At 66.3% G+C, this 56230-nt stretch carries 48 protein-coding genes and 1 pseudogene (2 of these 49 cut by a window edge); 25 read left to right on the top strand and 24 right to left on the bottom strand.

Going from position 1 to position 56230, the window contains the following annotated elements; genetic code table 11:
• From AC5P8J_RS02160 to AC5P8J_RS02150, 3 genes are all read left to right on the top strand, one after another.
• A protein-coding gene (locus AC5P8J_RS02160) for a M28 family metallopeptidase (RefSeq protein WP_188250087.1) crosses the window boundary here: on the top strand, window positions 1–1292 show its 3' portion. The gene continues 301 nt to the left of window position 1, outside the view; 1292 of the gene's 1593 nt are visible here — the last part of the coding sequence; its start codon lies beyond the left edge, outside the window; the stop codon is at window positions 1290–1292.
• Window positions 1293–1446: 154 nt separating this feature from the next.
• The gene (gene gltX, locus AC5P8J_RS02155) at window positions 1447–2850 is read left to right on the top strand and encodes a glutamate--tRNA ligase (RefSeq protein WP_111098983.1); all 1404 of its coding nucleotides are present in this window, start codon (window positions 1447–1449) and stop codon (window positions 2848–2850) included.
• Between the two features lie 34 nt (window positions 2851–2884).
• Window positions 2885–3376 carry a Fur family transcriptional regulator gene (locus tag AC5P8J_RS02150; protein WP_021202513.1) on the top strand — a complete coding sequence of 164 codons (492 nt, stop codon included), beginning with the start codon at window positions 2885–2887 and terminating at the stop codon, window positions 3374–3376.
• A 155-nt stretch (window positions 3377–3531) separates the two neighbouring features.
• On the opposite strand, the gene AC5P8J_RS02145 is transcribed toward AC5P8J_RS02150, so the two are convergent.
• The 4 genes from AC5P8J_RS02145 to AC5P8J_RS02130 form a co-directional block, all read right to left on the bottom strand.
• On the bottom strand, window positions 3532–4686 hold the full coding sequence (locus AC5P8J_RS02145) for an HlyD family secretion protein (RefSeq protein ID WP_111101990.1): 1155 nt from the start codon (window positions 4684–4686) through the stop codon (window positions 3532–3534).
• A gap of 8 nt (window positions 4687–4694) precedes the next feature.
• On the bottom strand, window positions 4695–6368 hold the full coding sequence (locus AC5P8J_RS02140; protein ID WP_021202515.1) for an MFS transporter: 1674 nt from the start codon (window positions 6366–6368) through the stop codon (window positions 4695–4697).
• Window positions 6368–6934 (bottom strand): TetR/AcrR family transcriptional regulator, encoded by a 567-nt coding sequence (locus AC5P8J_RS02135; RefSeq protein ID WP_019659167.1) that lies wholly within the window; start codon window positions 6932–6934, stop codon window positions 6368–6370. Before AC5P8J_RS02135 ends, AC5P8J_RS02140 begins: the two co-directional genes overlap by 1 nt.
• Window positions 6935–7188: 254 nt before the next feature.
• A complete protein-coding gene (locus tag AC5P8J_RS02130) occupies window positions 7189–9396 on the bottom strand; it encodes a TonB-dependent receptor (RefSeq protein ID WP_021202516.1) in 2208 nt (735 codons plus the stop codon).
• Window positions 9397–9532: 136 nt separating this feature from the next.
• Here AC5P8J_RS02130 and AC5P8J_RS02125 point away from each other — a divergent pair, with 136 nt between their 5' ends.
• Together AC5P8J_RS02125 and AC5P8J_RS02120 are read left to right on the top strand one after the other, a co-directional pair.
• Complete coding sequence (locus AC5P8J_RS02125) at window positions 9533–9946, top strand: MerC domain-containing protein (protein WP_008264835.1); 414 nt, start codon at window positions 9533–9535, stop codon at window positions 9944–9946.
• 110 nt (window positions 9947–10056) lie between these two features.
• Window positions 10057–10236 (top strand): 30S ribosomal protein THX, encoded by a 180-nt coding sequence (locus tag AC5P8J_RS02120; protein ID WP_004150462.1) that lies wholly within the window; start codon window positions 10057–10059, stop codon window positions 10234–10236.
• Window positions 10237–10365: 129 nt separating this feature from the next.
• Here the strand turns inward: AC5P8J_RS02120 and AC5P8J_RS02115 are convergent, their stop codons facing one another.
• The 3 genes from AC5P8J_RS02115 to AC5P8J_RS02105 form a co-directional block, all read right to left on the bottom strand.
• Window positions 10366–11616: an alkaline phosphatase family protein gene (locus AC5P8J_RS02115; protein WP_346483510.1), complete on the bottom strand. Its 1251-nt coding sequence runs from the start codon at window positions 11614–11616 to the stop codon at window positions 10366–10368.
• A 409-nt stretch (window positions 11617–12025) separates the two neighbouring features.
• A complete protein-coding gene (locus tag AC5P8J_RS02110) occupies window positions 12026–12517 on the bottom strand; it encodes a methylated-DNA--[protein]-cysteine S-methyltransferase (protein ID WP_021202265.1) in 492 nt (163 codons plus the stop codon).
• Entirely contained in the window at window positions 12514–13992 is a 1479-nt protein-coding gene (locus AC5P8J_RS02105) for a DNA-3-methyladenine glycosylase 2 (protein ID WP_019659161.1), read from the bottom strand. The genes AC5P8J_RS02110 and AC5P8J_RS02105 overlap by 4 nt, the downstream gene beginning before the upstream one ends.
• Window positions 13993–14436: 444 nt before the next feature.
• Here AC5P8J_RS02105 and AC5P8J_RS02100 point away from each other — a divergent pair, with 444 nt between their 5' ends.
• The 4 genes from AC5P8J_RS02100 (at window position 14437) to ubiM (ending at window position 17862) form a co-directional block, all read left to right on the top strand.
• A complete protein-coding gene (locus tag AC5P8J_RS02100; RefSeq protein ID WP_021203641.1) occupies window positions 14437–15597 on the top strand; it encodes a COG3904 family protein in 1161 nt (386 codons plus the stop codon).
• A gap of 59 nt (window positions 15598–15656) precedes the next feature.
• Window positions 15657–16202, top strand: a complete 546-nt coding sequence (locus AC5P8J_RS02095) for a DUF4019 domain-containing protein (RefSeq protein WP_019659159.1) — start codon at window positions 15657–15659, stop codon at window positions 16200–16202.
• An 11-nt stretch (window positions 16203–16213) separates the two neighbouring features.
• Window positions 16214–16603, top strand: coding sequence for an MAPEG family protein (locus tag AC5P8J_RS02090; protein WP_021203642.1), 390 nt, complete (start codon window positions 16214–16216; stop codon window positions 16601–16603).
• An 80-nt stretch (window positions 16604–16683) separates the two neighbouring features.
• Window positions 16684–17862 carry a 5-demethoxyubiquinol-8 5-hydroxylase UbiM gene (ubiM, locus tag AC5P8J_RS02085; protein WP_021203643.1) on the top strand — a complete coding sequence of 393 codons (1179 nt, stop codon included), beginning with the start codon at window positions 16684–16686 and terminating at the stop codon, window positions 17860–17862.
• A gap of 11 nt (window positions 17863–17873) precedes the next feature.
• Here ubiM and AC5P8J_RS02080 read toward each other — a convergent pair whose 3' ends face one another.
• Window positions 17874–18095 carry an RNA-binding S4 domain-containing protein gene (locus tag AC5P8J_RS02080; protein WP_019659156.1) on the bottom strand — a complete coding sequence of 74 codons (222 nt, stop codon included), beginning with the start codon at window positions 18093–18095 and terminating at the stop codon, window positions 17874–17876.
• A gap of 264 nt (window positions 18096–18359) precedes the next feature.
• Between AC5P8J_RS02080 and AC5P8J_RS02075 the strand changes: the two genes are divergently transcribed.
• From AC5P8J_RS02075 to AC5P8J_RS02050, 6 genes are all read left to right on the top strand, one after another.
• Window positions 18360–20306 carry a DEAD/DEAH box helicase gene (locus tag AC5P8J_RS02075; protein WP_021203644.1) on the top strand — a complete coding sequence of 649 codons (1947 nt, stop codon included), beginning with the start codon at window positions 18360–18362 and terminating at the stop codon, window positions 20304–20306.
• 218 nt (window positions 20307–20524) lie between these two features.
• Window positions 20525–22948, top strand: a complete 2424-nt coding sequence (locus AC5P8J_RS02070) for a putative bifunctional diguanylate cyclase/phosphodiesterase (protein WP_021203645.1) — start codon at window positions 20525–20527, stop codon at window positions 22946–22948.
• 109 nt (window positions 22949–23057) lie between these two features.
• Window positions 23058–24722, top strand: coding sequence for a sensor domain-containing diguanylate cyclase (locus AC5P8J_RS02065; RefSeq protein WP_494540057.1), 1665 nt, complete (start codon window positions 23058–23060; stop codon window positions 24720–24722).
• 34 nt (window positions 24723–24756) lie between these two features.
• A complete protein-coding gene (locus AC5P8J_RS02060) occupies window positions 24757–25479 on the top strand; it encodes a pseudouridine synthase (RefSeq protein ID WP_019659152.1) in 723 nt (240 codons plus the stop codon).
• Between the two features lie 143 nt (window positions 25480–25622).
• The gene (locus AC5P8J_RS02055) at window positions 25623–26693 is read left to right on the top strand and encodes a sensor domain-containing diguanylate cyclase (RefSeq protein ID WP_456115409.1); all 1071 of its coding nucleotides are present in this window, start codon (window positions 25623–25625) and stop codon (window positions 26691–26693) included.
• Window positions 26694–26855: 162 nt separating this feature from the next.
• Window positions 26856–28016, top strand: coding sequence for an AAA family ATPase (locus tag AC5P8J_RS02050; protein WP_021203648.1), 1161 nt, complete (start codon window positions 26856–26858; stop codon window positions 28014–28016).
• 30 nt (window positions 28017–28046) lie between these two features.
• Here AC5P8J_RS02050 and AC5P8J_RS02045 read toward each other — a convergent pair whose 3' ends face one another.
• Window positions 28047–28994: a DMT family transporter gene (locus AC5P8J_RS02045; protein ID WP_010486385.1), complete on the bottom strand. Its 948-nt coding sequence runs from the start codon at window positions 28992–28994 to the stop codon at window positions 28047–28049.
• A gap of 129 nt (window positions 28995–29123) precedes the next feature.
• On the opposite strand from AC5P8J_RS02045, the gene AC5P8J_RS02040 reads away from it, so the two are divergent.
• A complete protein-coding gene (locus tag AC5P8J_RS02040; RefSeq protein WP_459389608.1) occupies window positions 29124–29687 on the top strand; it encodes a Pr6Pr family membrane protein in 564 nt (187 codons plus the stop codon).
• On the opposite strand, the gene AC5P8J_RS02035 is transcribed toward AC5P8J_RS02040, so the two are convergent.
• Window positions 29608–30483, bottom strand: coding sequence for a DUF72 domain-containing protein (locus AC5P8J_RS02035; protein ID WP_021203650.1), 876 nt, complete (start codon window positions 30481–30483; stop codon window positions 29608–29610). The genes AC5P8J_RS02040 and AC5P8J_RS02035 overlap by 80 nt on opposite strands.
• On the bottom strand, window positions 30480–30923 hold the full coding sequence (locus tag AC5P8J_RS02030) for a VOC family protein (RefSeq protein ID WP_021203651.1): 444 nt from the start codon (window positions 30921–30923) through the stop codon (window positions 30480–30482). The genes AC5P8J_RS02035 and AC5P8J_RS02030 overlap by 4 nt, the downstream gene beginning before the upstream one ends.
• 110 nt (window positions 30924–31033) lie before the next feature.
• On the opposite strand from AC5P8J_RS02030, the gene AC5P8J_RS02025 reads away from it, so the two are divergent.
• Both AC5P8J_RS02025 and smrA read left to right on the top strand, forming a co-directional pair.
• Entirely contained in the window at window positions 31034–32596 is a 1563-nt protein-coding gene (locus tag AC5P8J_RS02025) for a serine hydrolase (protein WP_021203652.1), read from the top strand.
• Window positions 32597–32751: 155 nt separating this feature from the next.
• Window positions 32752–34584: a multidrug efflux ABC transporter SmrA gene (smrA, locus tag AC5P8J_RS02020; RefSeq protein WP_111102003.1), complete on the top strand. Its 1833-nt coding sequence runs from the start codon at window positions 32752–32754 to the stop codon at window positions 34582–34584.
• Between the two features lie 39 nt (window positions 34585–34623).
• On the opposite strand, the gene AC5P8J_RS02015 is transcribed toward smrA, so the two are convergent.
• The 4 genes from AC5P8J_RS02015 to AC5P8J_RS02000 form a co-directional block, all read right to left on the bottom strand.
• Window positions 34624–35700 carry a TraB/GumN family protein gene (locus tag AC5P8J_RS02015; protein ID WP_227854132.1) on the bottom strand — a complete coding sequence of 359 codons (1077 nt, stop codon included), beginning with the start codon at window positions 35698–35700 and terminating at the stop codon, window positions 34624–34626.
• 2 nt (window positions 35701–35702) lie between these two features.
• A complete protein-coding gene (locus AC5P8J_RS02010; RefSeq protein WP_227854133.1) occupies window positions 35703–36680 on the bottom strand; it encodes an LpxL/LpxP family acyltransferase in 978 nt (325 codons plus the stop codon).
• On the bottom strand, window positions 36658–37380 hold the full coding sequence (locus AC5P8J_RS02005; protein ID WP_227854134.1) for a hypothetical protein: 723 nt from the start codon (window positions 37378–37380) through the stop codon (window positions 36658–36660). Before AC5P8J_RS02005 ends, AC5P8J_RS02010 begins: the two co-directional genes overlap by 23 nt.
• Window positions 37381–37448: 68 nt before the next feature.
• Window positions 37449–37619: a hypothetical protein gene (locus AC5P8J_RS02000; protein ID WP_227854135.1), complete on the bottom strand. Its 171-nt coding sequence runs from the start codon at window positions 37617–37619 to the stop codon at window positions 37449–37451.
• A gap of 602 nt (window positions 37620–38221) precedes the next feature.
• On the opposite strand from AC5P8J_RS02000, the gene agp reads away from it, so the two are divergent.
• Window positions 38222–39391: a bifunctional glucose-1-phosphatase/inositol phosphatase gene (agp, locus tag AC5P8J_RS01995; RefSeq protein ID WP_111098969.1), complete on the top strand. Its 1170-nt coding sequence runs from the start codon at window positions 38222–38224 to the stop codon at window positions 39389–39391.
• Between the two features lie 494 nt (window positions 39392–39885).
• Here the strand turns inward: agp and AC5P8J_RS01990 are convergent, their stop codons facing one another.
• Window positions 39886–41694, bottom strand: a complete 1809-nt coding sequence (locus AC5P8J_RS01990; RefSeq protein ID WP_494540021.1) for a DUF885 domain-containing protein — start codon at window positions 41692–41694, stop codon at window positions 39886–39888.
• A 112-nt stretch (window positions 41695–41806) separates the two neighbouring features.
• Between AC5P8J_RS01990 and AC5P8J_RS01985 the strand changes: the two genes are divergently transcribed.
• Both AC5P8J_RS01985 and AC5P8J_RS01980 read left to right on the top strand, forming a co-directional pair.
• Entirely contained in the window at window positions 41807–42163 is a 357-nt protein-coding gene (locus AC5P8J_RS01985; RefSeq protein ID WP_227854136.1) for a GFA family protein, read from the top strand.
• Window positions 42164–42195: 32 nt separating this feature from the next.
• The gene (locus AC5P8J_RS01980; protein WP_111099023.1) at window positions 42196–42975 is read left to right on the top strand and encodes a DUF4349 domain-containing protein; all 780 of its coding nucleotides are present in this window, start codon (window positions 42196–42198) and stop codon (window positions 42973–42975) included.
• Window positions 42976–43006: 31 nt separating this feature from the next.
• On the opposite strand, the gene AC5P8J_RS01975 is transcribed toward AC5P8J_RS01980, so the two are convergent.
• Together AC5P8J_RS01975 and AC5P8J_RS01970 are read right to left on the bottom strand one after the other, a co-directional pair.
• Window positions 43007–43300, bottom strand: coding sequence for a hypothetical protein (locus tag AC5P8J_RS01975; protein WP_021203661.1), 294 nt, complete (start codon window positions 43298–43300; stop codon window positions 43007–43009).
• 68 nt (window positions 43301–43368) lie between these two features.
• On the bottom strand, window positions 43369–44313 hold the full coding sequence (locus tag AC5P8J_RS01970; protein WP_111098966.1) for a LysR substrate-binding domain-containing protein: 945 nt from the start codon (window positions 44311–44313) through the stop codon (window positions 43369–43371).
• Between the two features lie 115 nt (window positions 44314–44428).
• On the opposite strand from AC5P8J_RS01970, the gene AC5P8J_RS01965 reads away from it, so the two are divergent.
• Entirely contained in the window at window positions 44429–45301 is an 873-nt protein-coding gene (locus AC5P8J_RS01965) for a DMT family transporter (protein WP_329859100.1), read from the top strand.
• A gap of 581 nt (window positions 45302–45882) precedes the next feature.
• On the opposite strand, the gene AC5P8J_RS01960 is transcribed toward AC5P8J_RS01965, so the two are convergent.
• Window positions 45883–46785 (bottom strand): peptidylprolyl isomerase, encoded by a 903-nt coding sequence (locus tag AC5P8J_RS01960; RefSeq protein WP_459389606.1) that lies wholly within the window; start codon window positions 46783–46785, stop codon window positions 45883–45885.
• A 136-nt stretch (window positions 46786–46921) separates the two neighbouring features.
• Between AC5P8J_RS01960 and AC5P8J_RS01955 the strand changes: the two genes are divergently transcribed.
• Together AC5P8J_RS01955 and AC5P8J_RS01950 are read left to right on the top strand one after the other, a co-directional pair.
• Complete coding sequence (locus AC5P8J_RS01955) at window positions 46922–47287, top strand: PadR family transcriptional regulator (protein ID WP_021203665.1); 366 nt, start codon at window positions 46922–46924, stop codon at window positions 47285–47287.
• The gene (locus AC5P8J_RS01950) at window positions 47284–48273 is read left to right on the top strand and encodes a sensor domain-containing protein (RefSeq protein ID WP_494540022.1); all 990 of its coding nucleotides are present in this window, start codon (window positions 47284–47286) and stop codon (window positions 48271–48273) included. Before AC5P8J_RS01955 ends, AC5P8J_RS01950 begins: the two co-directional genes overlap by 4 nt.
• A gap of 183 nt (window positions 48274–48456) precedes the next feature.
• Here AC5P8J_RS01950 and AC5P8J_RS01945 read toward each other — a convergent pair.
• Window positions 48457–49687 (bottom strand): annotated as a pseudogene (locus AC5P8J_RS01945) (polyhydroxyalkanoate depolymerase); the annotation flags it as partial.
• 93 nt (window positions 49688–49780) lie between these two features.
• Window positions 49781–50371 (bottom strand): class I SAM-dependent DNA methyltransferase, encoded by a 591-nt coding sequence (locus tag AC5P8J_RS01940; protein ID WP_019659136.1) that lies wholly within the window; start codon window positions 50369–50371, stop codon window positions 49781–49783.
• 149 nt (window positions 50372–50520) lie between these two features.
• On the opposite strand from AC5P8J_RS01940, the gene AC5P8J_RS01935 reads away from it, so the two are divergent.
• Window positions 50521–50976: a CopD family protein gene (locus AC5P8J_RS01935; protein ID WP_021203668.1), complete on the top strand. Its 456-nt coding sequence runs from the start codon at window positions 50521–50523 to the stop codon at window positions 50974–50976.
• A 284-nt stretch (window positions 50977–51260) separates the two neighbouring features.
• Here the strand turns inward: AC5P8J_RS01935 and AC5P8J_RS01930 are convergent, their stop codons facing one another.
• The 3 genes from AC5P8J_RS01930 to dnaE form a co-directional block, all read right to left on the bottom strand.
• Window positions 51261–52220 (bottom strand): acetyl-CoA carboxylase carboxyltransferase subunit alpha, encoded by a 960-nt coding sequence (locus tag AC5P8J_RS01930; protein WP_019659134.1) that lies wholly within the window; start codon window positions 52218–52220, stop codon window positions 51261–51263.
• A 113-nt stretch (window positions 52221–52333) separates the two neighbouring features.
• On the bottom strand, window positions 52334–53203 hold the full coding sequence (locus AC5P8J_RS01925) for a hypothetical protein (RefSeq protein WP_021203669.1): 870 nt from the start codon (window positions 53201–53203) through the stop codon (window positions 52334–52336).
• Between the two features lie 55 nt (window positions 53204–53258).
• Window positions 53259–56230: the 3' portion of a DNA polymerase III subunit alpha gene (gene dnaE, locus AC5P8J_RS01920; protein WP_021203670.1), read on the bottom strand. It continues 619 nt past the right edge of the window; 2972 of the gene's 3591 nt are visible here — the last part of the coding sequence; its start codon lies off the right edge, out of view; it ends in the stop codon at window positions 53259–53261.

Genomic DNA, 56230 nt, shown 5'->3' with positions numbered 1-56230 from the left:
GCGTGGAAATGCTGGGTGACCGCGTGCAGCCGCTGCATGCGCTGCCCAAGGCCTGGACCCCCGGTACGAAGGGCCCGGTCGAAGGCGAGCTGGTGCAGGTCGACATCAAGAAGTCCGAAGACATAGAGAAGTACCGCGGCAAGCTGCGTGGCAAGATCCTCCTGCTGGGCGAGGCACGCGAATACAAGCGGGGCACCGAGCCCGATTCGCACCGCCACGACGCCACCTCGCTGGAGGGCCTGCAGGAGTTCACCCTGCCCAAGGACAAGGACGCCACCGCCGAGCGCGCCAAGCGGGTCAAGGAATACCAGGAACGCCAGCAGCTGGCGGCCAAGGTCAATGCCTTCTTCGTGGAAGAGGGCGCGCTGGCCTCGATCGGCATCAGCAGCTGGGACAACGGCATCATCCGCGTTGCCGGTGGTGGTTCGCGCAAGGCCGGTGAGTCGGTGGGCATTCCCGAGCTGGCGATGATCAGCGAGCACTTCAATCCGCTGGTACGCGCGCTGGAGGCCAAGCAGACCGTGCGCCTGCGCGTGGATGTGGCCGCACGCTTCACCGACGAGGCCGACCAGCCCGGCTACAACACGCTGGCCGAGATCCGTGGCAGCAGCAAGCCCGATGAAGTGGTGATGATCGGCGCGCACCTGGATTCCTGGCACAGCGGCACCGGTGCGGCCGACAACGCCGCCGGCGTGGCGGTGATGATGGAGGCGATGCGCATCCTCAAGGCCACCGGCGCCAAGCCCAGGCGCACCATCCGCGTGGCGCTGTGGAGCGGCGAGGAGCAGGGCCTGATCGGCTCGCAGGCCTATGTGGCCAAGCACTTCGGCAAGTTCCCGGAGCCGACCGACCCGGCGCAGAAGGCGCTGCCGGCGTCGCTGCGCGAGCCGACCGGCGCACTGCAGAAGACCCGCGACTACGGCAAGTTCCAGGTCTACTTCAACATGGACAACGGCTCGGGCCGCTTCCGTGGCATCTACGCTCAGGAAAACCTGGCGGCCATGCCCATCTTCGAAGCCTGGCTGGCGCCGTTCCATGACGTGGGCGCCACCACCGTGGCCACCCGCAACACTGGCAGCACCGACCACATCAGCTTCGACCGCATCGGCCTGCCGGGCTTCCAGTTCATCCAGGACCGGCTGGACTACTTCACCAACGTGCACCACAGCCACCTGGACACCTGGGACCACGCCGAGCCGGAAGACCTGAAGCAGGCCGCCGCCATCGTCGCCTCGTTCGCCTACAACGCCGCGATGCGCGAGCAGCCGTTCCCGCGCAAGGTGGAACCGTAAAAGGGGACGGAGGGGATTAAGTCGCATCTCCCCTCCGTTTCCCGGTTGCAGTGCCCACGGGCTGGGCAATCGCGACTTAATCCCCTCCGTCCCCTTTTTCCGTCGGGGGCTGCGGGCTGGTAAAATTGGGGGAGTCCCGTTCCTCGAGCCGTCCATGACCTGCCGCACCCGCTTCGCCCCCAGTCCCACCGGCTACCTCCACATCGGTGGTGCCCGCACCGCGCTGTACTGCTGGCTGGAGGCCCGCCATCGTGGCGGCGAGTTCGTGCTGCGCATCGAGGACACCGACCGTGAACGCAGCACCCAGGGTGCGATCGACGCCATCCTGGAGGCGATGGAGTGGCTGGGCCTGGACTATGACGAAGGCCCGATCTACCAGACCGACCGCGTTGCCCGTTACCAGGAAGTGGCCGAGCAGCTGATCGCCGAGGGCAAGGCGTACTACGCCTACGAGACCCGCGAAGAGCTGGACGCGATGCGCGAGGCTGCCATGGCCAGGCAGGAGAAGCCGCGCTACAACGGCGCTGCGCGCGATCTGGGCCTGCCCTACAGGGACGACCCGAACCGCGTCATCCGCTTCAAGAATCCGCTGGAAGGCACGGTGGTGTTCGACGACCTGATCAAGGGCCGCATCGAGATCGCCAACAGCGAGCTGGATGACATGGTGATCTTCCGCCCGGACGGCTACCCCACCTACAACTTCGCGGTGGTGGTGGACGACTGGGACATGGGCATCACCGAGGTCATCCGCGGCGACGACCACATCAACAACACCCCGCGCCAGATCAACCTGTACGAAGGCATTGGTGCGCCGGTGCCGAAGTTCGGCCACATGCCGATGATCCTGGACGAGCAGGGCGCCAAGTTGTCCAAGCGCACCGGCGCGGCCGACGTGATGCAGTACAAGGACGCCGGCTACCTGCCCGATGCGCTGCTGAGCTACCTGGCCCGCCTCGGCTGGTCGCACGGTGACCAGGAGCTGTTCAGCCGCCAGGAGCTGATCGAGCTGTTCGACGTGAAGGACTGCAACTCCAAGGCCTCGCGACTGGACATGGCCAAGCTGGGCTGGGTCAACCAGCACTTCCTGAAGACCGAGGATGTGGCCGCGATCGTGCCGCACCTGGTCTACCAGCTGCAGAAGCTGGGGCTGGACGTGGCTGCCGGACCGGCACCGGAGGACGTGGTGATCGCCCTGCGTGAACGCGTGCAGACCCTGAAGGAGATGGCCGAGAAAGCCGTGGTCTGGTACCAGCCGCTGACCGAGTACGATGACGCGGCGGTGGCCAAGCACTTCAAGGCCGGTGCCGAGGTGGCGCTGGGCAAGGCCCGCGAGCTGCTGGCGGCGTTGCCGGAATGGACCGCCGAGTCGGTGGGCGTGGCCCTGCACGACGTCGCCGCCGCGCTGGAGATCGGCATGGGCAAGGTCGCCCAGCCGTTGCGCGTGGCCATCACCGGTACCCAGGTCAGTCCTGACATTTCCCATACCGTGTACCTGGCTGGCCGCGAGCAGGCCTTGAAACGCATCGATGTGGCCATCACCAAGGTAGCAACGGCCTGAGGCATCCTTGCCAGGCCCGAACCGGAGAACGCGCATGTCCGCCAAGACCGCCACTGCTTGTACCGCCCCGCACCACCACGTCCACGACGCATCGGATTTCGTGGCGGTGGTCGAGCGTGTCTCGCGCGAACGCGGGCTGCGCCTTACCCCGATCCGCGCCAATGTACTGAAGCTGATCGCCGAGGCCGGCAAGCCGGTCAAGGCCTATGAGTTGCTGGAATGGGTGCGCAACGGCAAGGGTGTGGGTGCTGATGCCCCGCCCACCGTGTACCGCGCCCTCGACTTCCTGATGGCCAATGGTTTCGTGCACAAGCTGGAATCGGTGAATGCCTTCGTGGCCTGCCACCACCCCAGCAGCGCCGCGCATTCGGTGCCGTTCCTGATCTGCAACAGCTGCCACAGCGCGGTGGAACTGGAAGACCGGGAAATCGTCAGCCAGCTGGAAAAGCGCGCCAAGGAACTGGGCTTCCAGCCGCAGGCACAGACCCTTGAAGTGCACGGTCTCTGCGCGCGCTGCGCGGGTTGATCGTGTCGGCGGTAGAGTCGGTCGGCGGTAGAGTCGACTGTTAGTCGACTGCTCTTCCGTGAAGCCCAAGAGCAACCCGCCCTGCGCGCGATAGTCGACTAACAGTCGACTCTACCCAGCCGTCTCTACCCAGCCGAGTCCTGCAGGGGCGCGCCCTAGTCCATGGGTTTGCCTGCCGTATCCACCCGCACGATCACCGACATGCCGGGCCGCAGCCGCGCCGCCAGTGCCTGACCCGGATCGATCGAGATCCGCACCGGCAGCCGCTGCACCACCTTGGTGAAGTTGCCGCTGGCATTGTCCGGGCGCAACACGCTGAACTCCGACCCGGTGGCGGGCGCGATCTCTTCGACACGGCCCTTCAGCACCTGCCCCTGGAACGCGTCCACCGAGAACGTGGCCGGCTGGCCGATCGCCATCCCCCAGGTCTGGCCTTCCTTGTAGTTGGCCACCACCCACAGCGTGTCAGGTACCAGGAACAGCAGCTGCGAGCCGGCCGCGACGTACTGGCCCACGCGTACGCTGGCTTCACTGATCTGGCCGTCGCGCGGTGCGTGGATCACCGTATTGGCCAGATCGATGCGGGCCAGCTCCAGCTGCGCCTGCGCGCTTTCCACCTGGGCCTCCAGGCTTTTGCGCGCGACCTGGGTCGACACCAGCGTTTCCTCGGCGATGCGGATCTGCGCCTGCGACTGCTGCACGCTGGCCTGCGCCGAGGCCTGGCTGGTGCGGAACTTGTCGCGGTCATTGATCGACACGAGTTGCTGTGCGGCCAGTTCCTCGTAGCGCTTCAGCTCGTTGCGCGAGCGCTGCAGTTCGGCCTGGCCGGCCGAGAGCGTGGCGCGCGCCGAGGCGATCTGCGCACGGTTCTGCGCCTGCGACTGGTCGGAGTTGGCCAGCGCCGCACGCGCGCTGTCCAGCGTTGCCTGCGCCTGGGCGACACGCTGCGCATAGATGCGGTCATCGATGCGCAGCAGCGGCTCGCCTTCCTTCACGTGCTGGAAGTCCTTCACCAGCACCTCGGTCACATAGCCGTTCACCTGCGGCGCCATCACCGTGATCTGGCCGCGCACATAGGCGTTGTCGGTCACCATCACGCTGCTGGTGAACGGCCACAGGTGCCAGGCACGCAGGATCAGCGCAATGCCCAGCAGGGCGACAATCACCATCACCGCCACGCTGCGCGCGCTGGGCTTGAGGTACTTCGGCGCGACCGCGGGTTCTACCGGCGTGGACGCGGGCGCCGCGTCGGTGGGCGGCGGCGGGGTGACGTTGTCGGCGTCGTCGGGTCGGGGCGGCACGGGAGGCATGGGGGGACTCAACGGGATGCGGCCGGCGTGGCCGCGGTGGACACGGGCGGGTGGCGCTTGCGCCATTGCTTCAGTACGGCGGTACGCAGCGACAGCAGCAGCAACCAGCACAGGAAACCGATCGCCAGCCAGCCGCTCAGGGTGAACACATCGTTGAAGCCACGCACGTTGGCTTCTCGGCGCGTGGTCTGTGCCAGCTGCGCGCTGCCCTGTGCGCTGCGCAGGACAGGGTCGGTGATCTGGGCGCTGTACAGCTGCTGCTGGAGACGCAGGCGTTGCGCTACCACCGGATCGGCCGGATCGAGCTGGCTGGTCAGCGCGCTGGAATACAGTTGCTCGCGATGCAGCTGGAAGGTGCCCAGCACCGCCGAGCCGGCCAGGCCGCCCAGCGTCTGCGTGATCGACAGCGTCACCAGGAAGGTGATCATGTGGTCCACGCCCTGTTTCAGCGCAGCAGAGATGCCAAGCATGATCAGGGGGCCCATGAACATGCCCGCACCGACCGAGGCCAGGAACTGGCTGGCGTAGAAGTCGTGCGGCCGATCCATGCTGGTGCGGTGCTGGTCGAAGAACGCGGCGGCGCCCAGCAGCAGGATCGCCATCAGCAGCTGGGCGATCAGCCGCTTCGGGCCGAAGGTAAGCGAGGCACCGGCGATTCCGGTGATCACCCCGGCCAGGATCACCACGAACAGCGGCCGCATCTGGTCCGGTCCCATGCCCAGCGTGCGCATCAGGTTGACCACGCCGTAGGACTGCTCGGTGGTCAGGAAGCGGATCAGGAAGGCGCCGACGATGAAATGCAGCACCGGCAGCGTCGACAGCCAGCGGATCTGCAGCAGTGGGTTACGCCGGTAGTGCTCGATGATCAAGGCGGTGGTGGACAGCACGATCGAAGCGATCAGCGCCCAGCCCAGCCACGCTGTATTGAGCCACCAGCGCGTGTAGCCCTGCGCCAGCACGATCACCAGCAGGGCGACGGCCGGGGCGAGCAGCGCGAACGTGAGGAAGTCCAGTGGCTCGAACGCCTTCACCTGGATGCCCGGCGGCAGCTTCAGCACTACCACTGCGGCGAAGGCGCACAGGGCCAGGCCGGCCTCGAACGAGTACAGTTGGTGCCACTGGCCGGTATCGACCAGGCCCGGGGAGACGATCCAGGCGATCGGCACCGCCAGCTGGGAAAGGCCGACGCCGACCACCAGCAGATTGCCGGTGAAGCGCCGCGGCAGCGCCTGCAGCATGTACAGCGTGCCCAAGGTCGAACAGGCCGCGCCGGCGAAGCCGCTGGCGGCTCGGGTCAGCATCGTGGTCTCGAAGCTGCCGACGAACAGGTGCAGGACCGCCAACGCCGCGTACAGGCCCAGCCCGATTTCGGCGAACAGGCGGATGCCGTATTGCTGGCGGAACTTGAAGGCCAACAGGTTGGCGGTGACATTCACCATCGCATAGGCCGCTACCAGCCAGCTGCCCTGGGTCGGGGTCAGCGCCAGCTGGCCCTGCAGGAACGGCAGGTTGGCGGTAACCAGCGCATTGCCGAGGCCGCCGGTGATCGCCACCAGCAACGATACCAGCGCATAGGCCGCGCGCCGGTACGGCGGGTGCCAGGGCATCGACGCCGAGCCGGGCATGGTCGGCTTCTCATGCTCCTCCCAATCCGGAACCGGCTTCAGATACGGCTGGACCATCAACGGGCCTCGCTGGCAGCTCCCTGGAGACCCCCACGCAGCAGCTGCAGGGCGCGCCCGGCCAACTGGGCGCGCTCGTCGCGGGTCTTGCCGCGCAGGGCCGCACCCAGCATGCCTGAGATCAGTGAAATATCCGTCTTTTCCAGGTCGGCACGGCACAGCCCGGCCGCCTTGGCGCGCGCGATCGGTTCCTCCAGCAGGTCGCGCACTGTCTCGCGCGCGGCGCGCATGGACGGCACGTCCGAATCGACCGCACGCCAGTAATCGGCCAGTGCCGGCGAATCGATGATGCGCTGGGCCATGCCCTCGAACACCTCGAACAGGGCGTCGTCGCGGTCGCCGAGCTGTTCGACCTGGCGCCGGATGCGGTCGACCGTGCGCTGCAGCAGCGCCTGGATCAGCGCGGTGCGGTCGGGGAAGTTGCGGTACAGGGTGGCGCGGCCCACCTGGGCGCGTTCGACCACCAGGTCCAGTGGGGCGGTGACGCCATGTTGGCCGAAGACATGATCGGCGGCGTCGAGGATGAGGGCACGGCGGGCAGCGGCATCGGCACGTTGGGCAGTCATGGAATTATTTTCGGACAAAAGTGTCCGATTGGCGAGACATTGGGTGACGGGATTGTCCGCTTGTTGTGGTACGCACATCTTTGTGACGGGTGTGTGAGCGAGGGCGCCGCGACCTCGCTCACGCATAAAGAAACGGGGGCCAGACGGCCCCCCGGGAGAGAGAATGGTATTCGTGGTGCGGTCCCGCCATGCGTTGAAGGGCGAGTGGGGGCAGAGCCCTTTCCCGCGGAAAGGGCTCCGCCCCCCTACATCGATCAGAAGAACGCGCGGATGCCGAATGCGACACCACGGCCCGGCAGCGGCGAGTAGTCGCGCAGCAGCGAGGTGTGCGGACGGACTTCGCGGTTGGTCAGGTTGCTGCCATCCAGGAACACCTCGTAGCTGTTGCTGGCGTTGCGGTCCCAGCGGTAGGCCAGGTGGGCGTCGACCAGGGTGTAGCCATCGCTCGGCTCCTCGTTCTGCGCCACGTCCTTCTGGCGGCTGTAGCGCACCGCACCGACCGAGGCGCGCCAGCCGTCCTTCGACCAGCGCAGGTCGGCGCCGACGCGGGCCGGGGCAATACGCGGCAGGTAGCCGGTGTTGGCCAGTTCCACGTTGTAATTGTGGTTGTGGTCGCCGTGCGGCACGGCGATGTCGAGGTTGCGGCTGCCGCTGCCATCCAGCTTGGCCTTCACGTAGTCACCGAACAGGCGCAGATCCCAGTCACCGGCGCCACCTTCGAACAGGTGCACCAGCGCTTCGGCCTCGGCACCGCGGAACACCGCGTCCTGCTGGGTCCAGGCGCGGACCGGCAGGCCTTCGGTAACACCGGTGTCGGCCAGGTAGATGAAGTCCTTGAACCTGGTCTGGTAGACCGACGCGGAGAAGTCCAGGCGCTCACTGTGAGTGTGGATACCCAGTTCCACGCGCTGGCCGCGCTCGGTCTTCAGGTTGGCGTCGCCGATCTCCAGCGAACGGGTGGCGATGTGGGCGCCGGCGGCATACAGCTCCTCGTTGGTGGGTGCACGCTCGGAGCTGTCCACGCCGATACGCAGGTCAACGGCGTCGTTGAGCTTCCAGATGCCGGCGGCAGACAGGTTGGTGGCGCCGAACGTGCGGCGCCGGTAATCACCGGTCGGGTCCAGCTTGACCTGGTCGTGGCGGCCGCCCAGTTCAAGCTTGAACGGTCCGAACTGCTTTTCCTGCAGCACGAACAGGCCGATGTTCTTCGTGCCTGTATCCGGAACGAACGCCTCTTCGCCCTTGGCACCGAAATCACTGTTGCCGAACTGCAGGCCGAAGGCACCGTCCCAGCCACCGATCTGCTGCTGCACCGCTTCCAGGCGCGCTTCGATGCCACGGTTGGTGAAGCGGGTCGACGGCGTGCCGGCCTCCAGCTCCACGTGCTCGTAGTCGGTATAGGCCACGCGTGCGTTGATGTTCTTCAGGAACGAGACCGGGTCATAGATGCCGGCCTTGGTCTCGAAGCGGTTCTGCACCATGTCGATGCGCACGTCATGCTCGTCGCCGCCTTCCTCTTCGTCGCCATGGTCGTGGCCGTGGTCATGGCCGTGATCGTCGCCATCGGCGTGCACGTGTGCGCCGTTGGGAATGCCGTAGTTGGTGCGGTAGGTGCTGGCCGACACGCCGAAGTAGCCGCCTTCGCCCAGCCAGGTCGCACCGACGCCACCGGCACGGGTGCGGATCGAGCTGTTGTCGAGGCGGCCGCGACGCGGCTCTTCGCCTTCCTCGCCCGCGTGGTCATGGTCGTGGTCGTCATGGTGGTCTTCCAGGCTGTCGATCACCGCGTAGCCAGGGATACGGTAGTCGTCGCCATTGCGCACCAGGCCGTCCACATGAAGCACGACATTGCCGCTGACGCCATCGAGGCGGAACATGCCGCTGCGCTCATTGTTCACCGAATTGCCGCGCAGTTCGGCGCGGCCGCTGAGCGGCCGCTCCGGCAGCTCCCGTGCGATGCGGCCATCGACCACGTTGACCGCACCACCGATGGCACCGCTGCCGAACAACAGCGTGGCGGGGCCCTTCAGCACTTCGATCTGGTCGGCCAGGAACGGCTCGATGCTGGTGGCATGGTCGGCACTGACGGTGGATGCATCCATGTTGCCCATGCCGTTGGACAGCACGGCCACGCGCGGGCCTTCCTGGCCGCGGATGATCGGGCGGCCGACGCCGGGCCCGAAGAAGGTGCTCTGTACGCCGGGCAGCTTGGCCACGGTATCGCCGAGGGTGCCGGCCTTCTGCTCGTCCAGGCGCTCACCGGCCAGAACCTCCACCGGGCGGGCCAGCGATTCGGCATCGCCCTGCAGTGGCGACGCGGTGACCTGCACCGACGACAGTTCAGTCAGGTGGCGGTCACGATGGGAATCGTCTTCGCTGGCGGCGAAGGCAACGGTCGGAAGCAGGGCGGCGAGGGCCAGGGCCAGGGAATGCGGCTTGAGCCGTGGGGTGTGGGCAGGCATGGATCGGTCCTTTGTTACACTGTATCAATCGCAGGGCGCACGAATCCCGCCGATGGGAGAGGGGGAGGGGAAACCGTGCGGTTCGGGAAGGGATGTTATATTATTCCATAACGATTCGCCGACCCTGCTGGAAGTCATGTCCCTGTCCTCACGCCTGCGCCATCTGCTCGACCGTTTCGGCGCTACCGGTTCGATGCTGTGCGCGGTGCACTGCGCGGTGATTCCCGTACTGCTGGCGGCGGCGCCTTCGCTGGGCCTGTCGTTCTGGCTGAGCGATGGCGTGGAGCAGGCGCTGGTGGTGTTCGTGACCCTGCTCGGGCTGTTCAGCCTGGTATGGGGCTACCGCCGCCACGGCGCGCTGCGCGCGCTGGGCTTCCTGATTCCCGGCCTGGTCGCGTTGTGGGCCGGTGTGCTGTACGACCCGCTGCACCACAACGCCGTGCCGCATGCGGTGGTGATGACCATCGGCGGCCTGCTGGTGGGGGTGGCCCACCTGGTCAATCTTCGCCTCAACCACGGCCACGTGCACGACGCCAGCTGCGCGCACTAGGCGCTCCGTGATAGGATTTTCGATCGTGCGCGGGGGCGCCCAGCAAGGCGGCCCCGCCGAACCCGTGTCAGTACGGGGTAACCAGATTTCACACTTGAGGAGTTGAAGACATGGGTAAGGGTGACCGCAAGACCGCCAAGGGCAAGCGCTACAACGCCAGCTACGGCAACGCCCGTTCGCACACCGCGAGCAAGGTCGCCGTAGGCGCCGCCGCCCCGGTTGCCAAGAAGACCGTGGCCAAGGCTCCGGCGAAGAAGGCTGTGGCGAAGAAGGCCGTCGCCAAGGCCTGATCCGGCCGACCGACCGGTCCAAAGAAAAACGCGGCGCCTGGCGCCGCGTTTTTTTTATGCACGTTCTTGTAGAGCCGAGCCCATCCTCGGCGCAATGCAGCCGAGCGTGGGCTCGGCTCTACAATCGGATCAGCGCAGGGTCTTCTTCAGCGTTTCCGGATTTCCGTCGTTCGGCGCGGCCGGCACCTGCAGCAGGTGCGCCAGCAGCGGGTAGACGTCGACATTGTCGAAGCCATCGATCACCAAACCCTGTCGGAATGACGGGCCGCTGGCCACGAACACGGCACGCATGGAGGGCAGGGCATTGTCGTAGCCATGCGAGCCGCGATCCTGATGGTCGCGTTTGGCGATTTTCTCCTGATGCAGGGCATCCCAGCCTTCATCCATGACACAGACGATGGCCGGAACCCGCGGATGCGTGCCATAGTGCCAGCGTGCCGGCAGGTTCTCCTTCTTCCAGCATTCGTAGTGCGCGTGGCGTCCGAGCAGGGCGCGTTCGGCTTCCGCTTCGCGGCCGGCGACCGGCGCAAAACCCACCGACTGGCCCTGGCTGATATTGCGTGCAATGGCCGGGTCGGCCATCGACTCGGTGGAGATCACCTGGCCGACCGGCACGCTGGCCATGCCATGGTCAGAGACCACGATCACGTTGGTGGTCGCGGCGAGGCCGCGCTGCTGCAGCCCATCGAGCACCTGGCCGACGATCTGGTCGGCGTGCACGATGGCGTCGGCATACTGCTTCGACTCGGGGCCGTAGTTGTGGCCGGCCTTGTCCACGTGTTCCATGTACAGCGTGGTGAGGCGCGGTGCATCAGCATCGGTCTGCGCCAGCCAGTCGAGCACGATGCCGGCCCGCTGTTCCAGCGGTTGCTTGCCGTCGTACACGCGCCACTTGCTGGGGCGCACGCCGCGGATTTCAGACTCACTGCCCGGCCACGCCGTGGTGGCCGAACGTACGCCAGCGTTCTCGGCACTGACCCAGATCGGTTCGCCACCCCACCAGCCGCTGGTGGTGACCGCGTCGCGGTTGCTCAGTTCGAAACGGCCCAGGGTTGCATCGTCCATGCTGTTGTTGACGATGCCGTGGTGGTCCGGACGCAGGCCGGTGACGATGGTGTAGTGGTTGGGGAAGGTCAGCGACGGATAGGACGGCGTCATCCAGCGTGCACGCACGCCGCCGTCGATCAGTCGCTGCAGGTTCGGGGTCAGGCCGCGGTCCAGCGCGTCGGCACGCAGGCCATCGATGGAGATCAGCAGCAGCTTGGGCGGCGCAGCCGCAGCGACGGGTGTGGGAACGGAGGCGGAAGGGGCGGGCGCGGTGGTGCAGGCGGCCAATGGCAGCAGCAGCGCCAGCGCGCAGGTCAGGCGTACGGAAGTCATCCGCGCATGATAGTGCGAGGTAATGACGCGCCCAAGACACGGCGCACTATTGCGCGCCGTGTCCGCGCATTTTTCCTTATCCCCGCGCCTGTCGGCGCGCCCCCTTCAACAAAAAGGGGGCTTTTCTCCAGACAGTTTACAGACGCTTCCATCCACGCATGGCGTGGATCTACCGCGTCGACCAAGGTCGACACCTACCCACCGCCGCGGGAATCTGTCGAAGGTGGGGCGGTGTGGGTGGGCAGGACCGTTGGCGCCATGGATGGCGCCAACGAGCCCCCATGGATGGGTTTACGGCGTGTCCTGCCCACCCATACCGCCCCACCCAACGCGTAGAAAATCGGAGCTGTATTGGCTCTTGACCTTGCCGTTGCCTCTGCGGGTGCCGGGCGCAGCCCGGCCAGCCCTCTCAGGCGAACAGCGGGGCCTGGCGTTGTTCCAGCCGAAGCAGCGCCGCCTTGGTTTCCAGGCCGCCGCCGAAACCGGTCAGTGCGCCGTTGCTGCCGATCACGCGGTGGCAGGGCAGGATGATCGGCAGCGGGTTGCGCCCGTTGGCTGCACCGACCGCACGGGTCGCGCTGGGTTGGCCCAGGTGCTGCGCCAGCTGCAGGTAGCTCCAGGTCTGGCCGAACGGAATCAACGCCAGCGCCTGCCACACACGCAGCTGGAACGGCGTGCCGCGTGGTGCCAGCACAAGGTCGAAGCTGCTGCGTTCGCCGTGCAGGAACTGCAGCAGTTGCTCGCGCGCTTCCGGCAGCGCATCCGGTGCGTAGTGCCAGTCATCGCGCCCGCGTGCCGGATGGCGGTTCTCGGGGAAAAGCACATGTGACAGGCCACGTTCGTCACCGGCGATGGTCAACACGCCGATCGGGCTGTCGAAACGGTCGAACAACAGGGTCATGTCGGTTCTCCAACGAACGTGCCGGACAGGTGCCAAAGGTGCAGCACCGCGTAGGCGCGCCACGGCCGCCACGGTTGCGAGCGCGCTTCGGTTGCACGTTCGCTCAGGCGCTGGCCCTGCGCGTGGCCGAGCACCTGCTGCAGTACAAGATCGCCGGCCGGGAACGCATCGGGCTGGCCGAGCCCGCGCAGGGCGATGTACTGCGCCGTCCACGGGCCGATGCCGGGCAGCGCGACGCAGCGCGCAACGAATTCCTCCAATGCCTGCCCGGGCGCGAAGTCGAGCTGGCCGCTGGCGCAGGCGGCCGCCAGCGCACGCACGGTGGCGGCGCGGCTGCGCGGCAGGCCGATCGATTCCAGGGGCGCTTCGGCCAGCACCTCGGGCGCCGGGAACTGGCGATCGAATTCCGATGGCATGCCCGGCAGGTGCGCGCCATAGGCGTCGACCAGGCGCCGCGCGAAGGTGGTGGCTGCGGCCACACTGACCTGCTGTCCGAGCACGGCGCGTACGCCCACCTCGAAGCCATCCCAGCCGCCGGGTACGCGCAGCCCGGGGCGTTCGGCGATACCGCGCGCCAGCAAGGGTTCTTCGCTCAGCGCGGCGTGCACCTGCTGCAGGTCCGCGTCCAGATCGAATACGCGGCGCACGCGGCGCACGATGTCCGGAATCAGACGCGGATCGACCGCGCCCAGCTGCAGGCGCAACTCCGGGCGCTTCGGGTCGGCGGTGACCCGCAGCAGGGTGGGGCGTTCGGGCGTGCCCAGCACACGCTGGTAGCTGTCTTCGCCGATCAGTTCGATGCCAGGCAGGCTGCGTTTGCGCAGGAAGGCCAGCATGCGCGGGAAGTCCAGCGGCGGGCGATACACCAGGCGCAGCACCAGGCCGCCGTCATCGGCGGCCAGCGGCTGGTGCTGGCGACGCAGCGCCGTCGGTGCCATGCCGCAACCCTGCAGGAAGGCGGTGTTGAAGCGGCGCAGGCTGTTGTAGCCGGCGGCCAGCGCAACGTCGGTCACCGGCAGCGTGGTCTCGGTCAGCAGTTGCTTGGCCAGCAGCAGGCGATGGGTGGCGTGGATCTGCGCCGGCGTCGCGCCCAGGTGTTCAACGAACAGGCGCTGCAGCTGGCGCGCGCTCAGGCCGATCTTCTGCGCGAGGTCCGCGACGGGCTGCTCCTGAAGGAAGCCGCCATGGATCAGGGCGAGTGCGCGTTGCACGGTCTGCCCGGCCAATGCCTGCTGGGCCTGCGGTGCCAGTTCAGGACGGCAGCGCAGGCACGGGCGGTAGCCGGCAGCTGCGGCCGCAGCGGCGGTGGGGTAGTAGGTGATGTTGCGCGGCTTCGGTGGCGGTGCCGGGCACACCGGGCGGCAGTAGATGCCGGTACTGCGCACGGCGGTGAAGAACACGCCGTCGAAGCGCGCGTCGCGGGCCAGGCGGGCACGGTCGCAGGCGGCGGTGTCGAGGGCGAGGGCGGTATCCATGGCGCCAGTCTAGGCGTGTGCGGCTGGAGATACTCGCCACATTCGGACATGGATGCTGAAGAGGATTGGGCAGGGCTGCGCCCTGCACCCGCAGAGGCAACAGCAACAGCAGGCTTCCTGCGGGAGGGCGGGGTGGGGCCGGTGGCAGGGGGCGCTGCAAGTACGTCCCTGTAGCTCGGTCGCGCCATCCATGGCGCTCACGCCCCTGCCACCGGACCCACCCCGCCTTCGACAGTTTCCCGCGGCCTGCCGGAACGGCATCCCGCTCTGGGTGTCGACCTTGGTCGACACGGTAGATCCACACCATGCGTGGATGGAGTGGTGCAAGACGCTGTAATGAAAAGGTTGGAGCCAGAGGGTCAGAAGGGGTTCAGTGCCACGCGCTGAACGGGTGCCCCGGACGGGTAGACTGTGGCTCCTGCTCACGTGAAGACTGGTTGCCCGATGTCCGCCAAACGCCGCTGGTTGCCCCTGTTGTGCCTGGCCCTGGCGGGCTGCAGCCAGCTGGAAAATCCGGGCAATGTGACTGCTGCCGACAAGGCGGCGCGGGCACCGGCCAGCGATGGCGAGAACATGGTGTCGATCAATGCGGCCGATGCACCGCCACCGCCAGCGCCGCCGCGCAGCCAGGCGGATCGGCCGTGGCCGCAGGCGCAGCTTGAGAATGGCCGTGCCTGGGTCAGCTGCAGCACGGAATATGCTGGCGATGCCGGCGACGGTGTCGAGCTGGAAGGCCTGCAGCGCGAGCAGATCACTCAGGCGCTGGCGCCGTGCGCCGAGCGCGGCCTGATGCGCGTGCGTTACGCCGGCAAGATCAATCCGGGCTTCGCCGAGATGATGTGGCGGTTGGCGGTGGTCGCCGACCAGCAGAAGATCCACAAGCGCATCCTCGATCTGGATTCCAGCGGCGGCCAGGTGGAATCGGCGATCGTTGCCGGTGACAGCATCGGTGAATCCGGCTGGACCATCTGGGTGCGCGAAGGCTCGATCTGCCACAGCGCCTGCGTGTTCGTGCTGGCCGCCGGTGACAACCGCCTGCTGTCGGGCAAGGTCGGCATCCACCGCATGATGCGGATCAGCTCCAAGGCCACCTCGCGCGCGGAACTCAACCGCGAGCTGCACGAGGTCTACGACAACGTGAAGGACTATCTGCAGCGCAATGGCGTGGCGGTGGGCGTGGCCGATCTGATGATGACCGTGCCCAACCGCAGCCTGCGCCTGCTGACTCCGGACGAGCTGCGCCAGTACGGCCTGGATGGGACCAATGCGGTGCAGGATGATCTGGAACGGATCAAGCAGATGCGTGCCTGCGGCGATGATTTCGTGCAGCGCAAGGACGCGTTCCTGATCGCCTTCGACCAGCAATGCAAGCGCGAAGGCGCCGACATGGAGTCGATCAACAGCTGCGGCCAGGCGTTGAAACAGCGCTTCGGCTTCCCCGACGCGGTGTGCCCGGACGAAAGCCCGCTGTCGGAGATCGATGTGGCGACGCTGCCCCCGGCACCGCCGGAACCGCCGATGGCCGAGCAGGCAGCCGACGATGCAGGCAAGTCTGCGGCGCAGGCCGATGCGGCGGCGGTGGAAGGCAACGCCCACGCGCGCTGACGAACCGCTCACCGCGCTGGCGTAGACTGCGGTCCTTTCCTCGAGAACCGGCGGTGTCCATGAAGCGCGCGCTCCTGCTGCTGTCCCTGCTGCCCCTGACTGCGTTGGCGCAGGCACCTGCGCCGGCCACGCCGGCACCGGCACCCGCGCGCCCGGCCCCGGCATCGCCGGCGGCTGCGAAACCGGCCACCGCCGGCGCTCCGGCATTGACCGCCGCGCAGCAGGCCCAGGTGCAGAAGCAGGACGCCGAAATGGGCGCGGCTGCGTTGAAGGCGGCGCAGCTGGTCGATGCCAACCGCGCCGGCGAACTGTGGGATGGCGCTTCGGCCGTCGCCCGTCGTGCGGTGCCGAAGGCCGCCTTCGTCAGCCAGCTGACCACCGAGCGTGCGCGCCTGGGGGCGTTGGCCGGGCGTGGCCAGCCCACCATCACCCGGGTCAAGTACAGCGCCGGTGCTGCGGTGCCGGAAGGGCTGTACATCAACGTCAGCTTCCCGACCCGTTTCGCCAACAGCGCGCAGCCGGTGCGCGAGCTGGTCTCGTTCCGTTTCGACGAAGACCAGGTGTGGCGCCTGGCCGGTTACAGCCTGCGTGCGTCGGCACCCTGAGGAGATGAGCGATGGCAACTGAACTGGCAATGCTGGCCTGGTCGATCGTGCTCGGCTTCGTGTACATCTTCGCCACCTCCACCGTGGTCACCCGCGAGCGCGGGATGAAGTGGAATGCCTCGGCACGCGATGGCGATGCAAAGCCGCTCAGCCCGCTGGCCGGCCGCCTGCAGCGGGCCCAGGCCAACTTCCTGGAAACCTTCCCGTTCTTCGCCGCCGCCGCCATTGCAGTAGTCGTGTCCGGTCGCGGCAACGGCACCACGGCGCTGGCTGCGCAGGCCTACTTCTGGGCGCGTGTGGTCTATCTGCCCCTGTACGCGGCCGGCGTGCCCTACCTGCGCAGCCTGGTGTGGCTGGTGTCGCTGCTGTCGATCCTGGCGCTGGTGTTCGCGTTGTTGTGACCCGCGCCTGATCCAGATCAAGGCCGGTCAGGCGCGCGGCGCTATGCTGGCCCGGACTGAATCAACGGCAGGAGGCGCGCATGCGCAGGATGGACGTGGTGGTGGTCGGCGCCGGACCGGCGGGCCTGTGCTTCGCTCGGGCGCTGGCCGGCAGTGGCCTGCAGGTCGGGCTGGTCGAAGTTCAACCGCGCCAGGCGCTGGCCGAGGCCGCCTTCGATGGCCGCGAGATCGCGTTGACCCATGCCTCGCGGCAGAGCATGGAGCAGCTGGGGCTGTGGCAGCGCCTGCCGCCGGCCGAAGTCGCTGAACTGCGCGATGCCAAGGTGATGAACGGCGGTTCGCCGTTCGCGCTGACCTTCGCCAGCAGCCAGGTCGACGGCCAGCCGCTGGGCTGGCTGGTGCCCAACCATCTGATCCGCCGCGCTGCATGGGATGCCGTGCAGGACCAGGATGGTCTGGACCTGTTCGACGGGCGCAAGGTGCAGCGCGTCCAGGCCGATGCGCAGGGCCACGTGGTCAGACTCGATGACGGCAGCCAACTGCACGCCCGCCTGCTGGTCGCGGCTGACAGCCGCTTCTCCGCCACCCGCCGCATGCTTGGCATCGGTGCGCAGATGCGCGACTTCGGCAAGTCGATGCTGGTGTGCCGCATGCAGGTCGAGCGCGACCATCACCACACGGCCTGGGAATGGTTCGGTTACGGCCGCACCATGGCGCTGCTGCCGCTCAACGAGGGCCAGGCATCGGCGGTGATCACGCTGCCGCCGCGGCAGATCGAAGAACTGCTGGCGATGGATGAGGTGGCCTTCGGCGATGCCATCAGTGCGTGCTTTGAACATCGCCTGGGCCGCATGCAGCCGGTGGCGACGCCGCAGGCGTACCCGCTGGTGGGTGTGTACGCGCACCGTTTCGTCGGCGAGCGTTCTGCGCTGATCGGCGATGCCGCAGTCGGCATGCATCCGGTCACCGCGCATGGCTTCAACCTGGGCCTGGCCAGCGCACAGCGGCTGGCGCAGGGCATCGTCGCGCAGCAGCGTCGCGGTGCCGACATTGCTGCCGCCGGCATGCTGACCAGCTACCAGCGGGGCCATCGGCTGGCGTCGCGGCCGCTGTACGAAGCCACCAATGCGATCGCCAGCCTGTACACCGACGACCGTCGCCCGGCGCGCCTGCTGCGTGCGGCTGGCCTGCGCCTGGCGCAGGGCGTGGCACCGTTCAGGCAGCTGATCGCCTCGCACCTGACCCAGCGCGTGGCCTGAACGGCTTCAGATCAGCCGGCAGCCAGCACCCGGATCTGGCTGCCGGAAAATTCGACCACCTGGCCCGCGCGGATCTTGCAGGCCTTGCGCAGCTCGATTTCGCCATCGACCCGCACCTGGCCTTCACTGATGACCATCTTGGCCTCGCCGCCGCTGGTGACCAGGTCGGCCAGCTTGAGCAGCTGCTTGAGTTCGACGTAGTCACCGTCGAGGTCGAATTCGAGAATCTGCATGGAGCGGGTTCCTGGGAAGAGGGCGCAGGCCAGCGGCCGGGCCGGGAAGCGGGCGCGTATTGTGCGCCAGCACGGGCTCGACGGCACGCGCACGGAAAGCTGTACGCCTCGTTCAGGATCAATGCGGTATCATCCCGCTCTGAGCGAGTGAAATCTCCTCCGACCGAGCAGCGCCAGGGCACGCGATAAGAAGGGCGCCCAAAGCGCGGACCATCCCTTTTTTATCGCACTGCCAGGAAGACGGCAGTGCCTTCGGAGTTCCCCATGTCCCAAGATTCCCAAGCGCCGCTGCAGTTCGCGCAGCTCGGCCTGTCCGAGCCCGTGATGCAGGCGGTCACCGCCATCGGCTACGAAACCCCGTCGCCGATCCAGGCCGCTACCATCCCCGCGATGCTGGAAGGCCGCGACGTGCTGGGCCAGGCCCAGACCGGCACTGGCAAGACCGCTGCGTTCGCACTGCCGGTACTGTCCAACATCGACCTGCAGCAGATCAAGCCGCAGGCCCTGATCCTGGCGCCGACCCGCGAACTGGCCATCCAGGTTGCCGAGGCGTTCCAGTCCTACTCGTCGAAGATCCCGGGCTTCCGCGTGCTGCCGGTGTACGGCGGCCAGCCCTACGGCCAGCAGCTGTCGGCGCTGCGCCGTGGCGTGCACATCGTGGTCGGTACCCCCGGCCGCGTGATCGATCACCTGGACCGCAGCACCCTGGACCTGTCCGAGCTGAAGACCCTGGTGCTGGACGAAGCCGATGAAATGCTGCGCATGGGCTTCATCGACGACGTCGAAGCGGTGCTGAAGAAGCTGCCGGAGCAGCGCCAGGTGGCCCTGTTCTCGGCCACCATGCCGCCGCAGATCCGCCGCATCGCGCAGACCTACCTGCAGGATCCGGTGGAAGTGACCATTGCGGCCAAGACCACCACCTCGGCCAACATCCGCCAGCGTTACTGGTGGGTGAGCGGCATGCACAAGCTGGATGCGCTGACCCGCATCCTGGAAGTCGAGCCGTTCGACGCGATGATCATCTTCGCGCGCACCAAGGCCGGCACCGAAGAACTGGCCAGCAAGCTGCAGGCCCGTGGCCTGGCCGCTGCCGCCATCAACGGCGACATGCAGCAGGCCCAGCGTGAGCGCACCATCGCCATGCTGAAGGAAGGCAAGCTGGACATCCTGGTTGCCACCGACGTGGCTGCGCGCGGCCTGGACGTGGAGCGCATCAGCCACGTGCTGAACTACGACATCCCGTACGACACCGAAAGCTACGTGCACCGCATCGGCCGTACCGGTCGTGCCGGCCGCAGCGGCGAGGCGATCCTGTTCGCGACCCCGCGCGAGAAGGGCATGCTGCGCCAGATCGAGCGCGCCACCCGCCAGCCGATCGAAGAGATGCAGCTGCCGAGCGTGGAAGCGGTCAACGACACCCGCATCAACAAGTTCACCTCGCGCATCAGCGAAACCCTGGGTGCCGGTGGCCTGGACTTCTACCGCCAGCTGCTGGAGCGCTTCGAGAACGAGCAGAACGTGCCGGCCATCGAGATCGCCGCCGCGCTGGCCAGGATGCTGCAGGGTGACACCCCGTTCCTGCTGCAGCCGCCGGTGCGTGCCCCGCGTGAAGAGCGCACCCCGCGCGAGCGTTTCGACCGTGGCGACCGTCCGGAGCGTGGCGATCGCTTCGACCGCAACGAGCGCGGTCCGCGCTTCGAGCGTGGCCCGCGTCGCGACGACGCCGAAGGTGGTTTCGAGCAGCGTCCGCGCCGTGAGGTTCCGCCGCGTGGTGCACCGGAGCAGGGCATGGAGACCTACCGCATCTCGGTGGGCCATCAGCATGGCGTGAAGCCGGCCAACATCGTCGGCGCCATTGCCAACGAAGCGGGCCTGGAAAGCCGCTTCATCGGCCGCATCGACATCCACGACGACTTCTCGCTGCTGGACCTGCCGGCACAGATGCCGCCGGACGTGCTGTCGCACCTGCAGAAGGTGTGGGTGTCCGGCCAGCAGCTGCAGATGCGTGCGCTGGCTCCGGGTGAAGACACCAACCCGGCCCCGCGTCCGTTCAAGCCGCGCTTCGACAAGCGTGGCCCGGGCGGCCCGGGTGGCCCGCGTCGTGGTGGCCCGGGTGGTCCGGGTGGCCATGGTGGCGACCGCGGCGGTGACCGCGACAGCCGCCCGCCGCGTCGTGACGGCTTCAAGCCGCGCGGCCCGCGCAGCTTCTAAGCCGCACCCGCAGCCGTCCATAACAACGCCAGCCCCCGGGCTGGCGTACAGGAAAAGGGGACGGAGGGGATTAAGTCGTAAATGGCAGGCCATGCGCTTATGCCGAAAACGACTTAATCCCCTCCGTCCCCTTTTTCGCATGGCCCACACATTGCCGGTCATAGGCTGGGCCGGTTCCAAGGCAGGTTGTCACCGCAGCACATTCGGGGGGATCCGGGATGGGTAGAAGTGGCACGGACCAGCAGAGCCGGCGGGTGCCGATGACCCGTGGGCTGGGATTGCGCTTTGCGTTGTTGACGGGCATGGCGATCGGGCTGGTCGCATTGTCCGCGTTGATCCAGGAACTGCAGGCGGCTTCGACGGCCTGGATCGCCGGGCAGGGTTACTGGTCACGCGGGCAGCAGGATGCCACTGCTGCGCTGAGCCGCTACCTGGCGCGCGGCCATGCCCAGGACCTGGAGGACGCGCGCCAGGCCCTGCGGATTCCGTTGGGAGATCTGCAGGCCCGGCTGGCGCTGGAACAGGCGGTACCGGACGAGGAGAAGGCCCGGCAGGGCTTCCTGCAGGGTGGCAACGCGCATGCCGATATCCCGCGTCTGGTGTTCTCGTTCCGCTATGCACGCGACATCGGCGCCTTCCGCGAAGCAACCGCGTTGTGGCGGCAGACCGACGATGACCTGTTGGCGGTGCAGCGGCTGGTCGCCGAGCTGCAGTCGGCGCACGCCGAAGGCACGCTGCCAGTGGCCGACCGCGACCGTTACCTGCAACAGCTGCGCGATCTGGACCGGCGGCTGCAGGTGCAGGCGCAGTCGTTTTCCCGAGCGTTGCTGCGCATGGCCACGATGGTGCGGATCGCCACGCTCGTGGTTGGTGGGCTGTCGGTGCTTGCGATCAGCCTGATGGCGGTGGCCCTCGCGCGCCGCGTCGGCAAGGACCTGACCGAACATGAAAGCCGCTTCCGCGCCGCCTTCTATCAGGCCAATGTCGGCATGCTCAAGCTCGACACCGAAGGCAAGGTGATCGAAGCCAACCAGGCGATGGCCGATATCCTCGACTACCGGCGCGACGTGCTGCTGCAGATGTCGTTGGGCGATCTGCTGATGGACGGCGAGCTTGTCATCGATGGGGTGGGCCGTATCGACTGGGACCGGCAGCTGCGGCCGAGCGAACTGCGCTTCCGCCGTCGCGATGGCAGCCTGGTCTGGGGCCGCTGGAGCGGCACCGGTGTGCGCAGCGCCGCCGGTGGCCTGTCGGTGTTCGCGATCATCGAGGACGTCAGCCAGAACCATGCACTGGCGCGCGAGATCGAGCACCACGCCAGCCATGACCCGCTGACCGGCCTGATCAACCGCCGCGAGATCGAACGGCTGCTGGAACGCGCGCTGTTGCAGGTGCGCAGCGAAGGCGGCACGCACGCGCTGTGCTATATCAACCTGGACCATTTCAAGCTGGTCAACGACAGCTTCGGCCATGCCGCCGGTGACCAGATGCTGCGCAGTTTCGCCGACTATCTGGTGGCGGCGGTGCGTGATGGTGACTGGGTCGGCCGGCTGGGTGCGGACGAGTTCGCGGTGTTCCTCGCCCATGCCGGGCAGGACGAGGCCAAGCGCGTGCTGCAGCGGGTGATCCGCAACCTGGGCCAGGCCACGTTTCCGATCAGCGAGGGCAGCCCGCAGCTGAGCTGCAGCATCGGCGTGGTCGAGGTCAGTGCAGATGCGCCGGACGTGAACTGGTTGATGAGTGCCGCCGACAGCGCCTGCTATGCCGCCAAGCAGGCCGGGCGCAACCGCGTGCACTGCTTCAATGAGAACCGCATGGCGCTGGAGGAGCGGCGGCAGGAGGCCGAGCGCCTGCAGGGCGTCAGCCTGGCGATGGCCGAGAATCGCATGCTGCTGTATGCACAGCGCATCGCCCGCGTGGGGGATCCGTCTTACCTGCACTACGAGGTGCTGGTGCGCATGCGTGGCACCGATGGCAGCCTGCATCTGCCCGGCCAGTTCATGCCGGCGGTGGAGCGCTATGGCATGGCGGTGGCGCTGGACCGGCACGTGCTCGGGCTGCTGTTCCGCCACCTGCAGGTGTGCCCGGCGCACGTGCGCCAGCTGGGCCTGTGCAACGTCAACGTGTCCGCGCAGTCGATCGCCGAGCCGGGATTCCTCGCCTTCGTCTGCGACCTGCTCGAGCGCAACCGCGCGCTGGCCTCCAAGCTGTGCTTCGAGATCACCGAGACTGCGGCGATCAGCAACCTCAGCCAGGCCCGCGCCTTCATCGATGCGGTGAAGGCACGGGGGTGCCGGATGGCGCTGGATGACTTCGGCTCCGGCCTGTCTTCCTTCGGCTACCTGCGCCAGTTGCCGGCGGACATCCTGAAGATCGACGGCGCCTTCGTGCGCGACATGGATACCGACCCTGTCAGCCACGCCACGGTGCGCGCGATCAGCGAGCTCGGGCGCGAGCTGCAGATGGAAGTGGTGGCCGAGTGGGTGGAGACCGCCGAGGTCGCCGGTGCGCTGACCCGGCTTGGCGTACAGGGGCTGCAGGGCTATGCCATCGAACGGCCGCAGCCGCTGGAGCGGCTGACCCTGGTCGATCTGCGCCCGGTACGGCTGGTCGCGGTGAAGGGGCCGCCGGCGGCTGGCTGAACCGCGGGCGCCGACTTTGGTGTACACATGCGTGGCGTGCCCGGCTGCGATAATGCGCGTCAGGGGCGGCGCGCAGTGGGCGCGGACGTAAGCAGGAACAGGACGTGGCGTGGGCGGCAGGCAGTGGCGGTATGGAACAGGAGCGGTGCTGGCCGTCCTGATGGTGTGGTTGGCGTTGCCGTGGCCGCTTCAGGCTGCAGAGGCCGTGTCGGGCCATGATTATCTCCTGGTCGGCGGCGCTACCGACGAGCCGACGCCGCACCGCGCATGCACGCCGCAGATGCTGTCCGGCGCCCGCCAGCAGGTGCTGGTACCGGCTCCGCCGCAGGGCTGGTCAGGCCAACCGCAGGCGCTGGACGTGTTCAACGTCTTTGCCGGTGAAGTGCGCGTCCAGCATGGTGACCGCGAGATCTGCGGCAACATGCACGACGCGCGCACCCGCGATTCACGTTTCCGGGCTGGCATCGGCCTGGTGGCGGTACCGCCGGCCGGCAGCCATGAGCCGTTCCTGGTCTCCTGGCAGACACCGCTGAAGACACGTTGGGTACCGACCCTGCGGCTGGGCGCGCCCAGCCCGGTGCAGCAGAACGACACCGCCCGCCTGCTGGTGCGCGCGGCCTGCATCGCGGTGGCGATCGCGCTGGCGCTGTCGGCGTTGATGGCCTTCCTGACCACCCGGGACCGCAGTTTCCTGGTCTACATCGCCGGCACCACCGTGATGGTGCTGTGGCAGGCAATCCTCGGCGGGCTCAGCGGCTATCCGGAACCCTGGCTGCCGGTGGGCGAGCACGGCGCATGGTGGCTGCTGGCGCTGACCGCTGCGACCCAGGCACTGGTGCTGCCGGCGCTGTGGCGGCTGAACGGAGGCGATCGCGTGCTGCCTCGATCGCGCCCGGCCCAACTGGCGGTGTTGTGGGCCCTGATGGCGCTGGCCGTGCTGGTGCCGTGGCTGCGCTGGGAGCATCTGGCCTGGGTCGCGAAGGGCTTGCAGGTGTCCTATCTGTCCGGATGTGGCCTGGCACTGATGGTCGGCGTCTGGGGACGCTGGCGCGGCGACCGTTGGGCGCAGGCGGGTCTGGCCGCGCTGGCACCGATGCTGGTACTGATCATCGCCGATGCCTGTGGTGCGGCGTGGCTGCTGGAATACCGGGTGGAGGCGCTGCAGCTGGCGGTGACCTGGCTGTTGATGATGGCCGCGTATGCGTTGAACCAGCGGCTGGGCCGGCTGCGCCAGCAGCGTGATGAACTTCGCCAGCTGGCCGAGACCGACGGCCTGACCGGGCTTCCCAACCGTCGCGCCGGACTGCAGCAGCTGGCCCGCCACCTTGAGCGGGTCGACCGCGAGCGTGGCCCGCTGGTGATCGGCTTCCTCGACATCGACCTGTTCAAGGACATCAACGACCGCCATGGTCACGCCGTGGGCGACCTGGTGCTGGTGGCGGTGGCGCGTGCCCTGCGCATGGCAGTGCGCAGCCAGGACGAAGTGGTACGGATGGGCGGCGAAGAGTTCCTGCTGCTGATGCCGGGCATGCCGCGCGAGGCCGCTTCGGCGCGACTGGACCGGTTGCGCCAGCGAATCACCGAGGCTGGCCAGGCCCTGCAGGTGCCGGGGCTGGAGGTGACCGCCAGCATCGGCCTGGCGCAGTGGCGACCGGGCGAGGACGATCTGGCCGGGCTGCTGCGGCGGGCCGACCATGCCATGTACGTGGCCAAGCGGGCGGGCCGCAACCGGGTCTTCGACGGCGAGGAGCTCGATCCGCCCGCCCTGGCATGAAGCGCAGCGGGCGGCGATGCCGGATAATGGGCCGATGACCACCCGACTCAACAAACATATCGCCGACACCGGCTTCTGCTCCCGCCGCGAGGCCGATCGCCTGATCGCCGCGCGCCGCGTTACCGTCAACGGCCATCCGGCCGGTACCGGCGCGGTGGTAGGCGAGGAAGACCAGGTGCTGGTCGACGGCCAGCCGCTGCGCGCCCGCGTGGCACGCAAGCCCGGCGCCCGCCGCCACGTCTACATCGCACTGAACAAGCCGGTAGGCGTCACCTGCACGACCGAAACTTCGGTCAAGGGCAACATCGTCGACTTCGTCGGTCACGAACAGCGCATCTTCCCGATCGGCCGCCTGGACAAGGACTCCGAAGGCCTGATCCTGATGACCAGCAATGGCGATATCGTCAACCAGATCCTGCGCGCCGAAAATGGCCACCAGAAGGAATACCTGGTGGCGGTGAACAAGCCGGTCACCGATGAGTTCCTGCGCGGCATGGCGCGCGGCGTGCGCATCCACGACCAGATGACGCTGCCGTGCAAGACCTCGCGCATCGCCAAGTTCGGTTTCCGCATCACCCTGCAGCAGGGCCTGAACCGGCAGATCCGCCTGATGGCTGCCGAGTTCGGCTATCGCGTGACCCAGCTGCGCCGCGTGCGCATCGACAACATCAAGATCGGCGCGCTGAAGCCGGGCCAGTGGCGCAACCTGACCGAGCAGGAGCTGCAGGGCCTGCTGCCGAAGCAGCTGGACTGGTAACGCGCGGTAGTGCCGGCCGCTGGCCGGCTACTCCAGGCATCGAATGCGCGCGGGATGCCGGCCAGCGGCCGGCACTACCCGTTGTGCGGATTACGCGCCGGCATCAGCTAGACTTTGCAGTGACCTGCCGGAAGTGACGCTGCATGATCAAGCCCGACAAGCCTGCCAACGAAGCCCTCCGGCTCGAGGCGCTGTACCGCTACCGGATCCTTGATTCGCAGCGCGAGAAGTCATTCGACGACCTGGTGGCGATCGCCAAGGCGGTCTGCGGTACCTCGATGGCGGCGGTGACCCTGATTGACGTCGAACGGCAATGGTTCAAGTCGATCCAGGGCGTCGACGCGGCGGAAAACCTGCGCAGCGAATCGATGTGTGGCCACGCCATCCTGCAGCCGCACGAAATCATGGTGGTCGAGGATGCGTTGCAGGACATCCGCTTCCACGACAACCCGGTGGTGACCGGCGACCCGCACATCCGCTTCTACGCCGGTGCGCCGCTGATCAGTTCCGATGGCCTGCCGCTGGGTACGCTGTGCGTGTTCGATGCACAGCCGCAGCACCTGCCAAGCGACAAGGCCGAGGCGCTGGCCGCGCTGTCGCGGCAGGTGATGCTGGTGATGGAGCTGCGCCGTTTCGCGCTCGACATCCAGAACCACATGCTGGAACGCGATGATTACGAGCGCCTGCTGTCGGAGTACCACGACGTGCTGCTGGCGCAGAACGCCGACCTGGCCGAGCAGAGCCGCACCGATGCGCTGACCGGCCTGCCGAACCGCCGCGCGATGGCGGCGGCGCTGGACGAGGCAGTGGCGGTGACCGGGGATCAGCCCGCTGTGGCCTGCGTCGCGCTGCTGGACATCGACCACTTCAAGCACATCAACGATTTCCAGGGCCACGCCACCGGCGACCGGGTGCTGGCCGAGCTGGGCACGCTGCTGCGCTCGCACTTCGCCGGCCGTGGCATGGCCGCGCGCTATGGCGGCGAGGAGTTCGTGGCGGTGATGCCGGCGACCGACCTGCAAACCGCCGAACTTCAGTGCGAGTTCCTGCGCCTGGCCGTTGCTGATCTGCCGCTGGGGTTCCCGGTCACGATCAGTATTGGAGTGGCCCAGCACCAGCCCGGTGAAAGCGTGGATGAGACGCTGGCACGTGCCGACAAGGCGCTGTACCGGGCCAAGGGCAAAGGTCGCAACCGGGTGGAACGGGCGGACTGAAACACGGCGGTTCGCGCGTTGAACGCATGCGACGCGTGGATGATTCGATGCCGCTCCAGTAGATCCACGCCATGCGTGGATGCTCTTCCCGTTTCACTTGGCGTCGCAGCTCCTGCGATCAGAACCGGCCAGCATGACGCCCTGTTTCCCCGGACGCCGCCCATGCTGCAGACCCTGGCCATCGCCCACTATCGTTCGCTGCACGGGCTCGTACTGCCGCTGCAGCAGTTGAATGTGGTGACCGGTGACAACGGCAGTGGCAAGTCCAGCCTGTACCGTGCCCTGCGCCTGCTGGCCGAGACCGCGCAGGGCGGCGTCGCGGCGGTGCTGGCCCGCGAAGGCGGGCTGGGCTCGGCGCTGTGGGCGGGTCCGGAAAAAATGGACCGTCGGGTTGCTGCCGGCGAAATCACCCTGCAGGGCGGCCCACGCCAGGAATCGGTGGGATTGAAGTTGGGCTTCGCCACTGACGAATTCGGCTACGCCATCGATCTGGGCTACCCGCCGCCCAGTCGATCGGCCTTCGCACTGGACCCGCAGATCAAGGCCGAGGCGATCTGGGCCGGCCCGTTCCTGCGCAGCGCCAACCTGCTGGTTGATCGCCGTGGGGCAATGGTTCGGCAACGTCATGCGCGCGGTTGGGATCTGGTGGATGACCGGTTGTCGCTGTTCGACAGCCTGTTCACCCAGGTCGGCGATCCGCAGCGCCTGCCGGAAACCATCGCCCTGCGCGAGTACATCCGTCGCTGGCGCTTCTACGACCATTTCCGCAGCGACGCCGATGCACCGGCGCGGCAGCCGGCGATGGCCACGCGCACGCCGGTGCTGCATCACGACGGCCGGGATCTGGCGGCAGCCTGGGTGACCATTATCGAGATCGGTGACCCGGTGGCGTTGGCACGCAGCGTCGACGATGCGTTCCCCGGTGCCACGGTCGGCTTCGAGGAGCTGGACGGTCGACTGGCCCTGCGCTTCCACCAGCCGGGGTTGCTGCGGCCGTTGTCGATGGCCGAACTGTCCGACGGTACGCTGCGCTTCCTGCTGCTGGCTGCTGCGCTGCACACGCCGCGTCCACCGCCGCTGCTCGTGCTCAACGAGCCGGAGACCAGCCTGCATCCGGACCTGCTGCCGGCGCTGGCGCGGCTGATCATCGCAGCCAGTTCGCGCAGCCAGGTATGGGTGGTGTCACACGCCAGCCGCCTGATCGCGGCGCTGGAACAGGCGCCAGGGTGCCATTCGCTGCATCTGTACAAGGAACAGGGCCGCACGCTGTTGAGCGGGCAGGGCCTGCTGGATGCGCCGGCCTGGCATTGGCCGCAGCGTTGATACGGGCGTCCACGCCATGCGTGGATGCATTCAATCGGCGATGTTGCGCGCCTCGGCCGTGCCAAGAATCTCCGGATGCTGCACCGGCTTGCGGCGGTTCAGCAGCGGATGCAGGAACACCGCGCCGACGATGATCGCCACGCCCAGGTAGAACCACGGGGTGACCTCGTGCTGCTCGCGCAGCAGCACCACCGCCAGCACCACCGCATAGACCGGCTCCAGGTTGGTCACCAGCTGCACCGTGTAGGCGCTCAGGTGGCGCAGTGCGACCAGGGCCAGGGCAAACGGCAGCAGCGTGCAGAACCCGGCCAGCACCAGCAGCAGGATGCCGTCGTGCAGGTCCGGGACCACCCACAACGGGCTGGCCAGCGCAGGAAGCAGGTAGGGCATCAGCGGCGCCAGCAGGGTCAGGGTGAGGGTGCCCGCACCCAGCTCCAGCGCGGTGACCGTGAGCGGATCGGCGTGGCTGACCATGCGCTTGTTGAGCGAGCCGAACACCGCCACCAGCAGCGCTGAGATCGCGCCGATCAACACACCCAGGCGCATGCCATCGGGCACGCCACCGACCACCAGCGCAACACCCGGCAGCACCGCCAGGCCGAACGCCAGCTCACGCAGCTGGAACGGCCGCTTGGCCACCCACGGTTCGATGATCGAGGTGAACACCGGCGCCAGTGCGATGCAGGTGGCAGCCACCGAGGCATTGGCCAGCTTCACCGCGCCATAGAAGGTCAGCCAATGCAGGGCGACCAGCGCGCCAATGCCGGCGTAGCCGGCGACCAGCCGCAGGGGCAGGGTGCGCAACCCGCGCCAGACCCGTGGCAGCAGGGCCAGCATCGCCGTCACCAGCAGCATGCGCCACCACACCAGCGGCAGTGCGGGCAGGGTGATCAGCTTGCCGAGGATGGCGGTGATGCCCCACAGCAGGACACAGAAGTGGATCTGCCACAGCGCTTTGCGGGTGTCGGGTGTGCTCATCGGCCTATTGTGAGGCAATCGCGCGGCCGTCGGCGATGACTGTGGCATGCTCGCGGCATCGACCCAGAGAACCGAGCCATGGCAGCCGATTGCTCCCTTCTGCGCGGATGGGCCGCACTGACTGCCCTCATGGCGGCAGCCTCGCTGCTGTTGCAGCACCTGTTGCTGGTGCAGGGGCCGGGGGCGGCGGCCGGGATCGGCGTGGCGACGCTGCGTTTCTTCGGCTATTTCACCATTCTCAGCAACCTGGCTGTCTGCGTAGGATGTGGGTGGGTGGTCCTTGGCAGAGTGCTCAAGCCGGCGGTGGCGGCGAGCCTGGCGCTGTGCATCGGTGTGACCGCGTGCGTCTACGTGCTTGCATTGCAGGGGCTGTGGCAACCGACCGGGCTGCAATGGTGGGTCGATGCGGGCCTGCACTATGTCGTGCCTGCCCTGTTCCTGCTGGGGTGGCTGCTGCTGTTGCCGCACGGTGAGCTGCGCTGGCGCGCGCTGGGCGGCGTGCTGCTGGTACCGCTGGCCTACCTTGGCTGGGCGATGCTGGTCGCTGCAATGACCGGACAGGCGCCGTATCCATTCCTCGAACTGCAACGCCTGGGCCTGGCGGCCTTCCTGCTCAACGTGCTGCGCGTTGCGGGCGTGTTCGTGGTGGGCTGGACCCTGCTGTGGGGGCTGGACCGCTGGCGCCGTCGATGAGGCGCTGCAGGGCCATCGCTGCCGCCGGGTTGCGGGCCTTGCCGGCACCGATGCACAGCAGGTAGACCTCGCGCGGGGTTTCCGGGGCGTGCCCGGCCAGACAGGGCAGGTCGTCCACCGGCTCGCCGCGTGACCAGCGTCGCGCGCGTTCAGCCCAGCGCTGCTGCACGGGTGCAGGCAGGCCCTCTTTCAAGCGGGCCTGGCTGCGCTTGATCCGCGCGTAGACGAAGCCCGAACTGACGTCGCCGTGCAGCGGCGCCTCGTCGCTGTCCTCGATCACCAGTGCCACGCCGTGGCGGCGCGCGGCGGCGACCAGTGCGGGGCCATGTGCTGCGGCATTGCGGACCTCCAGCGCATGCTGCAGCGGCACCCCTTCCAGCTGCTTCGGCAGCTGCGCCATCAGCGCGTCCAGTGCATCGGCGTCGGCCGGGTGGCGTGGATCGAACTGCCACAACAACGGGCCAAGCCGGTCACCGAGCGCGATCGCTGCCTGCAGGAAGGGCGCGGCTGCCTCCACCGTGCTGGACAGGTCGCGGCGCTGCACCAGGTAGCGTGGTGCCTTCATCGCAAAGCGGAAGCCTTCCGGCGTTTGCGCGGCCCACTGCGCGCACTGTGCGGCGGTGGGCGTGCGGTAGAAGGTGCCGTTGATTTCGATGCAGCGCAGGGCGCGGCTGGCATGGGCCAGCTCTTCACGCTGCGGCAGGCCCACGGGGTAGAAAACGCCGCCGCGCCATTCGGGAAACACCCAGCCACCGATGCCGCAGCGGATCTCCGCCTGCCGGGCGGTCGCGGTCACTGGCCGTGGTCCGTGCGCCACGGGTCGTAGCTGCCGAACCACCACAGATAGCCTTCCGGGTCGGCGCAGGCATAGCCACGGCCGCCGTAGTCCTGGTCGGCGATGTCGATGACGACGCGGGCACCGGCGGCCTTGGCCCGGGCGTAGTGCGCGTCGGCATCGGTGACGATCACGCAGGCACTCTGCGTCTGGCGGCCGCCGACCTCATCAGGCAACGCCGCATGCTCGCTCCACGCGCTCTGGTTGCTGGCCGAGCCCAGCATGATCATCCCGGTGCCGAAGGTCAGCTGCGCATGGAACACCGTGTCGCCGTCGGCATACACGGCCTGGGCATGGAAGCCGAAGGCGCGCTGCAGCCAGTCGATGGCGGCCTGCGCGTCGCGATAGCGCAGGCACGGAATGATGGTGGAGCCGTTGCTCGGTTGGCCGTTTCCGCCCATGACACCCCTCCAATGGCACAGGGCAGGGTGCGCCGCAGACCGTTACCATCCCGCGAAACCCCGGTGACGGCCTGCACATGGCCGCTACCCCTGTTCGGAGATCGTGCTGGATGAAACCCTGGATTGGAGGAGCCGTGCTGCTGGCGTGCACGACCATGGCGAGCGCTGCCACCCCGGCGCAGCTGCAGGAGCTGGATGCGACCGTCGAGCGCGTGCGCGCGCAGTTCGACGTGCCCGGTATTGCGGTGGCGGTGGTCAAGGATGGCGAGGTGGTGCTGGAGCGCGGCTGGGGCGTGCGCGAGCAGGGCAAGCCGGAACCGGTGCAGGCCGATACGCTGTTTGCCATTGCGTCCAACACCAAGGCGTTCACCGCCACTTCGCTGAACCTGCTGGCCGAGGACGGCAAGCTGAAGATGGATGACAAGGTGATCGACCACCTGCCGTCGTTCCGCATGTCCGATCCGTTCGTGACCGGGCAGATGACGATCCGCGACCTGCTGTCGCACCGCAGCGGGCTGAGCCTGGGTGCCGGCGACCTGCTGTTCTGGCCGGCCACCTCCTACAGCAATGCCGAAGTAGTCGAACGGCTGGGCAGGGTGCCGCTGAAGGGCGGTTTCCGCGAGAGCTACGCGTATGACAACATCCTGTACGCGGTTGCCCAGCAGGTGATCGAGCATGTCTCGGGCATGAGTTACCAGCAGTTCCTGCAGACGCGCATCTTCGACAAGGTGGGCATGACCGGCACGCGCTACAACGCCGATCACCTGAAGCCGGGCGACAAGGCCGCGGTCGGCCACGCCAAGTACGATTTCAAGGACCTGCGCACCGTTGCGCCGCTGACCTGGTCGAACAATGCCGGCGCCGGCGGCATCTATTCCAGCGCGCACGACATGGCGCGCTGGATGCAGGTGCAGCTGGCCGAAGGCAAGCTGGCCGACGGCACGCCGTTGTTCAGCGAGAAGAGCCAGCAGCAGATGTGGCGGATGATCACGCCGCAGTCGATCCCGGCGCCGAGCGTGCCGGAGCTGGCACCTGCGCGGGCCAACTTCGCCGGCTATGGCGAAGGCTGGAGCCTGAGCGACTACCGTGGGCAGAAGCTGGTCTGGCATACCGGTGGCTGGCCGGGCATGGTTTCGCGGCTGACCCTGGTACCGGGCGAGAAACTGGGCGTGGTGGTGCTGACCAATCAGGAAGTGGGCGCGGCGTTCAATGCGATCACCCTGAGCGTGCTCGATGCCTACCTGGGCGGTGAAAAGCATGACTGGGTGGACGCCTATGCCAAGGCCGTGGCCAAGGGACAGGACAAGGCCGACGAGGCCTGGGCCAAGCACCAGAGCGCACGCGACAAGGGCAGCAGGCCATCGCTGGCGCTGGCCGGCTACACCGGCAGCTTCCGTGACCGCTGGTATGGCGACATGCAGATCAGCGCCGAAGGCAAGGGCCTGCGCCTGCGCTTTGCGAAGACCGCGCAGCTGAGCGGGCGCCTGGAGCACTGGCAGCACGACACCTTCATCGTGCGCTGGGACGACCGTTCGCTCAACGCCGACGCCTTCGTGAACTTCAGCCTGGACCCGGATGGCAAGGTGCGCGAGGTGCGCATGCAGCCGATTTCCGACCTGACCGATTTCAGTTTCGATTTCCAGGACCTGCTGTTCACCCCGGTCAAAGAATGAGGGTAGTGCCGGCCGCTGGCCGGCAACCTCATGATCTCTGGAAACGTAGCGAGGTTGCCGGCCAGCGGCCGGCACGACCGCAGCCGCAGCGATCGTCGGCCGGCGTACACATGCGGCGTGGGATACTCCGTCGGCTAAGATGGCGAGGGAATGCGATGTTCCGTTGGTTTGAATCCCTGATTCCGGTGTTCCCGCCCGTGGATGGGCGCATGCCACCGCGCAAGGTGCTGCCGTTCTACCTGCACTACCTGCGCCCGGTGTGGCCGGTGCTGCTGGCCACGCTCATCGCCGGCCTGCTCCTGGCGCTGGTGGAAGTGGCCATGTTCGATTACCTGGGCCGCATCGTCGACATGGTCGCCGAGCAACCCGGTGCCGATTTCTTCAAGCGCCATGCCAATGAACTGGGCTGGATGCTGTTCATCACGGTCATCGCGCGGCCGATCCTGGTCGGCCTGCACAACCTGCTGGTCAACCAGGCCATCGTGCCCGGCCTGAGCAACCGCTCGCGCTGGCTGATGCACAACTACGTGGTTCGGCAGAGCCTGAGCTTCTTCCAGAACGACTTCGCCGGCAGCGTCGCCAACCGGGTGATGCAGACCGGTACCTCGCTGCGCGAGTCGGCGGTGCAGATGGTCGACTCGCTCTGGTACATCGTGGTCTATACCGGCACCGCGCTGTACCTGTTCGCGCAGGCCGACTGGCGGCTGATGGTGCCGCTGATCCTGTGGCTGCTGGCCTACGTGGTGATCATGGTCTACTTCGTGCCGCGCGCGAAGGAGCGGGCCTGGATCGCCTCGGAAGCACGTTCGAAGGCAATGGGCCGCATCGTCGATGGCTACACCAACATTCCCACGCTGAAACTGTTCGCCCATGGCGGGCGCGAGCAGGCCTACGTGGCCGAGTCGATCCAGGAGCTGGCAGTCAAGCACCGCGCGCAGACCCGGGTGACCACCGGCATGGACCTGACCATCGCCATCGTCAACGGTTTCCTGATTGCCGGTACCTGTGGCCTGGCCCTGTGGCTGTGGAATGGCGGCCACATCACTGTCGGCGCGATCACGCTCGCGACCGGCCTGGTGATCCGCATCCACAACATGTCCGGCTGGATCATGTGGACCATCAACGGCATCTTCGAGGACATCGGTACGGTACAGGATGGCATCACCACCATTGCCCAGCCGCTGACCGTGCAGGACCGCGAGGACGCGGTGCCGTTGCAGGTGACCCGCGGTGGCGTGCACTTCCAGGACATCCACTTCCACTACGGCAAGAAGGGCGGCGTGATCGCAGGCCTCGACCTGGTGGTGAAGCCGGGCGAGAAGATCGGCCTGGTGGGTCCTTCCGGTGCCGGCAAGTCGACCCTGGTCAACGTGCTGCTGCGCCTGTACGACCTGGAAAGCGGCCGCATCCTGATCGACGACCAGGACATTGCCTACGTCACTCAGGAAAGCCTGCGCCAGCAGATCGGCGTGGTCACCCAGGATACCTCGCTCCTGCATCGCTCGATCCGCGACAACCTGCTGTACGGCCGGCCGGACGCGACCGATGAGCAGTTGCGCGCTGCGGTGGCCAAAGCACGTGCCGAGGCCTTCATCGATACGCTGGTGGACGGGCAGGGGCGTCGTGGCTACGACGCGCATGTCGGCGAGCGCGGCGTGAAGCTTTCCGGCGGCCAGCGCCAACGCATCGCCATTGCCCGCGTGCTGCTGAAGGACGCACCGATCCTGGTGCTGGACGAAGCAACCTCGGCACTGGACTCGGAAGTGGAAGCGGCGATCCAGGACAGCCTGGATGAGCTGATGGGCGGCAAGACGGTGATCGCGATCGCGCACCGGCTGTCGACCATCGCGCGCATGGACCGGCTGGTGGTGATGGACCAGGGCCGCATCGTCGAGACCGGCACCCATGCCGAGCTGATTGCTGCCGGTGGCCTGTATGCGCGCTTGTGGGCGCGGCAGACCGGGGGGTTCGTGGCGGCCGATCAGTGACTTCGATGTGACCGCGTTGCAAGGTGCCAAGTTACATCGTCACCCGTCCGGATGATTTGAGGTTTCACTTGCTCCGATGTTTGGAGGTCGCGGCTGATCGCCAAAGAACACCCTGGCATCGGGGATGTATCCCTCGTCCACGAGTACCGCGGCCATGCCTTTTGAATGCAGAAGATCATCCAAGGGCAGAGTGGTGAAAACCGTACTGTGCCGCGAAGTAGTTGAGCGGAGCACTGCAACCCAGTGAGTTCGTCTCTGGATATCAAGGTCAATATTCATCGTAGTGGCGATCGCGTCGTTGGTCAGACGAGCCCAGCACCGGGAGGGCGATGGAGGGGCATGCAGGAGCGCGCCCGATTCAATATCTCCCTCTGCCCACGCATGACCTAGCTCATCTAGGTTATCGAGCCAGGGCCGCAGGCTTGATGTGGCATCCGAGAAGCATTTGCGGTCTTTCACGGAGTCGATGTGAAAATTCTGGATAGTTTCCCTGGCGCCTCTCACCAGCATCGGGAAGCGGGCGTTGATCATCGGGATCCCATGATCGCGGGCCATGCGGTCAATGGCTCGAGAAAGTGGCTCACCGGCTCGGGCTCCACTGAATTGCAGTGCAGCATCATGAATTTTCCAAGCCGCGTACATTGGGCGCATCCTCTCAATGCTCGCGTCATGCAGGCCATAGAGAATCTTGAGATCGCTCAATCGCGTGTACTCTTCTTCGGTGAGCTCGTCACGAAGCGTTCTTCTACCTGAAAGGAACTTGAGCTTGCGGATGGCGGGCCACAGAATGAGGCTGCGAAATACCCCGCCATCGTGCTCCACGGTCACGCCCGGAGGGCTCAGAATTGCATCAGACGTCGAGATTGCTGCTTCAACGCTGCGAGTATCGATGGATAGGCTCTTTCCTAGTGGTTGAATCGTGCCCAGTACAAGCAGCGTTGAAGAGCCTTTTCTGAACTGCCAGATGCGCGGGCCGGGGGCTGAGTGGACCGCGTGGATCGCAGGAAGATGAGTTGCATCGGCATTCTCTTGATCCGTTGCGTATCCATTGATGGGCGCCATCGCCATCAGGGCGATGGCCGCCAAGGTAATGGAAGGATAATGAAATTGATCCATGTTCAATCCAGGCATGCCGTATAACACGTGTGTGGCTTGGTTCGCGGGTCATTGGAGAACATGTGCCAAGCTTCATCGATTGTTTCGGGGTGGAACATCGGGAACTTGGAGGATTTCATGAAGTGTTGCCTGATGTACTGCCAATAGATGGCCTGAGGTCCGATTGCACGCTCAAGGAAACGATAGACTTCAGCCATCGTCCAGTAGTCAGCTACTTCAGATGGAAGCGATGCTCGCGTCTGTATAGGCTCGATGGCATCTCCGAAAGTAATAGTTGCTCGAAGATCCCGGTCAACGACGGAGATGGCTGGCAATATGTAACTTCCGGTTTTGCGCGCCATTGCGGCGGTTCCCAGCATGATGTCCAAGGGGCGCCCCAAAAATGGAATGCAATAGGCTTCTTCGCGAAAGCGGTGGACATCGGGCATCATGATGACTGCAGCTCTATTTTTCAGTGCGCGAAGCGCTATGCCTATCCCTCTGGCATTCGAGTGGATGATGCTCGCGCGGCATCCGGCGTGATTGAAGAGCCGGTGGTACAGGTCGTCGAACAATTCGTTGCCTGCATGGTTCTTTGGGTCGCCATAGAAGATGTAGATGTCACGCAGATGGCGAATGTGCTCCATCAGACGGACCGCAGACAGGATATAGTGGCCGTGATGCGGCAGTGCGATCACAACTCCCCTGTCGGCAGGGAGCTTTCCATCGATTGAGGAGTAGTCGGAACGGTCGATGCAGTGGACCGCCTCCAACAGTGACGGGCGGCAAAGGTCAGCCAACTGGGAGCTGATGGAGGCTTTCGATTGATACCAGCTGTAGTAGGAATCCATATCGAGTCCGCTGACTTCGCATGCGGAGAGGATGGCTTTCCTTTCCCTATCGGAAAGGGTCAATCCAAGCTGTTGCTCTGTCTGGACGCTGTGCCGAAAGGTGGCCTCCGGGGCAGGCTGACGACTCTCATGTGCTTGACTCTCGTGCATCCTGGACCTCCTTTGCTGGCTGCGATGCGCGGTAGAGGTTCTTGAGTTGTCCATGGAGCCAATCGAAATGCTTGGGATTGAAGTCAGGATGCTTCCAGTACATGTGCATCAGAGCTGAGTGAAAGACACGCTGACGGAATCTGCTCTCGGCTAGCCGTGTAGCAGGCCATAGCTTTGTCTGAACTGGTTGCGCGAGCCAGTCTCCTCCAAGCTTCTGGTTGGAATCCAGATGGTTCGAAATAGTGCGCAGAACGGAAGTGATGGGTGAGCAGGGTGGCAATTTGATCGTGTCATCGCATGTGCCTGTCATGATTTGAAATTCGTGGATGCTGTTGAGGACTCCTTCCACCAGAGGCAGGTAGCGCTGCTGCCCGTGGTGGGACGTCAAGACAGGAGCGTCAAGGCTGGATGTAAGCTGGTCACTGAACACGATAATGGTGTGAATTCCCGCATCACCCTCCAGTTTGCGAAGCGCGTCGGATGGCGTTGTCGAGTAAGCGGGATCTGTGCCAATTATCTCGGTGATCAATCCCCTTCTGCGGAGTTCGATAGCGCGATTAATATTGGATCGAGTCGTCGCGGCAATGATTGCGGTCGATGATGATGTGTCGTTTGGTAAGGGGAATGTTCCATCGCATCGCATGCGGCTTTGTTCTGGGCTTTTTGCTATTCGGCTCATGCCGTCATGACTGCGAGTCATCGTGATTCTGATCCTGTTTGATAGTGTTGATGACACGCATCCACGCCGCGTGCCATCAACGGAGTCTGTCAGCGCTCTTCGTAATTGTTCGATCCGCAGCAGTCACTGCTGAATGCGGCTGCTTTGATTTCGTCCGCCTCGGTTTCAAACACTGCGTCGAGGGATCTTGCATTTGCGCTGGATGATTTCATCCATGCGGCGACGGCGTTTGGATCTGAAATGGTTGCGGATGCGTGCATGACGTATTTCCTTTTATAGATGTGTGTTGATGACCAGGGCACATCCCTTGGTCGGCATCAAGAATGCGCCGTCCGTATGGCTACTTGCTGTCAGTGGTAGCGGGTTCGTTGCGTAGGACTTCTCTTTTAGTTTCTGCATCAGTCTCGTAGTCGAGCAAGCTGCTCTGCGCGTTGTGTCCGTGGCTTGTTCTGATGCCTGGAGCTTCTCTTGAATGTCGGGGCCGGGGATGTAGCGCAGGGCGGCGTCGAGATCCTGGATCGGTTCGGCGCTCGCGTGTATCAATCAGACGAGGACGTGACTCAGGGAGCATCCTCGAGTGGGAGGCGATCACTGGATATTTCACGACTGGATGCGTTTGCATCGCGTGTCGGGGAGGTCATGGGTTGACGGTGCTACCATCCCCATTCGGTAGCTCGGAGAACGGTCTGTTCACCGTTTTGACATTGCCGTGCCGACCGTTGATCAGCAGACATGGGCTCGAGACTCTATCTGCACTATAGGAGCAGTGATGCAGGTTCAATCGTGCTCAAAGACTCGGATGCACTTCCGTATCTTTCGTTGCCTATCGCTGGTGACGAGCCTTGTGACCGCTGTTCCAGCCATGGCGGACAATGGCGAGGTGAGCGGAACACGTGAGGGCTCACTTGAGCAGGTCATCCTGCTCAGCCGCCACAACCTGCGCGCGCCGGTGGTGGCGTCGGGCGCGCTGGCCAATGCCACTCCGGAGCGCTGGCCAGGCTGGGACGTGGGCGCAGGCGAGCTCACCACCAAAGGCGGCGTACTGGAGGTCTATATGGGCCGTTACATGGGCCAGTGGCTGCGTCAGGCGCAGCTGTTGCCGGCTTCGGGTTGCCCGCAGTTGGCTGACTTCCACGCCCATGCCAACAGCCTTCAGCGCACCCAGGCCACCGCGCAGTTCTTCGTTGCCGGTGCCTTCCCGGGCTGTCATGTCGCGGTCGAGCAGCGCATGGCGCTGGGCACGATGGATCCGATGTTCAATCCGGTGATCCACAACAGAGACACGGTCTTCCGCGAGCGCGCTATGTCGGCAATGCAGCGAGCGCTGGCCGCATCGGAACTGGCACCGGCACTGTCCGTGGTGGAGCAGATCACCCGCTACCCGCAGTCGGCGGCCTGTGCGGGGCACAGCGAGTGCCATCTGATGCTGGCCGACACGATCTTCAATGCGGAACCGGGCAAGGAACCACGCGCGTCCGGTTCGCTGGCCCTGGCCAGCGGGTTGGTCGATGCCTTGTTGATGGAGCACTACCAGGGCAGTGGCATCCCCCGCGAAGGCTGGGGCCGGTTGACCACCGAGGCGCAATGGCAGGCGCTGGCGCAGATCCGCAACCGCTACCAGGACATCCTGTTCGGAACGCCCGAAGTGGCGCGCGATGTGGCCGCCCCGCTGCTGGCAAGAGTGAATGCGTTGTTCGAGGACCCGGCATCGCCAAAGGTGAGCCTGCTGGTCGGCCACGATTCCAACATTGGTTCGGTGCTGGTGGCGTTGGGAATCACGGACTACAGCCTGCCGGGGCAGTACGAGAAGACGCCGATCGGCGGCCTGCTGCAGTTCGAGCGCTGGCGTGATCGTGGGGCCGGTGAAGTGCGTTACCGGTTGGTGTATGTCTATCCCACGCGCGAGCAGCTACGTGGTGCGATCCCGTTGACCGACGCACAGCCGCCGGGCCGGGTGGAGCTGATGCTGCCGGGCTGCGCGCAGTCGGGTTGCAGTGAAGCGCAGTTCAACAACCTGTTGCATTCACCTTGAATCCGGGATGGATGGCGGCGTCGCAGTGTGATGAGACGGAAGCAGCTTCGCGCCCCTTATGCTCGGATTCGAGTAGTCTCCAGCAATCAACCAAGCGATCCCGGTGAATCATGAACATCACGGACTTTCTTGTAATGGACGGTGATGGAGATGAAATATGGGCCGACCCCCATGGCAGCAACATTGCCTTTACGTGTTTTGATTGTGGATATCCGGTGGTGGCTGATGCCTCGGAGAACCAACGTGGGAGCGATGAGGATTGTCCCGCTGCCTGCCGCGGGTGTGGTGTGGAGTACTTCCTCGATTTGAGACTGGGCTCGAGGAAGCTGTATATCCACATCGTCTGATTGAGTGGCGGCAGAAGCGGTGCGAACCAAGGTTCGCACCCACCAGGATGGCAGTTCGCACTACCAGGATGGCAGTTCGCAACCGCCAGAACAGAAAACGGCCCGGGTTTTCCCCGGGCCGTTATCATTCAGCTCACACCGGCGCGATCACTTGATCGGCTGGTCCAGCATCAGCTGGCGGGCGAAACGCACCGGCGGTGCGCCGTAGGACAGCATCTGGTCGTGGTAGGCCTTGAGGTTGAACTTGTCGCCCAGCTTGTCCTGCATCGCCTTGCGGGTGTCGAAGTGTTCCTGCGCACCGACAAAGTAGGTCGGTAGCTGCGCCGAGGTCAGCTGTGCACGCACCCACTTGCCCGCTGCCTCGCTCTCCTGCTGGAACGCATCGTGGGTCATCAGGTGCATCGCCTTCTCGCGATCCCAGTTGTCCACGTGCACGCCCTGGTCGAGGATCGCGTTGGAGATCGTGCGCAGGTAGAACTTCAGCTGCACCAGGTGGAACAGCGGGTCGTTGTTGAGGTAACCCTGCTCCTGCATCATGCGCTCGGTGTAGACCGCCCAGCCTTCGGCGAACAGGCCCGAACGCAGCACCGCACGCAGGGTGGAAGGGAACTTGGCCGAATGCCAGCCCTCCAGGTAATGGCCCGGGGTGCCTTCGTGGATGCTCAGCAGGTGGATCATGCGCGAGTTGTACTCACGCAGGAACGAGTCGACCTGCTTGTCGTTCCAGTCGTCCGGAATCGGCGACACGGCGTAGAAGGTCTTCAGGTTCTTGTCCAGCGGACCCGGCGAATCGCAGTAGGCCACGGCCACGCCACGTTGGAATTCCGGCATCAGGATGATGTCCACCGGCGCATCGGGCAGCGTCATCAGGTCGTGCTCGCGCACGAATGCGGTGGACTGCTCCAGCGCGGCCTTGGCATCGTCGACGACCTTGTCGCGTGCCGGCTTGTCGGCGTAGGCCAGTTCCAGCGCAGCTTCGATCGCCTTCTGCTGCTGCTCGTCGGTCGGCTGGGCCGGCATCTCCGGCGCACCCGGCTTGTCCTTCAGCACGGTCTGCGCGATGCCGTACATGTCCTCGCGCACACGCTTGAGTTCGGCGCGCGCACGGTCACCGATCTCCTGGCGCGACAGCGAGGAGCTGAGCGCGAACTTCAGCTTCTGGTCGTACTTTTCCGCACCGATGCGGAAGTCGCCCTTGGCGTTCGGCACCAGGGTCTTGTCCAGCCAGGTCTGCTGCTCGTCCACCGCCTTCTTCAGGCCGTCGATGGCCGCTTGCAGACGCTGCTGGTCGGCCTGCGGCAGTTCACCGATGTGCGGGGTGATGAAGGTATCGACGATGCTGAGGATGCCCTTGTTCTGCTTGGCCACCGTCTCGGCGTGGATCTTCGGCACGCGCGCCGGATCCAGGTTCTCGCGGGCCTGGTCGAAGATCGCCGGCAGCTTTTCCATGCGCGCGGTGGCCGACTTCAGGCGCTCCGGCAGTGGCGCGAACTCGCGCGCCATCAGGCCGTAGATCGCGCTGCCGGCGATGCCGTTGTACAGCTGCGGGTCCCACTTGCCGGACTGCAGCACTTCGGCGTTCCAGATTTCCGACTGCAGCTGGTTGCGCAGGATCGCCGCGTCCACCTGGTTCTCGCGGCCCAGCTTGGCCACGTCGATCTTGTCCAGCTCGCCCAGCAGCGCCTTGTAGGCGGCCACGGTCTTCTGCTGGCCGGCGGCACTGAGGTCGTCCAGTTCGCTGTCGTAGCGGTGGTCACCGATCTGGGTGGCGCTGACCGGCGACAGCTGCATCCAAGTATCCAGCGCGCGCTTGGAGAGATCGGCGAAGGCGGCATCGACCGCCGCATCACCGGCCTGCTGGCTGGCGGCCGGGGTGGAAGCGTTGGTCGGGGCGTCGGCCGGCTGGCAACCGGCCAGCGCAGCGACCAGGGCGAGGGCAAGAAGATGCGGGCGCATCGGCATTCCTGTACGGGGTCAAACCCTGAGCATAGGGCCCCGTCGCTGCTTTGTCCCCGTGCCATAGGATTACCATGGGCGGATTCAAGGACCCTCCAAAGGAGCGCAGGACATGGAATACCAGGGAAGCTGCCATTGCGGCAGGATCGCATTCACCGTACAGGCCGAGGCGCCGATCAGCGACGTCATCGACTGCAACTGTTCGATGTGCCGGCGTCGCGGCAGCCTGCTGTGGTTCGCCCCGCGTGCGGCGTTCCAGCTGACCACCGATCCGGCTGACGTGGCCACCTACCACTTCAACAAGGCCCACATCGACCATCACCACTGCCGCGAATGTGGCGTCGCCCCCTACAGCGAAGCGGTCGATCCGCGTAGCGGCACACCGATGGTGGCGGTGAACGTGCGCTGCGTGCCGCAGGTCGATCTGGCTGGCCTTTCGGTGACCTTCTACGACGGAGCCGCACTGTGACGGGCGCGCGCGCCTGGACGCGCAGCCTGGCGATGCCGGTGGTGCTGCTGGCATTGGCGGGCTGCGCCAAGCAGGGCGACATGGCCGCGGATGCGGGCGCCCCGGCCGCCGAAGCGGCCGTCGCGTCGCCAGAAGGTGCGTTCCTCGCCTATGAACATGACGTGCAGGTGCAGCTGGAGGCGGCAAAGATCGCGCCGCGCATCCAGCAGATCGCCCAAGCCTGCCAGAGCGCGAAGTTCGGCGACTGCGCGGTATTGCAGGTCGACCAGCGCAGTGGCGAGCAACCCAGCGGTGAGGTCAAGGTGCGCATCGCGCCGAAGGGCGCCGAGCCGCTGATCGCGATGGCCGGTGAAGGCGGCAAGCTGCAGTCCCGCAATACGCGCGCCGAGGATCTCGCGCAGGCGGTGGCCGACACGGCATTGACCAAAGCGCGGCTTGAAAAGGAGCACGCCCGCCTGCTGTCCTACCAGGACCGCAAGGACCTGAAGATCGAAGATCTGATGGCGATCACCACGCGCCTGTCAGAGATCGAGGCGGGTGTCGAGCAGGCCAACAAGGACGCCGCGCAGCAGCGCCGGCGCATCGATACCCAGCTGGTGACGCTGCACTTCGAGACCACTTCGGGCCAACGCAGCCGAAGTGAGATCGGCGAGGCGCTGAGCGAGTCGGGCAGCATTCTCAGCACCAGCGTGGCGTTCCTGATTCGTGCTGTTGCCGCGCTGCTGCCGGTGGCGGTGCTGGCCCTGGTCGCAGCCTGGGGCGTGCGCGCATGGTGGCGTCGCCACCGTCGCAAGCTGCCGCCCAACCGCTGAGGTCGAGGCTGATGCCGGCAGCCCGCCGGCATCAGCCCTCGTCGGTTTCGTACTCGACGAACACATCCAGTTCCAGCGCCAGATCCTGCACGGCGTCGCGCACCTTCTGCGCGGTGCTTTCATTGCCCACTTCCACTTCCAGCTCGTGGATGCCCGGGCCGATGTCATCGGACAGCCCGGCCGAGCTGGAGTCGTCGTCGTCCATGTGCGGCATCAGGTCGTCGGTTTCCTCGACATGCTCGATGCCATCCAGGCCGAGCAGCAGGTCGCTGATGGCACGGGCGTCGTCTTCGGTTCCGGTAATGCGCAGTCGCAGCATGGCCATGGCGTAGGTACGTTGTGGAGTTGCCTGCAGCCTAGCCAGCATCGGGCAAAGAATGGGTGAGGGCGAAGTCAGGTGGGCGTGGCCGAGCGCCCGAGCAGGCTGTCCGGCAATGCCGGAATCGGTGTGCGTTCGTCCTGCGCCTGCTCCAGCAGCCAGTCGATGAACAGGCGTGCGGCCGGGCTGGGCGGTTGTCCTTCGGCATGCACTACGTGATACGCATAGCGCGCCTTCAGCGCCGGGCCGGGCAGGCGCACCACCTCGTAGCGCTGCAGGTAGGGCTGGGCGATGTGGGTGCGCGCCAGCACCGCGCCCATGCCATACACCGCTGCACGCATCGCGTCGGTGCTGTCGGCGAAGGTGTGCATGGGTGGCAGCGGCGACGGCGTGCGCACGCCGGCGTGGCGGAACCAGTCGCGCCAGCCCTGCGGCGACAGGTCGGTCAGCAGCGGCAGGTCGGCGATGCGCGCCGGATCGACCAGCGTTTCGACGCCGGCCAGTGCCGGTGAGGCGACCGGGAACAGGTAGTCATCCATCAGGTGCTGCGCACGCAGGCCGGGCCATTGGCCCAGGCCGTAGCGGATGCCCACTTCCGGGCCGTTGTCGTCATAGCGATCCAGCCCGCTGCCGGTATGCAGCTCGATGCGGATGTGCGGGTAGGCCTGGGTGAAGCGCGGCAGCCGTGGCAGCAGCCAGCAGTAGGACAGCGAGCGCAGCGTGGTGATGCGCAGCGGCACGCTGTCGGCATCCGGCTGCAGGTGATGGGCGACGGCCGCGACATCGGTGAAGGCGGCGCTGGCAGCGTCGGCCAGTTGCCGGCCCTCGGCAGTCAGGCGCACGCCGCGGGCGTGGCGTAGGAACAGCCGTACTTCCAGCACTTCTTCCAGGCGGCGGACGTGGTGGCTGACCGCGCTGGCGGTCAGGTGCAGCTCCTGCGCGGCCTGGGCGAAGTTCTGGTGGCGCGCCGCGACCGCGAACACGGCCAGTGCGGGTAGCAGGGAAGGGCGTAGCAGCATGTCGAGCCTCAAACCATATTTGTGGCTGGCAGCGATACTACGCGCTTGTGCCGCGGGCGTCTGCGCCTGATCCTGTCCGCCTTGGCGAAGAATTGACGATGTACGGAGGCAAGGCATGAATGCGGTCCCACAGGCGGCCGAGCGCGATTGGCGCACGCCGCTGGAATTGACCCTGCTGGGCGCCATCTGGGGCTGCTCGTTCCTGTTCATGCGGGTGGCGGTGCCGTCGTTCGGCCCGTTCGCGCTGGTCGAGGTGCGGCTGGTGCTGGGTGCGCTGGTGCTGCTGCCGTTCCTGTGGCGCGCCCGCGCGCAGTTCCCGCCGCGGCGCTGGCTGTGGCTGGCGCCGATCGGCCTGATCAATTCGGCGCTGCCGTTCGTGCTGTTTGCCTATGCCGCCGAGCAGGCGCCGGCTGCGATCGGTGCGATCTGCAATGCGATGACGGTGCTGTTCGCCGCGCTGATCGCGTTCCTGTTCTTCGGCGAGAAGATCGGCATGCGCCGTGCCGGGGCGCTGCTGGTCGGCTTCGCCGGCGTGGTGGTGCTGGCCACGGCCAAGGTTTCCGGCCTGAGTATCGGCACCGCAGTGCTGGCCGGTGCGGCGGCATCGCTGCTGTACGGCCTGGGCGTGAACCTGGTGAAGCGGCACATGACCGGGTTGCCGTCGGCCGCCGCTGCGGCGGCAACGCTGTCCTGCGCCTCGCTGTGGATGCTGCCGATGGCGGTCAGCCACTGGCCGCAGGCGGCGATTCCGGCCAGGGCCTGGGGCGCGGCGATCGCCCTCGGCGTGGCCTGCACCGGGCTGGCGTTCCTGATGTTCTACCGCCTGATCGGCCGTATCGGCCCGTCGCGTGCGTCGACGGTGACCTACCTGATTCCGTTGTTCGGTGCGGCGTTTGCGTGGTTGTTCCTGGGGGAGGCGGTGACGGTACAGATGCTGGTGGCGGGGGCGTTGATTCTGGGGAGCGTGGCGGTGAGTCAGAAGGGCTGAGGCGTTGGCGTTTTGCGCGTGGCGCGTGCTGAAGGTGCTTCATTGTTCATGGGCGTTACTTTTCTTTGTACGCAAAGAAAAGTAACCAAAAGAAACGTTCCGCCGGCCGCGAGCCGGTGCTGCGCACCGGTACCCTGCGCTCCTCGGCCCGTCGAGGGACGGCGCGGGAACTCGCTGCGCTCAAACACCCGCGCCTCTTCGCCCTCGCCGGACCTGCGGTGCTCGGCTCGCTCAAGGCGGACCCAAGATCAAAGGCAAAAGCGGTCGCTTCGCTCGCCGGGCCCGGCCCGGCACTACCAAACATCGTCGTGCAGCTGTGGCTCTTGACCTTGAGTCCGCCTTGAGCGAGCCGAGCATCGCAGGGGAATCAGGGGCGAAGAGGTGCCGATGTCTGAGCGCAGCGAGTTCGGCACCGTCCCCTGATTCACCGAGAAGCGCAGGGGACCGACGTGCGAAGCACGGCGGCTCGCGACCTGGCGGCGCGTTTCTTTTGGTTACTTTTCTTTTCGCGCGAAAAGAAAAGTGACGCCCATGAACAGTGAAGCACCTTCAGCACGCGCCACGTGCAGGAAGCCAGGCTCCTACCGCACCGGCACCGGAATATTGCACAGATCGATATGCCCGGCCGGGCGCTTGTAGAAATCATCCACGCGGTTGCGCCGCGCCTCCACCGTATCGGCGAAGGTCTTCGAGTCGGTACGCAGTACCTGGATCGGCGTGCGCTCGGCCGCCGGCACGTCGCTGGCACGGCGGATCGACAGGATCGGCGTACGCAGCTTCGGGTCGGTGTAGAAGCCCATCGGCGCCGGTCCGCGCCGGGTCGCGCTGAGCAGTTCCATGCCCTTCAACACGCGACCCACCAGCGTGATGTTGCGGTCCAGCTGACGCGGTGACTGGCCGGTCACCACGTACAGTTCGGCGCCGATGCTGCTGTCTTCCTCGTTACTGCGGCCGGCGCCGAGCATCCCGTAGCAGTGCGCCAGCCAAGCCTTGCCGGCTTGCGGGTCCTGGCCGACCGGGAAGCCGTCGACGAAACCGGTCTGCGCGGCCCAGCCGTCGCGGTCCGGCAGCACGCTGACCTTCAGGCCGGCGCTGGCGCGCTCGAACTCGGCCGGCAGCTTGCGCGTGGCACTGCCGAACGGCTTGGCCTTGGCTGCGTCATCGGCGTCGGCATCGCCGAACTGCACCACGAAGTTGTCCTGCGAGCGGTAGATGCTGGTGCCGTCCCAGAAGTGCTCGTGGGCGAAGGTCTGGATGTTGGCGACATGGCGGGGGGCGAACTGCGGCGCCAGCTCGATGATCACCCGCCCCGCCGGCAGGTCCATGTACAGCAGGTTGGCCGGGTCCGGCGTGCGCCAGTCGCTGGCCGCCGAGGCGTCGAGGACCTGCTGCGGGCTGCGGTACGGGGCGGCAGCGCTGGCCAGCGAGGGCAGCAGGCAGGCCAGGGCGAGGGCGGTCAGGGCAAGGCGACGACGGTGCGGCATGGGAACCCCGGAACATGAACGAGGCTTCAATTCTGCGCGAGCCGCGCAGTCGCGCCAACCGGCAGAGTGACTAACGACACATTCGCTATACCGAACTTCGCACTACTGTGGACTTCAACGTAGTGGAGGGCAGGTCATGGTCGAAGACGATGTCCACCTGAAGAAGTTCCAGAAGGAGCTCAGCGCCGGAACCGTGTCGCTGGCCCTGCTGGCGGTGCTGGCCCGGGCCGGGGAGCCGCTGTACGGCTATCTCATTGCCAAGGAGCTGGAGCGGGTGGGCGAGGGCGTGCTGAGCGGCAAGCAGAGCGCGCTGTACCCGGTGCTGCGCAACCTGGAGGGCGCCGGGCTGCTGGAAAGCCATGTGGAGCCATCCAGCAGTGGTCCGCCCCGGCGCTACTACCGCATCAATGAACGTGGCCGCGAGGTTCTGGCGCAATGGCGCCAGGCCTGGCAGGCCACCCGCGATTCCGTCGATTCCGTGTTGGAGGGGGTACCGCAATGAACGACCCGAGCCTGGCAGGCCGCGCCCTGCCGACCACCATCCCGCAATACCTGGCGCAGCTGCGCGCGGCGCTGGAAGGTGCCGATCCGGCGATGGTGCAGGACGCGCTGTACGACGCCGAGGAGTACCTGCGCTCGGAGCTGGCCGCGCAGCCCGGCCGCAGCGAAGCCGAGGTCATCGCCGACGTGGCCGGCAGCTATGGCGCGCCGGACGAAGTGGCCGAGATCTACCGCGAGACCGAAGTGACGGTGAACCGCGCGCTGCGTACGCCGCGTGCGGATACCGCACCGGTGCTGCGTGCGGTGGCCGAAGCCAGTGGCGTCGAGCCGGCCTCACCGCCGCCGGCGCCGGTGCAGCGTTCGCTGCTGGCGCGTGTCTTCGGCGTGGTGACCGATCCGCACACCTACGGTGCGCTGTTCTACATGCTGCTGTCGCTGGCCACCGGCATCTTCTTCTTCACCTGGGTGGTGACCGGCCTGTCATTGTCGCTGGGCCTGCTGATCCTGATCGTGGGCATTCCGCTGACCGTGCTGTTCTTCGGCTCGGTGCGCGGGCTGGCGCTGCTGGAAGGACGGCTGGTGGAAGCGCTGCTGGGAGAACGCATGCCGCGCCGCCCGCGTTACACCGACCGCAGCCGCACCTGGCTGCAGCGCATCGGCGACATGTTCACCGATGGCCGCACCTGGCTGACCCTGCTGTACTTCGTGCTGATGCTGCCGCTCGGCGTGGTCTACTTCACCATCGCGGTGACGTTGCTGTCGCTGTCCCTGGGGTTCATCTGGGCACCGGTGGCCGCACTGTTCAGCGGTGACATTCCGGGCGTGTACGTCGATGGCGTGAACGTGTTGCCGATGGCCGCTTCGCCGCTGGTGGGCATCGTGATCGCCGCCGTGGGCGTACTGCTGCTGTTGTTGACCATGCACCTGGCACGCGGCATCGGCAAACTGCATGGTCTGATCGCCAAGAACCTGCTGGTGCGGTTGTAAGCGGGAGCCCAGGCTTCGGTAGGTGCCAACCTTGGTTGGCACGATCGATCGGATGCCGGGATCCATGGTAGAGCGCCAACCAAGGTTGGCATCTACCAGGGCCTGGTTACCCCGCCTTTCGCCGCAACAGGGTGACGTTGCTCTTCTTCTTCGTAGCCTTCGCCGCCGGGGTTTCAGCATGCGCGGCGAAGAAGTCGCGTACCTTCGGGTACACCACTTCGCGCCAGCGACGGCCGCTGAAGATGCCGTAGTGGCCGGCGCCTTCGACGATGAAATGCTCGCGGCGGTCAGCAGCAATGCCGGTGCACAGCGCCTGCGCTGCTTCGGTCTGGCCGAGGCCGGCGATGTCGTCCAGTTCGCCCTCGATGCTCAGCAGCGCGGTATCGCGGATCGCCGACGGGTCGACCTTCTCGCCATTGACCACCCACTCGCCACGCGGCAGCAGGAAGTCCTGGAACACCACGCGGATGGTGTCCAGGTAGTACTTGGCCGGCATGTCCAGCACCGCGTTGTACTCGTCGTAGAAGCGACGGTGCGCGTCGGCGTCTTCCAGGTCGCCCTTGACCAGGTCGGTGTAGAAATCCCAGTGCGAGCTGAAGTGGCGGCTCGGGTTCATCGACAGGAAGCCGGCGTGCTGCAGGAAGCCCGGATACACGCGGCGGCCGGCGCCGGGGTAACTGGCCGGCACGGTGTGGATGACGTTGTTCTCGAACCACGACAGCGGGTTCTGCGTGGCCAGGTTGTTCACTGCGGTCGGGCTGCAGCGCGCATCGATCGGGCCGCCCATCATCACCAGCGTGCGCGGCGTCGGCTCGCCACGGCTGGCCATCAGTGAAACCGCGGCCAGCACCGGCACGGTGGGCTGGCACACGCTGACCACGTGCAGGCGCTCGACACCCAGGTGGCGGATGAACTCCTGGATATAGGCGATGTAGTCGTCCAGGCCGAACTCGCCTTCGCTGGCCGGTACCATGCGCGCGTCAACCCAGTCGGTGACGTACACGCGGTGGTCGCGCAGCAGCGTGCGCACGGTATCGCGCAGCAGCGTGGCATGGTGGCCGGACAGCGGTGCCACCACCAGCACGAACGGCTGGTTGAGCATGGTGTGCAGCTGGTCGGCTTCATTGCTGTGGCGCTTGAAGCGCAGCAGCTTGCAGAACGGCTTGCTTACTTCCTCGTGCACGACGATCGGCACGCGCTCGCCTTCGACCTCGATTTCGTTGATGCCCCACTCGGGCTTCTCGTAATCCTTGCCGATGCGATGGAACAACTCGTTGACCGCCGCCAGGCGATCGGCCCCCGGCATCTGCGACCACCAGTGGCCCGGGTTGGCGAAGAACTTGGCGTTGGCCTGGGCCTGGTGCACCCATGGGGCAAGCAGGTTACGGGTCAGTTCGTGCAGTTGATAGAGCATGACGACCGAATATGTATGGTCATATGTTGCCGCGCAGCATATCCCATCCGGGTGTCCCGCAGGTTAAGTTGCCTGAAAATAATGAATCCGGATTCACATCCGTTCCAGCGCGGCGGCATCGCCTGCCAGGGCGGGGCCGAGCCAGCAGTGCGACCCCACCGGCTGCAGGCCGTGCCGGGCCAGCGTGCGGCGGTACCAGCGCGCCGGGCGGGCGTGGAAGCCCTCGTGGTCGCCGTCGAATTCATCCTCGGCGGCGAAGGTCTCCAGGAAGGCCACGCCACCGGTCAGCTCGGCCACCCCGGCCAGGCCGGCGCGCAGTTCACGGTCGGGCACGTAGTGCATCACGTCCGAGCACACCAGCAGGTCGACCGGGGCGCAGGGCCGCAGCCAGGCGAAATCACCGAAGGCGGCCAGGTGCAGGTTGCGGGTCCTGCCGTAGCGGCGCACAGCGTACTCGCTGCTGTCGAAGCCGAGATATTCGACCTTCGGACGCAGCTTCAGCAGCGGCGCGCGCCAGGCGCCTTCACCGCAGCCGATATCCAGCACGCTGCGGATCGGCCGCTCCAGGTAGTACTCGGCGCTGGCCACGGCCAACGCAACCTTGCGCGCCAGGCGGGCGCTGCCGCCGATGTCGGCACGGCGGTACCAGCGTTGGAAGTAGGCGGCGTCGTAGGTCTTGTCCATGGGGCGGTGCGCGATCGGGGAAAACGGCGCCTATCGTACGGTGTTGCGGCGCGCCATGCGTCGATGTGTCGCGGCGGGCGTGCCTGCGGCGGCTTCGCCACGGCATGCGAGAATGGCCGCCAACCTACGCCAGCCGCCGGAGCGAGCGCATGCAGAGCTACTACTGGGTCAAGACCTTCCACATCGTGTTCGTGGTGGCGTGGATGGCCACGGTGTTCTACCTGCCGCGCATCCTGGTGAACCTGGCCGAGACCGCGGGCCAGCCGGCGGTGAGCGAGCGCCTGCAGCTGATGGGCCTGCGCCTGTACCGCTTCGGCCACTCGATGTTCGGCCTGGCGTTCCTGCTCGGCCTGGTGCTGTGGCTGGGCTACAAGGTCATCCCCGATTTCCCGACCATGGTGGCTCCGGGAGCTGCCGGCTGGCTGCACGCCAAGCTGGGGCTGGTGGTGGTGCTGCTGGTGTACTTCGGCTGGATCGGCCGCCTGCTCAAGGGCGTGGCCAAGGGCCGGGCGCTGCCGTCGTCGCGCGCGCTGCGCTGGATCAACGAGATCCCGCTGCTGGCGTTCATTCCGATCGTGTGGCTGGTGCTGGCCAAGCCGTTCTGAACGGGGCGCGCTGCGCGCGCGGCGCATCGCACAGATGCATCCACGCATGGCGTGGATCTACTGGGTGCAGCTGTGGCTTTTGATGTCCAGGTCCGCCATGAGAGAGCCGAGCATCGCAGGTGAAACAGGGGCGAAGAGGCGCCGATGTCTGAGCGCAGCGAGTTCGGCGCCGTCCCCTGATTCACCGACAAGCGCAGGGAACCGGTGCACAGCACCGGTTCGCGTTCGGCGGCGTGTTCTTTGGTTACTTTCTTGCACGAGCAAGAAATTAACAAGCCGATGAATCAGGCTGCCTCGTACGTGCCGTAGCTGCGCAGGCGCGTGTAGCGCTGTTCCAGCAGCTGTTCGGTGGACAGCTTGTCCAGCGCGTCCAGCTCGTTCAGCAGCACGGCCTTCAGGCGCTTGGCCATCTGGGTCGGGTTGCGGTGGGCGCCACCGGTCGGCTCGCGCACGACCTTGTCGACCAGGCCCAGGCTCTTCAGGCGCGGGGCAGTCAGGCCCAGTTGTTCGGCCGCTTCCTTGGCCTTGCCGGCGTCCTTCCACAGGATCGAGGCGCAGCCTTCCGGCGTGATGGTCGAGTACACCGCGTATTCCAGCATCACGGTGCGGTCGCCCACACCCAGTGCCAACGCACCGCCGGAGCCGCCTTCACCGATCACGGTGCAGATGATCGGCACCTTCAGCTCGGCCATCTCGATCAGGTTGCGCGCGATCGCTTCGGACTGGCCGCGCGACTCGGCGTCGATGCCCGGCCAGGCGCCGGCGGTGTCGATCAGGGTCAGCACCGGCAGGCCGAAGCGCTCTGCCATCTTCATCAGGCGCAGTGCCTTGCGATAGCCCTCCGGCTTGGGCATGCCGAAGTTGCGCTTGATCTTTTCCTTGGTGTCGCGGCCCTTCTGGTGGCCGATCACCATTACCGCGCGGCCATTGATGCGGGCCAGGCCGCCCATGATCGCCTTGTCGTCAGCGAAGGCGCGGTCACCGGCCAGCTCCTGGAACTCATCGAACATGACGCGGATGTAGTCGGCGGTGTACGGACGCGATGGGTGCCGGGCCAACTGCAGCACCTGCCACGAGGTCAGGTTGCGGAAGATCTGCGCGGTGCGCATGCGCAGCTTGTCCTGCAGCGCGTGCACTTCCGCCTCGACATTGACCGCCGGCCCGGCACTGGCGTTGCGCAGTTCCTGGATCTTGGCTTCCAGGTCGGCGATGGGTTGCTCGAAGTCGAGGTAGTTCGGATTCATCGGAAGCCGTCGTGTAAAGAAGGGGGCAATTCTAGCCGAATGCGTGCAAACCACCCGTACGCCTTCGTCTGGAAGGCGACGGTAACGCAGCCGGGCAGGCGGCGCCAGTCAGCTCAGGGCACCACCAGGGCGCTGCGGCCCATCAACTGGCTGCGCTGGGAAACGAAGTCGTTGTAGGCCTCGTTGGCCTCCCGGCCCAGGCCGCTGCCCAGGGTGGCGGTGGCCGAGGTGAAGGCCATCTGCGCGTCGAAGTCCTGCTTGCGCAGGGCCTTCTGTTCATCGGCGGTGGTGGCCTTCAGCCAGCGCGCATAGACCTCGCGCAGCGGCGCGGCGTGCGCCTCGAAGGCGGGGTCCAGTGCCGGCAGGCTGGCCGGGGCCGGTTCCAGGCTGAATGCCGGGGCCACGTAGCCGGCCGGCTGTTGGCGCTTGAATGCACCGGGTTCGCCCATGCCTTCTTCGACGTAGGCGATGAAATCCGGGGCCGTGAACACCTTGGCCACGATCTGGCCGCCGCTGGAATCGACGTGGGCGACCACCTTTTCCTTGGGGAAGGGTTCGCGCACGCCGTAGGTCCAGGTCTTGTCGATGAACAGGTCGTGGCGCTTCTCGAAGGGGCCTTCGAAGTTGACCCCGCCCAGTTCGATCCCGTTGTTGCCGACGCCGAAATTCTTCAGCTTGCTCTCGTCGGTGACATAGACCTCGCGAGCAATCACGTACTCGCTCAGGGTCGGGTTGATCAGGCCGCCACGACCGTCGACGTAGACGATGAAGCGCACGTCGCCAAGCGCGTCGGTGTGCAGGCGATGTTCGCCAATGGCGAGCGAGATCGGGCGCGAGCCGTGCGCGGCCACTGGCACGTCCTGGCCGTCGATGCTCAGCGCCAGTGGCGCGTCGGTCGGGTTGTCGATCTGGAACTCGATCTTCGACGGCGAGCAGGCGGCCAGTGCCAGTGCGGCAACGAACGGAAACAGCAGGGTCTTCATGGGCAATCGTCCTTGATGGTTGGAACGGGAAAACAGGAACACGAAGGAGCCAGCCTCAGCTGGCCCACGGCGGGCTGTAGCGCACCTTCAGCGTGCGTACGGCCGGGTCGGCGCGCAGCGCCTCCATCAGCTTGGAATCGATGCGTACCGCGCTCTGCCCGGAGACATCGAGCATGCCGGCGACACCGCCGTGCGGGCCCTTCAGCAGCAGGTCCAGGCGCAGCGGCGTGCGCCCCGGGCGATGGCGGTCGAGCAGGGCATTGATGCGCTCCCAGACCGGGCGCTGCTGGCGCAGGTCCAGGCGCAGCGACAGCCGCGTGGCGTAGTTGGCGCAGACTTCGTCGAAGTCCCAGCATTGGCGGATGCGCAGCGCGTAGCCACCGTTGAACTCGTCCTCGCGCAGGCCGCCCTTGACCACCAGGATGCGGTCCTTGGTCATCAGGTGGCCGAACTCGGCCATTGCATCGGAGAACGCACTGCACTCGACGCGGCCGCGGCCATCCTCCAGCTGGATGAAGATCTGGCTTTCGCCCTTGCGGCGCACGCCGACCACCTGGCCTGCCAGCACGGTCTGCACCTCCGGGCGCCATCGCTTCTCGCCGCCACCGCCGCCACCGCTGTTGGCGCTCCAGATTTTCTCCACCGAACCCAGGTCGTTGCCTACCAGATCGCGCACATCGTCGCGCCAGGGATCGAACGGGTGGCCGCTGAGGTAGAAGCCCAGCGTGTCGCGCTCGCCGTTGAGGCGCTGCAGCAACGGCCATTCTTCGGCTTCTGGCAGGTCCAGCTGGATCGAAACGGTGCTCGGGTCGGGCCCGCCAAACAGCGAGTTCTGTCCGGACGCACGCTCGCGTGCCATCTGATCAGTGGCCTTGATCACTTCCGGCAACTGCAGCATCAGCGAGGCACGGTTGCGGCCGAGCTCATCGAGCGCACCGCAGTTGATCATCGCTTCCAGCGTGCGCCGGTTGAGCTTGGCCGAGCCGACGCGGGTGCAGAAGTCCAGCAGGTCCTTGAACGGGCCGCCCTTCAGTCGTTCCTCGACCACCGCTTCGCAGGCGCCCTGGCCCACGCCCTTGATCGCGCCCAGGCCGTACTGGATCGTGTCCGGGGTGACCGCTTCGAACATGAAGGCCGACTGGTTCACCTTCGGCGGCAGCACGGTCAGGCCGAGGTTGCGCACCTCGTCGAGGAAGCCGACCACCTTGTCGGTGTTGTCCAGGTCCGAAGACAGCGTGGCCGCCATGAATTCGGCCGGATAATGGCGCTTCAGCCACGCGGTCTGGTAGCTGACCAGTGCGTATGCAGCGGCGTGTGACTTGTTGAAGCCATAGCCGGCGAACTTCTCCATCAGGTCGAAGATCTCGTCGGCCTTGGGGCCATCGACGCCGCCCTTGGCCGCACCTTCGCGGAAGATCTCACGGTGCTTGGCCATTTCCGCCGGCACCTTCTTGCCCATCGCGCGGCGCAGCAGGTCGGCGCCGCCCAGCGAGTAGCCGCCGACGATCTGCGCCATCTGCATCACCTGCTCCTGGTACACCATGATGCCGTAGGTGTCCTTCAGGATCGCTTCGGTGCGCGGATCGGGATAGATGATTTCTTCCTGGCCGTGCTTGCGCGCGTTGAACGAAGGAATCAGGTCCATCGGGCCAGGGCGGTACAGCGACACCAGCGCGATCAGGTCTTCGAAACGGTCGGGGCGCGCGTCCTTCAGCAGGCGGCGCATGCCCGAGGATTCGAACTGGAACACCGCGCCGGTGTTGCCGTTGGCGAAGATGTCCTTGTAGGTGGGCGCATCGTCGAGCGGGATCGCGGCAATGTCGACCGGCGGAATGCCCGCGCGTTCGTGGCGCTTGTTGATCGCCTTCACCGCCCAGTCGATGATGGTCAGCGTGCGCAGGCCGAGGAAGTCGAACTTCACCAGGCCCACTTCTTCCACGTCGTTCTTGTCGAACTGGGTGACCGGGTTCTTGCCGAGCCCATTTTCGTCGTGTTCCGCATACAGCGGGCAGAACTCGCTCAGCGGCTCGGGCCCGATCACCACGCCGCCGGCGTGCTTGCCGGCGTTGCGGGTCAGGTCTTCCAGCTGCAGCGCCAGGTCGATCAGGTCGCGGACATCGTCCTCGGTCTCGTAGCGCTGGATCAGTTCCGGCGACGCCATTTCCGAGCTCGGGCCTTCCTTGCCCTTGCCCAGCGCATCCTTCAGGTGGATACCCAGGATGTTCGGGATCAACTTGGAAACGCCGTCGACCAGGCCGTACGGGAACCCGAGCACGCGGCCGGAGTCGCGCACCACCGCCTTGGCGGCCATGGTGCCGTAGGTGATGATCTGGCTGACGCGCTCGCGCCCATACTTGCGCGCGACGTAGTCGATCACCTCGTCGCGGCGGTCCATGCAGAAGTCGATGTCGAAGTCGGGCATCGACACGCGTTCCGGATTGAGGAAGCGCTCGAACAGCAGGTTGTACGGCAGCGGATCCAGGTCGGTGATCTTCAGCGCCCACGCCACCAGTGAACCGGCACCCGAGCCGCGGCCGGGGCCGATCGGAATGCCCTGGTTCTTGCCCCATTGGATGAAGTCGGCCACGATCAGGAAGTAGCCGGGGAAGCCCATCTTGATGATGGTGTTGAGCTCGAACTCCAGGCGTTCGAAGTACTCTTCCCGGGTCTTGCCCGGCGCCAGCGGATTCTTCTCCAGGCGCTCTTCCAGGCCCTCGCGCGACATCTTCTGGATCCAGGTATCCAGCGTTTCGTCGTCGGGCACCGGGTAGTTGGGCAGGAAGTAGGTGCCCAGCCGCATCTCGATGTTGCAGCGCTCGGCCAGCGCCAGCGTGTTGTCGATCGCGTCGGGGATGTCGGCGAACAGCGCGCACATCTCCTCGGCCGACTTTAGGTACTGCTGGTCGCTGTACTCGCGCGGACGCTTGGGATCGTCCAGCACGCGGCCGGTGGAAATGCACACGCGCGCCTCATGCGCGCTGAAATCGGAGGGCGACAGGAAGCGCACGTCATTGCTGGCCACCACCG

Source organism: Stenotrophomonas sp. YJH_SMC_37 (assembly GCF_059370035.1).
This window is presented reverse-complemented; position numbering and strand designations above follow the sequence as displayed.

Excerpts from the sequence above, each read along its gene's own strand:
- gltX (WP_111098983.1), top strand. The coding sequence starts at position 1,447 with ATGACCTGCCGCACCCGCTTCGCCCCCAGTCCCACCGGCTACCTCCAC.
- AC5P8J_RS02150 (WP_021202513.1), top strand. The coding sequence starts at position 2,885 with ATGTCCGCCAAGACCGCCACTGCTTGTACCGCCCCGCACCACCACGTC.
- AC5P8J_RS02145 (WP_111101990.1), bottom strand. The coding sequence starts at position 4,686 with ATGCCTCCCGTGCCGCCCCGACCCGACGACGCCGACAACGTCACCCCG.
- AC5P8J_RS02140 (WP_021202515.1), bottom strand. The coding sequence starts at position 6,368 with ATGGTCCAGCCGTATCTGAAGCCGGTTCCGGATTGGGAGGAGCATGAG.
- AC5P8J_RS02135 (WP_019659167.1), bottom strand. The coding sequence starts at position 6,934 with ATGACTGCCCAACGTGCCGATGCCGCTGCCCGCCGTGCCCTCATCCTC.
- AC5P8J_RS02130 (WP_021202516.1), bottom strand. The coding sequence starts at position 9,396 with ATGCCTGCCCACACCCCACGGCTCAAGCCGCATTCCCTGGCCCTGGCC.
- AC5P8J_RS02125 (WP_008264835.1), top strand. The coding sequence starts at position 9,533 with ATGTCCCTGTCCTCACGCCTGCGCCATCTGCTCGACCGTTTCGGCGCT.
- AC5P8J_RS02120 (WP_004150462.1), top strand. The coding sequence starts at position 10,057 with ATGGGTAAGGGTGACCGCAAGACCGCCAAGGGCAAGCGCTACAACGCC.
- AC5P8J_RS02115 (WP_346483510.1), bottom strand. The coding sequence starts at position 11,616 with ATGACTTCCGTACGCCTGACCTGCGCGCTGGCGCTGCTGCTGCCATTG.
- AC5P8J_RS02110 (WP_021202265.1), bottom strand. The coding sequence starts at position 12,517 with ATGACCCTGTTGTTCGACCGTTTCGACAGCCCGATCGGCGTGTTGACC.
- AC5P8J_RS02105 (WP_019659161.1), bottom strand. The coding sequence starts at position 13,992 with ATGGATACCGCCCTCGCCCTCGACACCGCCGCCTGCGACCGTGCCCGC.
- AC5P8J_RS02100 (WP_021203641.1), top strand. The coding sequence starts at position 14,437 with ATGTCCGCCAAACGCCGCTGGTTGCCCCTGTTGTGCCTGGCCCTGGCG.
- AC5P8J_RS02095 (WP_019659159.1), top strand. The coding sequence starts at position 15,657 with ATGAAGCGCGCGCTCCTGCTGCTGTCCCTGCTGCCCCTGACTGCGTTG.
- AC5P8J_RS02090 (WP_021203642.1), top strand. The coding sequence starts at position 16,214 with ATGGCAACTGAACTGGCAATGCTGGCCTGGTCGATCGTGCTCGGCTTC.
- ubiM (WP_021203643.1), top strand. The coding sequence starts at position 16,684 with ATGCGCAGGATGGACGTGGTGGTGGTCGGCGCCGGACCGGCGGGCCTG.
- AC5P8J_RS02080 (WP_019659156.1), bottom strand. The coding sequence starts at position 18,095 with ATGCAGATTCTCGAATTCGACCTCGACGGTGACTACGTCGAACTCAAG.
- AC5P8J_RS02075 (WP_021203644.1), top strand. The coding sequence starts at position 18,360 with ATGTCCCAAGATTCCCAAGCGCCGCTGCAGTTCGCGCAGCTCGGCCTG.
- AC5P8J_RS02070 (WP_021203645.1), top strand. The coding sequence starts at position 20,525 with ATGGGTAGAAGTGGCACGGACCAGCAGAGCCGGCGGGTGCCGATGACC.
- AC5P8J_RS02060 (WP_019659152.1), top strand. The coding sequence starts at position 24,757 with ATGACCACCCGACTCAACAAACATATCGCCGACACCGGCTTCTGCTCC.
- AC5P8J_RS02055 (WP_456115409.1), top strand. The coding sequence starts at position 25,623 with ATGATCAAGCCCGACAAGCCTGCCAACGAAGCCCTCCGGCTCGAGGCG.
- AC5P8J_RS02050 (WP_021203648.1), top strand. The coding sequence starts at position 26,856 with ATGCTGCAGACCCTGGCCATCGCCCACTATCGTTCGCTGCACGGGCTC.
- AC5P8J_RS02045 (WP_010486385.1), bottom strand. The coding sequence starts at position 28,994 with ATGAGCACACCCGACACCCGCAAAGCGCTGTGGCAGATCCACTTCTGT.
- AC5P8J_RS02040 (WP_459389608.1), top strand. The coding sequence starts at position 29,124 with ATGGCGGCAGCCTCGCTGCTGTTGCAGCACCTGTTGCTGGTGCAGGGG.
- AC5P8J_RS02030 (WP_021203651.1), bottom strand. The coding sequence starts at position 30,923 with ATGGGCGGAAACGGCCAACCGAGCAACGGCTCCACCATCATTCCGTGC.
- AC5P8J_RS02025 (WP_021203652.1), top strand. The coding sequence starts at position 31,034 with ATGAAACCCTGGATTGGAGGAGCCGTGCTGCTGGCGTGCACGACCATG.
- smrA (WP_111102003.1), top strand. The coding sequence starts at position 32,752 with ATGTTCCGTTGGTTTGAATCCCTGATTCCGGTGTTCCCGCCCGTGGAT.
- AC5P8J_RS02015 (WP_227854132.1), bottom strand. The coding sequence starts at position 35,700 with ATGGATCAATTTCATTATCCTTCCATTACCTTGGCGGCCATCGCCCTG.
- AC5P8J_RS02010 (WP_227854133.1), bottom strand. The coding sequence starts at position 36,680 with ATGCACGAGAGTCAAGCACATGAGAGTCGTCAGCCTGCCCCGGAGGCC.
- AC5P8J_RS02005 (WP_227854134.1), bottom strand. The coding sequence starts at position 37,380 with ATGACTCGCAGTCATGACGGCATGAGCCGAATAGCAAAAAGCCCAGAA.
- AC5P8J_RS02000 (WP_227854135.1), bottom strand. The coding sequence starts at position 37,619 with ATGCACGCATCCGCAACCATTTCAGATCCAAACGCCGTCGCCGCATGG.
- agp (WP_111098969.1), top strand. The coding sequence starts at position 38,222 with ATGGCGGACAATGGCGAGGTGAGCGGAACACGTGAGGGCTCACTTGAG.
- AC5P8J_RS01990 (WP_494540021.1), bottom strand. The coding sequence starts at position 41,694 with ATGCGCCCGCATCTTCTTGCCCTCGCCCTGGTCGCTGCGCTGGCCGGT.
- AC5P8J_RS01985 (WP_227854136.1), top strand. The coding sequence starts at position 41,807 with ATGGAATACCAGGGAAGCTGCCATTGCGGCAGGATCGCATTCACCGTA.
- AC5P8J_RS01980 (WP_111099023.1), top strand. The coding sequence starts at position 42,196 with ATGCCGGTGGTGCTGCTGGCATTGGCGGGCTGCGCCAAGCAGGGCGAC.
- AC5P8J_RS01975 (WP_021203661.1), bottom strand. The coding sequence starts at position 43,300 with ATGGCCATGCTGCGACTGCGCATTACCGGAACCGAAGACGACGCCCGT.
- AC5P8J_RS01970 (WP_111098966.1), bottom strand. The coding sequence starts at position 44,313 with ATGCTGCTACGCCCTTCCCTGCTACCCGCACTGGCCGTGTTCGCGGTC.
- AC5P8J_RS01965 (WP_329859100.1), top strand. The coding sequence starts at position 44,429 with ATGAATGCGGTCCCACAGGCGGCCGAGCGCGATTGGCGCACGCCGCTG.
- AC5P8J_RS01960 (WP_459389606.1), bottom strand. The coding sequence starts at position 46,785 with ATGCCGCACCGTCGTCGCCTTGCCCTGACCGCCCTCGCCCTGGCCTGC.
- AC5P8J_RS01955 (WP_021203665.1), top strand. The coding sequence starts at position 46,922 with ATGGTCGAAGACGATGTCCACCTGAAGAAGTTCCAGAAGGAGCTCAGC.
- AC5P8J_RS01950 (WP_494540022.1), top strand. The coding sequence starts at position 47,284 with ATGAACGACCCGAGCCTGGCAGGCCGCGCCCTGCCGACCACCATCCCG.
- AC5P8J_RS01940 (WP_019659136.1), bottom strand. The coding sequence starts at position 50,371 with ATGGACAAGACCTACGACGCCGCCTACTTCCAACGCTGGTACCGCCGT.
- AC5P8J_RS01935 (WP_021203668.1), top strand. The coding sequence starts at position 50,521 with ATGCAGAGCTACTACTGGGTCAAGACCTTCCACATCGTGTTCGTGGTG.
- AC5P8J_RS01930 (WP_019659134.1), bottom strand. The coding sequence starts at position 52,220 with ATGAATCCGAACTACCTCGACTTCGAGCAACCCATCGCCGACCTGGAA.
- AC5P8J_RS01925 (WP_021203669.1), bottom strand. The coding sequence starts at position 53,203 with ATGAAGACCCTGCTGTTTCCGTTCGTTGCCGCACTGGCACTGGCCGCC.